Origin of the sequence: Streptomyces sp. NPDC048442 (assembly GCF_040651475.1) — a bacterium.
Lineage (GTDB): Bacteria > Actinomycetota > Actinomycetes > Streptomycetales > Streptomycetaceae > Streptomyces.
Genome location: NZ_JBEZKB010000029.1, coordinates 1 through 57018, shown reverse-complemented (window position 1 = coordinate 57018; position 57018 = coordinate 1). Strand labels below are relative to the sequence as shown.

The window sequence follows — 57018 nt, the reverse complement described above, 5'->3', positions numbered from 1 at the left end:
AGGCCGCGTCAGGAACCGAGTGCTTCGAGAAGTTCGCGCTCCCGCTCCGCGCTCAGCCCGGACCGTCGTTCCCGGTCGAGGCCCTGTTCGCGTTCCCAGCGCAGCGTGTCGGCCAGCATGTCCGCCCGGGGCCGGTGGCGCAGCCCCGCGGCGTGCGCCGCCGACCCGTCGCGGGCCGCGAATGCTTCCCAGCCCGGCTCGGCCACCCACATCGGCAGCGACCCGGGGCCCATGTAGGCCACGTCGTGCGCGAGCAGCCACGCCGACTCGGCGGCGACCACCGGACCGGTGTGCCCGCCCGCCGTACGGGACAGCTCGATCCACTCCCCCAGCGGAACGACAGGCCCCACGGCGTTGTACGTCCCGACGGTCCGCTTCTCCGCGGCGTCGAGCAGCCACGAGGCGAGGTCCCGCGCGTCGACCGTCTGGGTCGCCAGGGCCGGTTCGTCGGGAACCAGCATCGGGCCCCGCTGATCGCGCGCCGCACGCGCCACCCAGTAGCCGGTACGTCCGCTGTGGTCGCCGGGACCACCAATCAGTCCGGCACGTGCGACGAGGAGGCGGTCGCCCACGACGGCCGCCGACGCCTGCTCGCACGCCACCTTCGCCTCGCCGTACAACTCCCTTTCCACCAGGCCGAGTTCGGTCGGCGACAGCAGGGCGTCGGACTCGTCCGCGCCCGGCTTCCCGTGCGAGGCGTACGCGCTGACGGAGGAGACATAGCTCCAGTGGGCGGCCCTGGCACCGAGGGCGTCGAGCGCCCCGCGTACGAAGTCGGGCTGCCACGACACCTCGACGACCGCGTCCCAGTCCCGGCCCAGCAGCGCCTCGTACGCCGAAGGTTCACTCCGGTCGGCGACCACCAGCTCCGCCCCGTCCGCGACGTCACCGCTCTCGCCGCGCGCGAGGCATGTCACCCGGTGGCCGCGCGCGATCGCCTGCCGGGACAGTTCCCGGCCCACCCACGCTGTTCCGCCCAGAATCAAGATCTCCATCGCTCCACCCAAGCACCGTGAGCACCGCCCGCCCAGACGGTTCGCTCTCGGCGGAGTGGGCGAGGCCCTTCGCCGAACCGGCCCGGGACGGCGGGACGGTGAGGCAAGTGGTGTGAACGGTCAGGCGGCGAGGCGCAGTTGCTGACGTACGACGATCGCGTTGAGGCGGATCTGGTACGGGGCGATGTCCGTGAGCTCCAGCGCGCCCGCGCCCGCCCGGTCCAGACCGACGGTCACGTCCATGCAGAACGCGATCGCGTACAGGTGGTCGCCGGTCTCCTCGCCCTGGAGGGCGAAGAACAGGTCGCGGTAGTAGCTGGTGCGGTCGGGGGTCTCCTCGTAGTACGAGAGTCCCGGCGCGCCCTCCTGGGCGGCGAGGCCGGTGAACGCGCCGACGAGTTCCCGCTCGACGGTGCCCCAGAAGGAGGCCTCGGCGAACTCCCCGGGGAGCGCCTGGCGCACCGCCTCCTTGAGGGAGAGCGCCATGACCGCGACGGGGGCGGTCTCCTGGAGGCCCCAGCCCCGTACCAGCTTGACGATCGAGCTGTCGGGGATCGCCGCGGCGGCCTCCCGGATGTGGCCGAAGTCGAAGTTGACGGTGGCCGGGGCGATCGCCTGCTGGAACAGCCGGTCGACGGCCTGGGCCTGTTCGAGGTGCTCGGGGCTGACTTCCATGACGGTTTTGAAGGTTGCTGCCATTGCTGTGGTTCTCCTCCTGAAGGAGCCGTGCTGATCAGGGCGGGGCCAGTATGCAGGGCCGCCCGAACCCGCCCTGCACACCGGTCCCACCCAGCGCACCGGCCCCGTCCGCGACCGGGTCCGCGACCGGGTCCTGCTCAGCCGAGCGCCCCGGCCAGCCGGGTCAGGCCGATCTCGATCTCGTCGGGCGTGTGGGTGGTGAAGGAGAGGCGCAGGGTCGCCGGGTCCGGGCTGCCCGCGTAGAACGGGGCACCGGGAACGTAGGCCACCTGGTGGGCAACTGCCTTCTCCAGCAGGGCAGTTGCGTCACTCCCCTCGGGGAGGCGGGCCCAGAGGAACATGCCGCCCTCGGGATGGTTCCAGGTGCTGCCGGGCGGCAGTGCGCCGGCCAGTCCGGCCAGCAGCGCGTCACGGCGCACGCGGTAGGCGTCGCGGACGACGGCGAGGTGGGCGTCCAGGTCGCTGTCGGCGAGGTAGCGGGCCGCCGCCGCCTGGTCGAGGGTCGGGGTGTGCAGGTCGGCGGCCTGCTTGGCGATCACGCAGGCCCGCCGGAGCGCGGCCGGTCCGCGCAGCCAGCCGAGCCGCAGCCCGGGGGCCATCACCTTGGAGAAGCTGCTGAGCAGGACCGTACGGTCCGCCGCGCCGGGGCACTGGGAGATCCACGGCACCGGCTCGCCCTCGAAGCGCAGTTCGCCGTACGGGTCGTCCTCGACGACCCAGAGCCCGCGCCTGGCCGCGATCTCGGCGACGGCGCGACGGCGGGCGAGGGGGAGCGTACGGCCGGTGGGGTTCTGGAAGTTGGGGACCAGGTAGAGCATTTTGGGCCGCTCGGAGGCGACGAGCGCGTCCAGGGCGTCCGGGACGACGCCCTCGTCGTCCGTGGGGACCGGAACAATCCGTGCGCCCGCGAGCCCGAAGCACTGGAGCGCGGCAAGGTACGTGGGGTCCTCGACCAGGACGGTGTCGCCGGGTTCGAGGAGGGCGGAGGCGAGCAACGAGAGCCCCTGCTGCGAGCCGCTGGTGATCAGCAGGTCGTCGACGTCGGTCGGCAGGCCCCGCACGGCGAGCCGGGCGGCGACGGCCGCACGCAGCGCCGGGTCGCCCTCGGTCGTCGAGTACTGGAGCACCCGCCGCGGCGACTCCCGCAGCACGGCGTCGTACGCGGCCCGTATGCCCACGGCGTCGAACAGCTCGGGAGCGGGCAGACCGCCCGCGAAGGAGATGACGTCGGGGGCGTCGGTCAGCGCCAGGATCTCCCGGACGGGAGACCCTCCGACGGCGGCGGTACGGGCGGCAAGGGCGGGAACGGCTGCGGTGGTGGTCATATCTGCAGACCCTACGAAGCGGAAGCCCCGTATTCAGGGGGATTCCAGCATCCGAACACATGACACCGGGCAAGATCGAACAAGGTGGGAGCAGCGGTGAAGACAGGCGATCGGCCCGGCTCCCGTCACATCTGAACCGGCTCATCCGTCATAGAGGCAGAAGTGCCCTGTCCGCCGGGACCCCTGGAGCTGAGCCCCATGACCGTTGCCTATGCAATCGTCACCGCACTGACCATCGCGTACTGCCTGTTCTCGGCAGGCGCCGACTTCGTACGTTGGGAGCGTGTCGGTGTCGCCATGGACACGGTCGGCGTGCCTCGGTCGTGGATGCCCTGGCTCGGAGTCCCCAAGGCGGCGGCCGCACTCGGACTGCTCATCGGCTTCTGGATACCGGTGATCGCCATGGCTGCGGCGGCCGGTCTCGTTCTCTTCTTCGCCGCCGCCGTCGTGACCCACTGGAGGGCACGCGACTACTCCTTCGGTCTGCAGTACCCGTTCCTTGTGCTGGCCATCGCGACCTTGGCCCTGAGGGCTGCCGCCTGAGGAGCGCCTCGTCCGGTATGCGCTGGACGTGCGGTATCAGCAACGAGTTCGGATCCGCACCGCTGCCCCTCGGGCGGGGCGGGGCGGTGTGGGGCGCGGGCGGTGTGGGGCGCGAGCGCTATTTTCCCTTGAGTTGGTAGTCGGTGCCGAACAACTGGTTTCCCACGCAGCCCGGTTCGCTGCTCGTGAAGTAGTCGTGGAATGCCTCCGCCAGCTCGTCCAGGCTGGTGACCCCGTCGCCGTTGGTGTCCAACCGCCGTGCCACCGTGCCACTTTCGGCCTCGGCGACGCCCAGGGCGCGCAGCAGGCGACCGGTCTCGGCGGCGTTCAGGAAGCCGTCGTTGTCGTGGTCGGCCGCCGACAGGATCGCCGCCACCACGGGCAGCAGATGCGTGGTGTAAGCGGCGGAACTCGACGTGATCTTGGCCAGGGCCTTGCAGAACGGCTCCCGCTCCAGCGTCACCGCGTCCACGCCGCCACTCGTGCCGACACCCGCACCCGGGCCCGCACCCGGGCCTGCGCCCGCGGCCTTTCGCGCTGCCCCTGCGGCCGCCGCGAGATTCTCCCAGTACGTGGTGAACTCCCGCTCCAGAGCGAGGGTGTGCGCACCGCCCTCCCCGTGCCCGAAGGCACCCGCGACCCGCCGGGCCGCCCGCCGGAAGTCCGTACCGGAGACGACGCCGTTGGCCTCCGTGTCGTACACGTCGAAGTGCGCGCGGAGCTTGCGCTCCACGAACGGCGTCAGCGGCCTGCGTACGGACGACACGGCGGGGGCACTGCGGCGGGGGGCCGTCGGCCGCCGGTTCTCCTGCTCGTCGAGGAAGCGGGCCGCCGCCCGGTAGCCGCTCTCCGCCCGCCGGTGGATGGTGGCGAGCTCCTCGCGCCGGGTGGTCCACGCCCCGTTGTCCGGCGGCTCCATCAGGTCCTCGCCGCTGGGCAGGACGTGCACCGAAACGCCGTCCGGCCTGCTGTTGAGGGCGTGGTGGAGGTGGTGGCGGCGGGACAGCTCCAGGACCGTGCCGCCCAGTTCCCAGGGGAAGCGGGCGGGTCGCAGCTGCTTCTCCTTCTGCCGCATCCGCAGCACGTACACCGTCGTCGCGCCGTGGGCGATCGACCGCGTGATGGGCACGGACTCGGCCACGCCACCGTCGACGTAGTGCTCGTCGCCGATCCGCATGGGCGGCCACAGCCCCGGGATCGCAGCGGACGCCATGGCGGAGGGGACGAGCGGGCCCGAGTCGAAGTAGCGGACGGTGGCCCGCTCGATGGAGACGGCCGTGCACTGGTAGGGCACCGCCAGGTCCTCGATGCGCGTGGAGGCGCCGAGGTGCTTGGTGAGCACCCTGCGGAGCACTTCGTTGGAGTTGAGCGCCGGGCGCAGGGACAGGGCGTTGAGGATGCTGCGCGCGTTCAGCCGCATCGTCTTGCTGGCGACCAGGTCCCGCCAGAAGTTCTCCATCTCCTGGTACACGGTCGGAGTGGGATTCCTTGCGATCATGGCGCCCTGCACGGAGCCGATCGACGTGCCGATGACGAAGTCGGGGGTGATGCCGCGCTCGAACAGGGCGCGCACCATGCCCACTTGATAGCCGCCGAGGAGCCCGCCACCGCCCAGGACGAAGGCGACGCGGGGGGAGGGTGTGTCAGTCATGGCCGGGGCCTCCCACTGGGGTGCGGTTTCGGATGTACGGGTCGTACGGGACGTCCGGGGTGCACGGGATGTCCGGGGTGTACGGGACGTCCGGGGCTGGGACCTCTTCGGGCGCCGGGCCCGGCGCACCGCGCTTGCGGGCGATCCACTCGTCCATGGCCGCCCACTGCCCGTCGAGCCAGGCGGCCGCCGCCGCGGGTTCGCGGGGCACGTCCTCGGCCCGCGTGTGCCACCAGGTGAGGTGGATGCGGCGGTCGTCCACCGGGGGCGGCGGGTAGCCGATGTCGACGACGCCGCCAACGAGGTCCTCCAGGCCGGTGTGGCCGACGACGAGCACGTCCGCCTCCGTCGCCTGGGACAGCACGCGCGCGGCGCCGGCGGAAACCGGCGGCAGCACATGCCTCAACTTCCTTGCCCAGCGGGCCCGTTCGGGATCGGCACGGTCCAGCGCGGCGAGGCTCCTGCGGCGCCCTGCGGCGGTCATGTTCACGCCTTCGGGGAAGTACGCGAGGACGTCGCGCAGCCCCATGTCCCGGGAGTGGTGGATCAGCACCCGCATGGCGCGGGCCGGGCCGCTCCTGTTCCAGCGGATCAGGTCCACCCTGAGCCTGCGGACGAGGAGCCCGACCGCCGGGTCCAGGCCGGGGAGGGTACGCCCCACGCTGAGCAGGCCCCGGCCCAGGAGGTGGCAGCCGAGCAGCCCCGCGAGGTGGAAGTTGAGCGGCCCGGAGTGCCGCATCAGCAGCAGAACGGGGCGGTCGGGCGCGGGCAGCGGCAGGCCGCCGCCCGTGTCCAGGGTGAGCCCGGCCCGGCGCAGTCCCTCGGTGAACACCCGGTGGGTGAGCCGCGCCAGCAGCCGCTCGCACTCCTGCGTGTCCGAGGCCCGGCCGCGCAGTACGGCCAGCAGCACCGGGGCCTCGAACCGGGTGACGTACGCACCCAGCAGCTTCAGCCCGCGCACGGACGCCCGGACCCGGGGGAGGCGGTGGGGGTGGCAGGACAGGCCGCGGCGGGGGTTCACGGTGCGGTCACCACCAACGCCGCGTTCTGGCCGCCGAAGCCGACGGACGTGGTGAGGACCGCGTCCACCTTCCTCCGTACGACGGTACGGGCGATGTCCAGGTCGCACTCGGGGTCCGCCGCGGTGAGGTTGGCCGTCGGCGGCACCGTCCCGCGCGTCACGGACAGCACCGAGCAGACCGCCTCGATGGCACCCGCGGCCCCCAGGGCGTGGCCGATGACGCCCTTGACCGAGGTGACGAGCGGGCGGTGCGGCAGGAGCCGGGCGAGGACCGCGGCTTCCACCGCGTCGCCCAGGGGCGTGCTGGTGGCGTGGGCGCTGACGTGGTCCACGTCCCCCGCCGCCAGTCCCGCGTCGGCCAGCGCGCCCCGTACCGCCGACTCCAGACCGGTGCCGTCCGGGTGCGGGGCCACGGGGTGGTGGGCGTCGGCACTGGCCCCGTAACCGGCCAGCCGGGCCTGGACCCGGGCGCCGCGCGCACGTGCGTGGGACTCGCGCTCCAGGATCAGCACGCCCGCGCCCTCGGCCGCGACGAAGCCGTCGCGGGCGGTGTCGAAGGGGCGGGACGCGGTAGCCGGGTCGCCGTCGCCGGGCCCCGAGAGCGCCCCGAGGCGGGCGAAACCGGACAGCACGGCGGGGGTCAGCGCGGCATCGCTGCCGCCGGTGATCACGATGTCGCAGCGCCCGGCGAGCAGCATGTCGCGCGCGACGCCGATGGCGCTGGCCCCGGAGGCGCAGGCGGTGCTGACCACCAGGCAGGGGCCGGTGGCGCGGTGGGCGATCGCGGTCTGCCCGGCGACCATGTTCGGCAGGTACAGGGGGAGGAGCAGGGGTGAGACGGCGTGTGCGCCCCGGCCGTCGAGGGCCTGCTGGGCGACGGTGTACGCGTTCACGCCGCCGAAGGCGGTGCCGAGCACGACGCCGACCCGCGTCCCGTCCCAGGAGTCCGTGTCGAGTCCGGCGTCCGCGAGGGCTTCGGCGGCGGCGACGAGCGCGAACTGACTGAACCGATCGAGCCGGTGGGCCTCACGCGCACCCAGGAGGGAATCGGCGTCGAAACCGGGGACGCGGCAGGTGAGGTGGCCGGGGGCCTGCCCGGAGCCGGCCTCGGGGCCTGGGCTGCCGGGGCTGCCGGGGCTGCCGGGGCTGCCGGGGCTGTTGCCCAGGGTCGCCGTGCCGCGCCCGGCGCAGATCGCCTCCCAGCTGGCCGGTACGCCGATGCCCGCCGCAGTGACCAGACCGAGCCCCGTGACCACGGCAGTCTCCGTCACCGGCGGATGCCCTTCTCCACGAGCGTGACCAGCTCGTCCACGGTCCTGGCCCGTGCCAGCCGGTCGCCGTCCACCTTGCTGCCGTAGGTGCTCTCCAGTACGACGCAGAGCTCCGCCATCGCGAGCGAATCCACCTGCAGGTCGTCCAGCGACCCGTCGGGACGGATGTCGGCCGCCGGGATCCGCAGCGTTTCCGCCATCAGCACCCTGACTTCAGCGAACACGGCTGTCACGGCTGTCTCCTTGCATTCCTGATGAACCGGATTGCCGGACATTACCGCCTTTATATGACAAACACTTACTTATAGATACTCGTGTCCTCGCGCCGGCACGTCAGCAGGTGGGACGGCCGAGGGCGCCGCCGGCCCGGTGCGGAACGAACTCCAGGCGTACGGAGTCGGTGCGCGGCAGCATCACCGCGACGCCGTTGTCCGGTCTCCAGGACCGCGGGAGGAAGACGTACTGGTTGGCGGACTGGATGACGAGGACCAGGCCCTCGTAGCGGTACGGGTAAGCCGATTTGGTGTCGGCGCAGCGCATCTCGCGTACGCCGGGGACGTCGAGGCCGAGGCTGCGGGTGCTGCGCAGGACGGTGGTGGTGGAGGTGGGGAGCTTCGAGACGAACCGGTCGGCGCGGTCCCTGCCGACGGCGGCCGCGTAGTCGGTGGCGGCCCAGACGAGGCTCAGCCCGACCAGGACGAAGATGACGGCCCACTCGGCGACGGCGGCCCACTCGGGGCGGAGGAGCGGGGAGGGAAGGGGGGTGGCGGGAACGGCAGTTGAGGGGCGCGGGGGTGCGGGGGCGGGAGGAGGAGCGGCGTTTCCCTCTCCCCTCGCTCCTTCCCCCTCTCCCCCTCCGCCATCTGGCGGTACGAGGGTGGGCTCCGGCTCCGTTTCCGGCGGCCGCGGCGGCGGCGGCGGTCCCAGGGTGCGCCGCAGGTGGAGGGCGTACGCGAGCAGGATCACTCCGGCGGCGAGGCTCAGCGGGGCCGCGACGAACTGTCTGCGGAGAAAGAAGTCGCGGTCGAACACGCTCAAGAGCCCGCCGACCGCCAGCAGCAGACCCACAGCGGCAAGGGCGGGAAGCAGGAGCCGCAGTACGCGGGGCCGGCCACCGGCGGCGAGGCGGGTGCGGAGCAGATCGTGGCCCCAGAAGGCGAGGAGGCCGCCGGCGGCGGTGGCGACCATGGGGTTGAACATGGCGTCCACGCTGATGACCAGGTAGTCGGTGGTGCCGAGACCGAGGGTGGTGGAGTTGACGCCGAAGTACGCGTAGAACCAGGACGCCTGGTTCAGACCGAAGTAGTAAAGGAGCGCGGTGACGAAGCTGGTCGGAGCGATGACGGCCCCGAAGAGCGCACCGAACCGGTGAATGCCGGAGTCGGGGCCGGGGCCGGGAAGCGGCTGGGCGGGGTCGTCGGGCGGGGTTCTGGCCGTGGTCATGGAGCGGGCGAGCTGGGGGTGCGAGGGGTGCCGGGGGCAGTAGGGGGACCAGGGGTGCCGGCGCCGGGGGTGCCGGTTACCGGCGGAGGCGTGGTCGTACCGCTGGTGGGTGAGGAGGTGGGTGAGGAGGTGGGTGGACAGGGGGCCGTCACGTGGATGCGGATGACGTCGCCCCGGTAGTACGGGTTCCGGGGAGGCACGGCGTCCAGGTATCCGCAGGGCTGACCCAGGTCGTACGGCACCGCTGTCCGCACGAGCCGCACGCAGACGGCGCCGTCGCACTGCTGGAACTTGCCTTTCAGGACCGCCCAGTTGGCGCGCCCCTCGGCATCGTCCCCCAGCGGTCGCCCCTCGAACTTGTTGATGTCCGGAATGGTCATCGGAGACCCCGGCACCTTCGGCCCGCCGCCGTTGCCATTGCCGCCGCCATTGCCGTTGCCACCGTTGCCGCCGTTGCCACCGCCGTTGCCGTTGCCGTTGCTCCCACCAGTGCCACTGCGTCCGCCGACGCTGCCCCCGCCGTTCCCGGCGTTCCCACTGCCCACACTCGCCCCACCGGACCCGCCGGTGCTGCCCGGCCCGCCCGTACCGCCCGTACCGCTGGAGCTCCCAGCACCACTGGTCCCATTCGTACCACCGGACCCACCAGCCCCACCCGTACTCCCGCCCCCGTCGGACCCGTCGGACCCACCATCCCCGCCGTCCCCGCCCGTAGCGCCTCCCGTCAGCCCTCCCGTGATTCCCGGTGCTGCCGCCCCGCCGCCTGAGGATCCGGATTCCCCGCCGTTGCACGCCACTCCCGCCGCACAGACGCACGCCAACACCACGGCCGGGCGCAGTGCCCGCCGCCACTCCGTCGCCACAGCTCCCATGCCAACTCCCTTGAGAGAGCGTCTACTTGGGAGAGTGGCACTTGATTCGCCCCCGGTCGAGCTCCCCGACCGGGGGCGACGGCGCGACCGTACCGGTCAGGATTCGAGAAGCGCAGAAGACCCCAGCCGCACTAGCGTGACCTGCATGGACGCCGGCGAGGACGTGGAAGCGGCCCGCACGACAGATGGAGACACCATGAGCAAGGCCACGAGGACGGCGACAGGCTCAGACGCCGCCCGCAGCCATGACCTGATCCGGGTGCACGGCGCACGCGTGAACAACCTCAAGGACGTCAGCATCGACATCCCGAAGCGCCAGCTGACGGTGTTCACCGGCGTCTCCGGTTCGGGCAAGAGCTCACTGGTGTTCGACACGGTCGCCGCCGAGTCGCAGCGGCTGATCAACGAGACGTACAGCGCCTTCGTGCAGGGCTTCATGCCGACGCTGGCGCGCCCCGAGGTCGACGTGCTCGAAGGGCTGACGACGGCGATCATCGTCGACCAGCAGCGGCTGGGCTCCGACCCGCGCTCCACGGTCGGCACCGCGACGGACGCCAACGCGATGCTCCGCATCCTCTTCAGCCGGCTCGGGAAGCCGCACATCGGCTCGCCCGGCGCGTTCGCGTTCAATGTCGCCTCGGTCCATGCGAGCGGTGCGATCACCGTCGAGCGCGGCCACAAGAAGACAGTGAAGGCGACCTTCAACCGCACCGGCGGCATGTGCACGCGCTGCGAGGGCCGGGGCTCGGTCTCCGACATCGACCTCACCCAGCTGTACGACGACTCCAAGTCTCTCGCCGGCGGCGCGTTCACCATCCCCGGCTGGAAGTCGGACAGCTTCTGGACCGTGCGGGTCTACGCCGAGTCGGGCCTCCTCGACCCGGACAAGCCGATCGCCAGGTTCACCAAGCGGGAAATGGAGAACTTCCTCCACCACGAGCCGGTCAAGGTGAAGGTCGACGGCGTGAACCTCACCTACGAGGGGCTCATCCCCAAGATCCAGAAGTCGTTCCTGGCCAAGGACCGGGAGTCGATGCAGCCGCACATCCGGGAGTTCGTGGACCGCGCGGTCACCTTCGCCGTCTGCCCCGAGTGCGACGGCACCCGGCTGAGCGAGCTCGCCAGGTCGTCGAAGATCAAGAAGCTCTCCATCGCGGACGCCTGCGCGATGGAGATCAGGGACCTGGCCGAGTGGGTACGCGGTCTGCAGGAGCCTTCCCCAAGCTCTTCGAGCAGGGGATACCCCACTGTCGCTCCGCTGCTCACCGCGTTGCGGGACGCCCTCGACTCCTTCGTGGAGATCGGCCTCGGCTACCTCTCGCTCGACCGGGCGTCGGGCACCCTGTCGGGCGGCGAGGCGCAGCGCGTGAAGATGGTCCGCCACCTCGGTTCCGCGCTCACCGACGTCACGTACGTCTTCGACGAGCCCACCATCGGCCTGCACCCGCACGACATCGAGCGGATGAACAACCTCCTCCTCCGGCTGCGGGACAAGGGGAACACGGTCCTCGTCGTGGAGCACAAGCCGGAGACGATTCGGATTGCCGACCACGTCGTCGACCTCGGCCCCGGCGCCGGCACGGCGGGCGGCACGGTCTGCTTCGAGGGCACGGTGGAAGGGCTGCGGACCAGCAAGACCGTCACCGGCCGCCACTTCGACGACCGGGCCACCTTCAAGGAGACGGTACGGGGGCACGACGGCGTGCTGGAGATCCGGGGCGCCACCACCAACAACCTCCAGGATGTCGACGTCGACGTCCCGCTCGGGGTGCTCTGCGTGATCACGGGCGTGGCGGGCTCCGGCAAGAGCTCCCTCGTACACGGCTCGCTGCCCAAGGGCGAGGGTGTGGTCTCCATCGACCAGGGCGCGATCCGCGGTTCGCGGCGCAGCAACCCGGCGACGTACACCGGACTGCTCGACCCGATCCGCAAGGCGTTCGCGAAGGCCAATGGAGTGAAGCCGGCGCTGTTCAGCGCCAACTCCGAGGGCGCCTGCCCGAATTGCAATGGCGCGGGCGTCATCTTCACCGACCTGGGGATGATGACCGGCGTCTCCTCCCCCTGCGAGGAGTGCGAGGGGAAGCGGTACCAGGCGTCGGTCCTCGAATACCGCTTCGGCGGCCGTGACATCAGCGAGGTGCTCGCGATGCCGGTGACGGAAGCGGCGGAGTTCTTCGCCTCGGGCGAGGCCCACACCCCCGCAGCGCACCGCATCCTCACCCGCCTCGCCGACGTCGGACTCGGCTACCTCAGTCTCGGGCAGCCGCTCACCACGCTGTCCGGCGGCGAGCGGCAGCGCCTCAAGCTGGCCACCCACATGTCCGAGAAGGGCGGCATCTACCTCCTCGACGAACCAACCACCGGCCTTCACCTCGCCGATGTCGAGCAACTCCTCGGCCTGCTCGACCGGTTGGTCGACTCGGGCAAGTCGGTCATCGTCGTCGAGCACCACCAGGCGGTCATGGCCCACGCCGACTGGATCATCGACCTCGGCCCCGGCGCGGGCCACGACGGCGGCAAAATCGTCTTCGAGGGCACCCCGTCCAATCTGGCCGCCTCCCGCGCGACCCTCACGGGCGAGCACTTGGCGCAGTACGTGGCCGGCTGAGCCGCCCCCGCCCGCCCCCGTCCGCCCCCCGTCCGCCCGCTCAGCGAGCCCGCAGCTCCCGCAACGCCCTCTGCAGAGCCGGGTCACGGAAATTCTCCAAGTCGGCCTCCTTGTACACCGGTTCGGGGTGGGTGGGTGGTATCCCTGCCCCGTCGTAGGTCCTGCCGTCCTTGTCGAGGAACTTCTCGTTGGGGACGGTCAGGGTCCAGGCGTTCGGCAGGGCGCGCTGCATGGTGTCGGAGAAGACTCCCTGGGTGGGTTCGCCGATACGGATCGGCGCGGGCGTGCGGCCGATGAGCGACTGGGCGAAGGACTCTCCGGCGCTGATGGTGAGCGGGCCGCCGAGTACGGCGACGGGCCCGGTGAAGCGGGGGCCTGCCGCCGGGCGGACCGTGATCGGCTGCGGAGGCGTCCAACTCCCCTCATTGTCCGGGTCGTTGCGGGCGACCTTCGTGTACGCGGTGTAGGCACGGTCCGTCAGTCGCCCCGCGATCTTGATGCCCAGCGCGTCTGCGCCGCCCCCGTTGAGGCGGAGGTCGACGACCAGGCCGCGCATGGCCCGCACCCGCTTCTCGGTGAAGACGGCGGCCAGCGCCCGGTCCAGGACGGCGGCGTCCGCATCGGGGCCGACCGGCCCGTCCTTGCCTCCGTACCCGGCGAAGATCGTGACGCGGAGGTAACCGGTGCCGCGCCCGAGGTCCGCGTACTGGATCTGTCCGTCCGCGAACTCCTCTATCTTCTCGGGCAGTTGGGCGCGCGTCACAGCTCCCACCCGCTCCCGGTACTTCTCGTCGCCGAAGAAGGTGCCGGGCCGGACGTTGAGGGTGTGACGCTTGCCGGTGGCGTCGCGGAGCTGGGTGTGCATGTCGTGCAGCGGCTCGATCATCGCGCTCAGGATCTCGAAGAGCCGGTCGTCGCTCGTGCCGGCATTCACCTGGGGGCGGTACGTGGCCCGCATCGCGTCCCAGTCGACGCCCTTGGCGCGGAGGAAGGGGTAGTTCTCGCGGAGGGTCGACCAGAACACGTCGAAGGTGTGCACCGGGTCGGCAGCCGGGGGAAGCGCACAGCCGGCGGGCAGTGCGGCGATCCGCTCCAGGCGCCACTCCCCCACCGAACCGGCAGGCGCGAGGCGGGCGTTGTCGGCTCCTGCCGTACGAAGCGTCAGCCAGCGCACCCCGTCCTTGTCCCGGAAGGGCACGCCGCCCTTGCCGGCAGCGGCCTTCCCCGCGCTCAACTGCATCTGCCCCGGCAGGCACCCCGCAGCGGAGAACTCGTAACTCCGCAGCTTGCCCTGGTGCACCGTCACATACTGCTGGTACCCGTCACTCCGCCAGGCACCCTCCAGCGCCGCACCCGCACCCGCGCCGCTCCCGGCCGATGGCCGCGCATCCTGCGCCGCGGCGCCCGTCGGCACCACCACCAGCGCTGTGGCAGCCGCTGCGGCCGCCACAGCGACCGCTCCCCACTTCGTCGCCGTACGCGCTCCCGGTCGCCCCGTACTCCCGAACATTCGCCAGCACCTCATCCGTACGCGCTTCCCGGAACTCTCGTCCCGACCACCCTCCCGCGCCACGGCGGAACCCCACCAGCCGATCGCCCCCACTGCGGGACGGGGGCCTTCCCCCCCCCGTGAACTCTGGTGCGCTCCGGCTTACTTACTGACCCATGCTGACCCTTGCTGCCCCTTACTGATCCTTACGACGCCTTGTGGAGCCGCCCGAGCAGCGCCAGCAACTGCCCCTGTTCCTCCGGTGAGAGCGGCGCGAGCAGCTCCGCGTTGGCCGCTTCGGCGAGGTCCGCGCAGCGGCCGAGAGTCGCGGTGCCCTTCGGGGTGACGGTGACGGCGTTCTTGCGGCGGTCGACGGGGTCCGGGGTACGCAGGACCAGACCCGCCGCCTGGAGGTGGTTGAGGATGCCGACCATGTCCTTGGGGTCGACGGCGAGCCGACGGCCCAACTCGGCCTGGGCGACGGGACCGTACTCGGCGGTCGCGGCGAGTACCGCGTGCTGCATGAGCTTCAGCCCCTCGGCGGCGATCGCGTCGGCGACCAGGCCACGGCCGCGCGCCGCGACCCGGCCGACGAGCCAGCTGGGCAGGGACTGGATGTGCTGGAGGGCTGGTGTGAACGAAGCGGGCCGGGTGGGGACAGCGTCCGAAGTCATGGCTGGATCCTATCCAATATTTCATTGGACCTCCCTATGACTTTCCTCTACCGTGGGGACTCCCAACGGGTTTTACGGTCGATTCCGGGAGGTCCTGTGCTGCGCATCCACCATCAGGTCAACGGCGGTCCCACCGCGCTGTTCGTCGAAGAGGCCGATGTGCCACGGGCAGGGCCCGGAGAAATACTGGTCAGGGTCGAGGCGATCGGGGTGACCCTGCCTGCCGTGCGCAAGGTCCTCGCGAGCGGCGAACCCACGACGCTGGGCGGTGAGGTGGCCGGGGAGATCGCCGCCCTCGGCCCCAAAGTCACCGGCTTCGCCGTCGGCGAGCGCGTCACCGGGCTGTGCTTCTCCGACGCCTACGCCGAGTTCGCCGTCCTGGGCGCGGCGATGACGTCCCGCATCCCGGCCGACGCAAGCGCGGCCGAAGCGGTCGCCCTCGTCCGCAGCGGCCTGGTGGCACGCGGCGCGTACGAGGCCGCCCGCATGCAGCCCGGCGAGTCGGTCCTGGTCACGGCGGCGGCCAGCGCGACGGGCACGCTCGCCCTCCAGTACGCAAGGGCGGGCGGGGCGGGACGCGTCGTCGCGGCAGTCGGCCGCCCGGAAAAGGCGGACTTCGTCAGGGAGTTGGGCGCCGACGAGATCGTCCTCTACGAGGATGCCGACTGGGGCGCTCCGTACGACGTGATCCTCGACGGCGTCGGCGGCGACCTGCTCAACCCGGCAGTCCGGGCGCTGGCGACGGGCGGCCGGCTGGTCGCCTACAGTTCCGGCGGCGGAACGGTCGAGGCGTTCGAACTCCTGGTCCGCGGCGCCTCGTTGATCGGCTTCCAGATGCGGGCCATTGCCGTCGGCCAACCCGAACTGTACGACCGCTGGTTGCGCGAGCTGTGGCAGTTGCGCGACGCCGGCACCCTGCGCACCGCCGTGCACGAGGAGATCCCGCTCGCCGAGGCCGCGCGGGCCCACGCCCTGATCGAGCAGCGGCGCAATCTGGGCAAGGTGGTACTCGTGACCGGCGCGGGCCGTTAGCCGGGCAGGCACCGGGCCTCCCCACGCGAGAGGAACCAACGCCACCATGAGCGCCGAGCCGAGCCGAGCCCCGACACCCTCACCGCCCTCCTCGGCCGGGCCGGGCGGGACTACCGGGAGCTCGCAGGGCGCGACCTCTCCCTCGACGGTACGGACGTACGGAACTACGGGCGGTACGCGCAGCCGGTGGCCGATGGCCCGTGGCCGGTGAGGTTCAACAGCCCCTACCGTCCGGTGCGCACCCTGCGCCGCAGGTCCTTGGCCGCCCGGACGGCGGCCCGGCCCTCCGGGCGGTGGCCCTGTTCGGCGAGGCGGTCGCCGAGCCAGGCCAGGGACTCCGCGAGGCCCGCGAGGTCGTTGCCGGGGTGAATTTCGGTGAGTTCGGTGAGTTCGGAGAGCAGTTCCACGGCTTCCTGGGTGGGGGCGAGGATTTCACCCTCGCGTCCCATCCGGTGCAGCCGGATGCCGAGGTTGGCCAGACCGTGCAGCAGTCCGGTCAGGTGCTTGCCGGGTTCGTCCGCGCGCAGTCGCCGGTGCAGGGCCACCACTTCCTGCGTGGTCGCGAGTGATTCGGCGTGCCGGTCGGCGCCGACGAGACGGTTGCTCAGGTTGTTCAACACCCTTGCCATACCTGCAAGTTGGAATGTCGGGTCGGCGGCGGCGAGCTGCCGGTGAAGGGCGACGGACTCCTCCGCGGGCGGCAGCGCGTCGTGCGGACGGCCGACCGCCGCGAGCCGGGTGGCGAGGGTGTCGAGTGCGTCCGCGAGCAGGGGACGTACGAGCTCGGGGGCCGCGGCGAGCATGCGCCGGCCCAGATGCACCGACTCGTCGGCGGCGGCGAGCGCATCGGCGAGCTGCCCGTTCCACGACTGGACGAGGGCGAGGTTGTGCAGGGAGCGGGCCAGGGCGATCTTCACGCCGGGGCTCGTCCGGGCGGCCTCCCGGCACAGGTCGACCGCGTCACGGGCCATGCCGACAGCCAGGTCGAGGCTGCCGCTGGTGGCCAGCCGGAGGGCGTTCTCGTTGAGCTTCTGGATACGGGCGAGCGCGCCCGGCTCCGGGGGTGCGGTGGTGGTGCGGCGCAGGTGTTCCACGGGATCGGGTTCGGCGAACCGACCGTCCTCGGTGATCGTGATGCCTTGCTTGCGCGCCATCGCGGTCAGGAAAGCGAGGAACTCCGGGTTGAGGCGGGTGAGTTGACGGAAAATATCCGCCGCCTCGTCGAGATACGGGCGCACCTCGTCGGCACGGCCGAGATGCGGAAGCTCCCGGGCAAGGGCAAGCAGAGCCACCCACTGCCCGGCCAGCCCAACGGCCGACTCGGGACCATGCACGCTGGAGCCCGCGCCGGAACGGGGGTCGGAACCCGTGCGGGCACGGGGGCCGGGGGCGGGACCCCTGCCGGAGCGGAAACCGGGGCCCGTACCGGAACCGGAACTCGTGCCAGAACCGGAGCCGGAGCCCGTACCTGAGCCGGGGCCAGTACCAGAATCCGTGCCGGACCGGGAGCCAGGGCTCGCGCTGGAGCTCGTACCGGAACCCGCCCCGGACCGGGAGCCGGGGCCCATGCTGGAGCCCGTGTCGGAACCCATACCAGAACCGGAGCGGGATCCAGGGCCGGTGCCCGTACCGGAACCGGCACCGGCACCGGCACCGGGACTGTGCCTGCCGAACCTCGTTCCATCCTGCTGCCGCCCGTGGAACGCCCGATATCGCTCGACCGCCTCGCACAGGACCGTGACCGCCTCCTCCCGGCGCCCCATTTCCCCCAGCTTCAACCCCAACTCCGACATCGACGAGGCGAGTTCCTCCTCCCCCTCGCCGGGGCTCCGGGCCGCGATGCGGCGGGACACGTCAACGGAGTCACGCATCCGGTCGAGCGCTTCGTGGTGCTGTCCGAGCTCGGCGAGCTGGTTGCCGAGGTTGGCCAACGCCTCGCCCAGAGAGCGGAGATGCGTTCCGGGGTCCTGCCGCGCGAGTCCCTCGTACAGTCCGACGCTCTCCTGAGCCAGCTCGCGCGCTTCACCCCGGCGCCCCAACAGGCCTACGACACGGGCGCGTTGATCCAACGCCAGGGCAAGGCCCGGCAGCCAGGTGCGTGCGTCCTGAACGGCAAGGCGGCGGCACACCTTCACCGTTTCCGCCAGGACCTCGGCCAACTCGCCGTGCAGTGCGGGTACTTCCATGAGTAAATAGCTCAGTTCGTACAGCGCGTAGCCGAGATCGGACAGGCTCCTCCGGGGGTCGTCACCGGCCCGCCGCCGGTACTCGTCGACCTTCCGCCGCGCAGCGCTCAGCGCTTGTGGCCCATGCGGCGGCCCTTGCGCCTCTTCCCCTCGACCTTGGCCTTGCGCACCGTCCGTCATTGCGGGCCTCCGGTGTTCTCCCCGGCGGCGGGTGCCGTCGCACCGGGCCGCCACTTCTTCCCCCGTATCCCCATGAGGGGGAAGGTAGCAGGGGGTGCGCCCGTCGCCCCAGGGATTCTCTTCCTGTTCCGGTAGCCTGCAACAGAGCCTGAACGGAGAGGAGTTGAAGTGCGAAGTCCCGGTCTCACGAGCACGCGTTGACGTCGTAGGTCGCGATCGACCCGTCATCGCGTGCTGCCTTCGAGTTGCGGCACAGCGAGCTCTTCCACGCGCCCCCGTTCCGCCTGCGCACCTGACCGTGCGACCGGCCGACGGGCGGTGCCGCTCTGCGCAGCTCCAGGGAGCCCCGTGCCGCCCGTACCCCGCCCTTTCCCGCCCCACCCTCCTTCCGTGTCGCCCGCCCCGTGGCGGGACGCCGACTTCCTCAAGCTCTGGTTCGGTCAGACCTTTTCGCAGCTCGGGGCGCATGCCAGTCAGGTGACTCTGCCGCTCGTGGCCGTGGTCGCACTCGCTGCGGACTCCGGCCGGCTCGGCGTCCTGCGTGCGGTGGAGCAGGCGCCGATCCTGCTGTTCTCGCTGTTCGCCGGGGCGTGGGTGGACCGCCGACGGACCCATGACGTGATGGTGTGGGCGGACTTCGGCCGCGCCCTCGCGCTCGCGGCGATTCCCATCGCGTGCGTGATCGGCGGGCTCGGCTTCCCGCTGCTACTGCTGGTCGCATTCCTCGTCGGGGTGCTGTCCGTGTTCTTCGACGTGGCCTGCCAGGCTTCTCTCGTACGGCTGGTCGAGCGCGGTGAGTTGGTGCGCGGGAACAGTGCGCTGGAGGGCAGCAAGTCCGCCGCGCAGACGGGCGGGCCGGCGCTCGGGGGCGCGTTGGTGTCGCTGCTGTCGGCGCCGGTGGCCAATGGGGCGGGGGCGCTGTTCTTCGCGGTGTCGTTCCTGTCGATCCGGCGCATTCGCCGACGCGAGGAGACCAGTGAGGCCGCGGAGCGGGTACGAACGCGGACGGAGCGGCCGTCACCGCACCTCTGGTCACGCGTACGCGAAGGGCTCCAACTCGTCTTCACAGATGCCCTGTTGAGGTCCGTAGGGCTGGCCTCCGCGCTCTTCCAGTTCGCCTTCGCGGCCCTGCTGACCGTGCTGCTGGTCTTCCTGCCGCGCGGACTGCACCTGTCCGGCACGGCCGTCGGGCTCGTACTCGCGGCGGCCGGGCCGGGGCGGTGCTCGGCTCGCTGCTGGCCGCGAAGCTGCCCGGGAGGTGGGGTTACGGCCGGGTGATGGTGGGGGCGGCGGTGCTGGGCGACGGGGTGATGCTGTGCGTGCCCGCACTGCCCGGTTCCGCCGGATCCTCCTGGACGACGGTCCTCACTCTCATGGCGGTCAACTTCCTCTTCGGCATGGGCAGTCAGACGGTCAACGTCACCGTCATGGCCGTACGACAGGCCCGCACACCGGTGCGGCTGCAGGGCCGGGTCGTGGCGACGATCAACGTCGTCGGGATGGGGCTGACCCCGCTGGGTTCACTGCTCGGCGGTCAGCTGGCGGAGTGGTGGGGCCTGCACACCGCCCTGCTGGCGACCGCGTCCGCACTCGCCCTCTCCCCGCTGTTCATGGCCCTGTCCCCCTTGCGACGCCTGGGAAAGACCCTCCCGGCCGCACGGCACTGACCCCCGGCAGCGGCCAGGAGAAACGTGGCCAACAGGGCGAGGGCCAGCTCGGTGAACTTACTCGTCGTGTCAGGACCTCCCGGTCTCCGTTCCGCCCACGGCACGTCCACGGCACGCCCACAGCAGCTGGATCGCACTCCCCAGCACCTCATCGAATCGTCGCGGCACCGGCCAGCGCGGCGGGATACACGGCTCGCGGTCCGAAGCGCCGGCGGGCACTGTCCGCGGCCTTTTCCACGGCGCGGGCGCGTTCGTCACCGGGGTTCAGGGAGAGCTGGCGGTAGGCGCCGTCGGCCGATGACAGGCCGTCGGCACGCAGGGCGAAGGCCCGGACGCGGGCACGTTGCAGTCCCAGGCCGGCCAGCAGGGCCAGGGCGTCCGCGGTGAGGGCGGCGGAGTGGCCGGTGGGTTCGGCCGTGGTGCGGGTGCGGGTGGTGGAGGTGCGGTCGGCGTAGCGCACGGTGAGGGTGAGACGGCTGGTGACCTGGTTCTCTCCGCGCAGCCGTTGGCCGATCCGCTCGGAGAGTTCCAGGACGGCCCGGTGGTGCTGTACGGGGTCCAGGCAGTCCCGGTCGAGTACGAGATCCGCGGTCAGCTGTGCCGCCGGTTCCTTGGGCGTCACCGGGCGGGGGTCCTGACCGCGGGCGCGTTCGGCCAGGAGCCTCGCCTGGGCGACGCCGAGGAGGCGTTGCAGGGTGCTCCCGGGGAGGTCCGCGACCTGGCCGATGGTGTACAGGCCGTACTTGGTGAGTACTTCCGCCGTACTGCGGCCCACGCCCGGCAGCGCGGTGACCGGGCGGGGGCGCAGCCAGGCGGCGGCGCGTCCCTCGGTGACCTGGGTGGTGTCTCCCGGGGCGGAGGTGTCCGACGCCATGGCGGCCAGCATGCGGTTGGGCGCGAGGCCGGCGCTGCAGTCGATGCCGTGGTGACCCTTCAGTCGCATCATCGCCAACTGGACGACGTCGTACGGCGGCAGGTCGAAGTACCGCAGGGCCGACGTCAGGTCGAGCTGTACGGCCTGCGGCGGGACGGCGTGGACGTGCGGCGTGATGCCCGACAACAGCTCGATGACGTCGGCGAGTTGGTCCTCGCTCAGCGCGGCGTGCAGGTGGAGGTGGGCGATGTACCGGGGCCGGGTGCTCTGGTGAGGGGTCATCCCGCGCTCCCCGGGCTCGTGTGTCCGAACTTCCTCAGGTCGGCCGACCGGCTCCCGGCGGGCTGCAGGTCGGCGTACGGGTGCAGGCGGGCGCCGGCGGTGCCGTCGGTCAGGGTGCGCCGGGGCTGGGCGGGGGTCGGGTGCGGACGGCTCTCGCCGAGGAGGGCGAGGGCCGCCTCCGGTCCGTTGTCGCGGCGGGCGGCGGCGATCTTGTCCAGGTCCCAGGCCATGGTGCCGACGACGGTGCGCCGGGTGCCGCGGACCTGGACCGTGCCGCGGACCAGCAGCAGTCCGCTGTGGAAGACGGTGTACGCGCAGGCCGCGTGGGAGTCCTCGAAGAAGGCCAGGTCGACCAGACCGGCGCCGTCCTCCAGGGTGACGAAGATGATCCGCTTGCCGCTGGCGATCGGCGGGGTCTGCGTGGAGGCCCGTGCGCCCGCGACGAGGACCTGCTGTCCGGCGCGCAGCCCGGCCAGATGCGTCGCGTCGCTCGCGCCGATCTCGCGCAGCAGCCGGTGGTGGTGCTCCATCAGGTGCTTGGAGACGTCGATGCCGAGCGTGTTCAGCTCCGCGCCCAGCGTTTCGCGTCCGGTCAGCTCCGGCAGACCGCTCGGCTCCTCGCCGCCAACTGCGGCCATCGCGAAGGGCAGTTGGCCGTCCCCTGTGGTCCGGCTGCGGGACTGCCGGTGGAGTTCGGCGATCTGGAGCATCAGGTCGCGCCGGGTGAGGCGGCCGTCGTGCAGGCAGCGCAGGGCGTCGATCTCCGCGAGGCGTTCGGCGACCGGCCGGCTGGGGCGGGCCCGCTGCCAGAAGTCCGACAGGGATCCGTACGGCTGGCCCTCCTCGATCCGTACGCGCTCCTCCTCGCTCATTCCCCGTACGTCGCTCAGCGCGAGCCGCACGCCCCACCGCTCGCCGTCGGTCCGCTCCACGGTGTGCCTCGTCTTGGAGTGGTTGACGTCGAGGGGCAGGACGGACACCCCGTGGCGGCGGGCGTCGGCGACCAGGACGCGCTTGGGCCACATGCCGGGGTCGTGTTCGAGGAGGCCGGCCAGCAGGAAGGCCGGGTAGTGGGCCTTGAGCCAGGCGCTCTGCAGGGCCGGTACGGCGAAGGCGACCGCGTGCGCGCGGCAGAAGCCGTACGCCCCGAAGGCCTCGACGGTCCTCCACACCTCGTCGCGGACCGCGGCGTCGTAACCGCGGGCGCGTGCCTGGCGGTGGAACCAGTCCTTGATGCGGGGCAGCCGGTTCTTGTCGCCGAGCGCCCGGCGGGCGATCTCGGCCAAGGCGCGGTCGCAGCCGGTCAGCACGGACAGCGTCTCGATGATCTGCTCGTGCCAGATGGTCACGCCGTAGGTGTCGGCGAGCACCGGCTCCAGGTCCGGGTGGGCGTAGGAAGGGGTGCCGCCGTGGCGGGCGGCGATGTACCGCTCGGGCATGCCTCCGGCGACCGGCCCCGGGCGGAAGAGGCTGATGTCGGCGATGACGTCCTGCGGGTCGCGGGGCTGGAGGCGGGAGAGCAGGTCCTGCTGGCCCGGCGACTCCAGTTGGAACATGCCCAGGGTCCTGCTGTCCTGGATGAGCTTGAACGCGAAGACGTCGTCGAGCGGCACCTGGCGCGGGTCGTCCAGGTCGATGCGGTTGCCGGTGGTGCGTTCGATCTCGGTGACCGCGTGGGCCATCGAGGACAGCATCCGGACGCCCAGGACGTCCAGTTTGATGTTGCCCAGCGCCTCGATCTCCTCCTTGGCCGCCATCGCCATGGGGTAGTCGCCCTGGGGGGTGGGCTGCACCGGCAGCCGGTCCAGGAGCGTCGCGTCGCTGATGACCACGCCGCAGGGGTGCATGGCCATGCCGTGCACCAGCGAGTCGAGGCCCTCGGCGAGCTCCCACAGCGGCCCGTACCGGTGCGCCTCGGCCGACAGCTGCTTCAGTTCCGGCAGCTCGGCGAGGGCACCGGTGATGTCGCAGGCCCGCAGGTGGGGGAAGCTCTTGGCGATCCGGTCGACCTCGGCAGGTGCGATCCCCAGGGCCAGGCCGGTGTCGCGCAGGGCACGGCGGGCCCGGTAGGTCTCGGGCATGGCGGTGACCGCCACCCGCTCCTTGCCGAACCGGTCGAAGATCACGTCGTAGCATTCGAGCCTTCTGGCGGACTCCACGTCGATGTCGATGTCCGGGAGCGAGGCCCGGCGCACGCTGAGGAAGCGTTCGAACAGCAGGCGGTGTTCGAGGGGGTTGGCGGTGGCGATGCCCAGCGTGTGGCAGACCAGCGACCCCGCGCCCGAGCCGCGGGCCGCGACCCGGATGCCCTTCTCCCGGATGTCGGCCACGACCTGGCCGACGGCGAGGAAGTACGAGTCGTAGTCCAGCCGGGAGATCACCGCGAGCTCTTCGTCCAGCCGGTCGCGTGCGACACGGTCGCGGTCGAGGCCGCGCCGGGCCATGCCCGCCTCGCACCGCTGACGCAGCAGCTGAGCCGCGCCGTTCGCACCGGGCTCGGCTCCCAGCAGTCGCGGCTCGGGAAAGTGCGGTACGCCAAGACCCAGGTCCGCCTTGGGATCCACGGCGCACGCGGCAGCCGCGGCCTCGGTGTCCGCCATCAGGCGCTCCGCCCGCCGGGGGGACGCGCCCGCAGATTCGGCGATCATCCGCGCGATGCCCGTCATCGCTCCTGTGTCCTTGAGCCAGCGCTGCCCGCTGTCCAGGTGGCGTCGGTCGATGGGCCGCAGCAGCCGCGCCGCGTCCAGTACGTCGGCGAGCCGGTGCTGATCGGGGTCGGCATAGCGGACGGCGTTCGACAGCACGGCCGTGGTACGGGTGCGGTCGGCCAGGGCCACCGTGCGGGCGGCCAGCCGTAGCGACCCCGGACCGGTGCCGGAACGTTTCTGCGCGACGGCCTCCAGCCGTACACCGCCTCGGAAGATCTCCTGCCACGGAGCCAGCAGTTTCCTCGCGACGTCCTCTCTGCCTACGGACAGCGCCCGGACCGGTTCCGAGAGGGGGCCGAGCAGCACCGTCAGACCGGCCCCGCCGTACTCCCGCAGCGCCTCCCACGGCACGACCGGCATCCCGTTCGGAGCGTGGGCATGGGCGGCCGAGGTGATACGGCACAGCCGCGCCCATCCGGCCCGGTTCTGCGCGAGCAGCACGAACCGCAGGGGTGGCTCGACGACGTGCGCACCGCCACGGGCGGGCGTGCGGCGCCGCTGTACGGGAGGAGGGGGCGCGAGGGCCTCCACCGCGAGGTCGATGCCGAAGATCGGCCGGACCCCTTCGGCGGCACATGCCTGCGCGAACCGGACCGAACCGGTGACCGTGTCCCGGTCGGTGAGCGCGAGCGCCGGAACACCTCGCTCAGCCGCCCGCCGAACCAGTCGCTCGGGGTGGGAGGCGCCGTAGCGCAGGGAGTAACCGGACGCGACGTGCAGGTGCGCGAAGCCCGCCATGTCGCACCTCCATCACTTTGCCCCCTTCTGAACCATCTGCCCGATAGTTCAATCGTACGGTCGTTCGATAACTGTAGCTCAGGATTCGAACGCACAATCGATTTCATTCGCCGGTGACCACGTCGTTCGCGCGCATGACACATCGCCCCGTCGCCCCGCGAGTGCCGGGCGGGTGCCCCGTGTGCGGCGCGGCGCGCGGTAATCTGAGGCGCATGCGGCTGTCTTGTGCGCCGCGCGGCGGTGGGGCTCGCCGTACCCGAACCGCGGCACTGCTGCCACCAACTGCCGAGAGATGGGGCCGGGTTGCCGAGAGCGGCAGAGCCCATCGATCCCGATGTCGACCTGACGGATGCCGGGCAGCGCCGCGAACTGCGGCGCTCGCACTACGGCGTCCTGCTGGTGATCGCGTGCGGCGGGGCGCTGGGCGCGCTCGCCCGATTCGGCGCCGCCCAGGCATGGCCGACCGCCGCCGGCAGCTTCCCCTTCACCACGCTGGCGGTGAACGCCGCCGGGTGCCTGGCGATCGGTGTCTTCCTCGTCGCGGTCACCGAGGTCTTCTCCGCCCACGCCCTCTTGCGGCCGTTCTTCGGCACCGGGGTGCTGGGCGGCTTCACCACCTTCTCCACCTACTGCGTGGACATCGAGCGCCTCGTCACCGGTGGCCGTACGGGGATCGCGCTCACCTACCTGGCGGCAACAGCCGCGGCCGCGCTGACCGCGGTGACCGTGGGCACGTGGAGCACGCGCCGCATCCTGGCGAAGTGGAGTCGATCATGAGCCGGAGTACGCAGGCGGCCGGCCGGTGAGCGACTTCCTGCTGGTGGCCATCGGCGGCGCGGTCGGCGCCCCCTTGCGCTACCTCACCGACCGGGCCGTCCAGGCCCGCCACGACACCGTCTTCCCCTGGGGCACCTTCAGCGTCAACGTCGTCGGCTCTCTCATCCTGGGCATCCTCACCGGCGCCGCCCTGTCCGGCACCGCGGGGCACACCGTGCAACTGCTGCTGGGCACAGGACTGTGCGGGGCTCTGACCACGTACTCGACGTTCTCGTACGAGACGCTGCGCCTGGCCGAGAGCGGCGCGAAGTTCTTCGCCGCAGCCAACGTCGCCGCCTCCATCGTCGCAGGACTCGGCGCCGTCTTCGTCGGCATCGCCCTCGCCCAAGCCCTGTTCGCGTGACCCGGACCGCCACCGTGGAGACAGCCGGTGGGCGGCGCGGTCCTGGCATGGGGCGTGGTGGTTCGTCACCGCACCGGGACCGGCCTGGCCAGCACCTGGTCCAGGACCTCGGTGAGGAACCGTGCCGGATCCGTCACCGGCGCCGTGGCGCGCATCGCGACGATCGCGTCCGGACGGACGAGCAGGGCCCCTCCGTCAGGGAGCCACGGAGCCGCGACGAGGTGCGCGGGGAGTCCGACGTCCGCCGCGGCGCCGAGCCAGCGCTCGCCGGCGACGCCCACCAGCAGGGTCCACCGGGACGCCACCAGGTCGAGCGTGGAAACCCCGTCGACCCACGCGTGGGGCACTCGTGAACCCGGCGATCCGTCCAGCACCAGGTCCACTGTGGACGGGAGTTCCGGCCGCGGGTCGACCACGGCGGCCGAGTCGTACCGCTGGCCGAGGTGCACGACCGGCGCCGCCCACACCCCCGCCGCCACCCTGGCGGCGTCGGCCTCGGGCCCGCGTCCCCAGTGCAGTTGAGGGTCGGCGAGCCTGCGCATCGCCTGGTCCAGCGTGGCCGCGGCGACCGGTTCGCGTTCGTGCGCGTAGGTGTCGAGCAGCCCGGCACCGGCCTCGCCGCGGTGGACGGCGGCCAGCTTCCACGCCAGGTTGTGTGCGTCGGCGACCCCGGTGTTGAGGCCGAACGCGCCCAGGGGCGACACCGTGTGCGCGGCGTCGCCCACGAGGAACACGCGGCCGACGGCGAAGCTTTCGGCTGCCGCGCTCCGGGGCCGCCACGGGAGCACGCTGCGCACCTCTACGTCGAGGCCGGGGTCGCCGACCGCCAGCCGTACGATCGCGGCGCAGCGCTCGTACGTGAAGTCCTCGGGGCGTTCACCGCCGTCGACGTCGCAGGGGACGTGGAAGACCCAGTTCGTCTCGCCGTCCACGGTGACCAGCAGGCCGGGCGCCTCCGGCGTGGTGATCGTGCAGGTGGCGAAGGACATGCCCCGCAGGTGCGGTCGGAGGTCGGCGCGGAACAGGATGTTGATCATCGACTTGCCCAGGTCGCCCGGCCCGGAAATGCCCACACCGAGCGCGGTCCGCACGGTGCTGTGCGCGCCGTCGGCGGCGACCACGCGCGCGCACCGCAGCGAGTAGCGGCCGTCGGGGCCCTCCAGTTCGACGTCGGCCCCGTCGGCGTCCTGCGCGATGCCGATCAGCCGGGTCGACCAGCGCAGGTCGGCTCCGCGGCGTACCAGGTCGGCCGCCACGACGGCGTCGAGCCGGTCCTGAGCGCAGACGCCGCGCAGCCTGAACGGCGTCACGTCCAGTTCGTCGGCGGACGGGGCCGGCATGGGCACGGTCACGACGTCGCCCGCGCCCATCTCGACGACGGTCCGCGCCACCGCCTTGCCCGTGGCGCCCCGAAGATCGACCGCGGCGGCGTCGACGGCGGTGTCGAGCCCGAGTTCGCGGAGGACCTCGACGGTGCGCGGTCCGATGCCGGTGGCGCGTGGGTGCACCGAGGGCGCGGACCGGCGTTCGACGAGCACCGCGGGGACGCCGTGGTGGGCGAGCAGCGCGGCGGTGAGCAGGCCGACGCTGCCGCCTCCGACCACGAGAACCGGTACTGATACTGGCGCCGGCGTTGGCGTGGGCACTTCTGGGTACGCTGTGGCTGTCATGGCTACACCGTATCCAGAAGGTAGGATGCGGGTCAACGAGGAAAGGAACCGCCCCGATGACCGAGCCCGTTCCCCCGTCGGTGTGGACCCGGCCGCGCCCCGAGCCACGCCGGCGCGCGCCGGGGGTGGACCAGTACGTGGCCGCCGCGCTTGCCGTCGCGGACGCGGAGGGACTGGCGGCGGTGTCGATGCGGCGGGTCGCGGGCGATCTCGGCTCCGGGACGGCCTCGCTCTACCGGTACATCACCAACCGCGACGAGCTGGTGGACCTGATGGTCGACGCGGTGCAGGGCGAGGACCCGCTGCCCGAGCCCACTGAGGACTGGCGCGCCGCGCTGGGGGCCGTCGCACACGCGTTGCGTACGACGCTGCTGCGCCATCCCTGGCTGGCGGGCGAGCTGACCGGGAGGCCCGCGCTCGGCCCCAACTCGTTGCGGCGGTCCGAGTCCGCGCTGCGCGCCGCCGTCGCGCTCGCGCCCGACATCACCCTGGCCTCGCAGGCACTCGGCGCCGTGCACGCGTACGTACTGGGTTCGGTCGCCGCCCAGCAGGCCCTTAGACGCGCGGAGCAGCGCACCGGGCTCAGCGAGGAGGAGTGGCAGCGCAGCGTCGGCCCCTACATCAGAGAGGTCCTCGCGGCGGGCGAGCACCCGATGCTCGCCCGGCGCGTCCTCGAAGCCGAAGAACCCGACCCCGACGACGAGTTCGCGTTCGGCCTGGACTGCGTACTCGACGGGCTCGCGGCCCGGCTGGGTCCGGGAGGCCGCACGTCGGACCGCGCCTGACGGAGCTGACGCGGCGCGGCCCGGTCAGGCCGCGCGTACCTCACGGCGGTAACCGCCCGGGGCCTGCCCGTACTCGCGCTTGAAGGCCTTGGCGAAGGCGTACTCGGAGCCGTAGCCGGTGCGCGCGGCGACCGCGGACAGCGGGACCTCGGACTCTCGCAGCAGCCGTGCGGCGGTCGTCATGCGCCAGCGGGTCAGGTATGCCATGGGCGGCTCGCCGACCAGGTCGTTGAACCGGCGGGCGAAGGCCGCACGGGACAGGCCCGCGCGGGCGGCCAGCGACTCCACGGTCCACTGGGCGCCCGGCCCCTCGTGGATCGCCGCCAGGGCCGGCGCGACCGCCGTGTCACCGAGCGCGGCGGCCCAGCCCTTGGCCTGCCCGGCCGGACGTTCCTCCAGCCAGGCGCGCAGGATGTACAGGAGCAGCGAGTCGATCAGCGCGGGCACGATACCGACGGAGCCCGGCCGCGGCTGTTCCAGTTCCATGCGCAACAGCTGGACGGCCGCGGCCAGTTCGGGGTACCGGACGTGGTTCGCGGGCAGATGGATGATCTCCGGAAGCTGTCGTACGAGGGGGTGCGGGCGGGCCTGGTCGAGGTGGTAGTTGCCGCACAGCAGGTGGGTGCGGGGGCCGTCGCCGCCGACGGTGACCGTGCCGAGCGGTGAGCCAGGACTGAACTGGCAGGCCCGCTCGTCCTCGGCCGGGGTGTCGGGGTGGTCGGCCAGGATGTGGCCGTGCCCGTCCCGCAGGAAGATCACGTCGCCAGGGCCGAGCGGGAGAGGCTGCTGATGCGCCGCGTCCTCCAGCGGGACGAGCCAGCACGTACCCGACAGCACCACGTGGAACCCCGCACCGGCCACCGGGGGCAGCCGCAGCCCGAAGGGCGCCCGTCCGGTGGTCCGGACAGATGCCGGCCGGCCGGTGCGCATCGAGGCCAGCGCCTCGGTGAGGATGTCCAACTCCCGCCCCTCTCCCCGGCGATCCCCGGTTCTCTGACTCCGGCTCTCCCCGCTCTTCTTCCGCACTCTAACCCGCCCTGCTCAGACCACCGTCAGAACGACCTTGCCGCGGGTACGGCCGGAACCGACCAGCTCATGAGCGCTCGCGGCCTGTTCGAGCGGGAGCGTCGCGGAAACGTGCGGGCGGATGCGGCCGGCGTCGATCAGGGCCGCGATCGCCTCCAGTGAGGCGTAGTCCGGTTCGACCGAGACCCCGGCGAAGCGGCGGCCCTCGTTCTCGACACGGGTGGCGAGCTCGGTGTTCCAGTGCTCCATGATGCTGACCAGGGTGCCGCCGGGCTTCAGGACGCTCAGCGCACGCTCGCCCTCGGAGCTGGAGTCGAAGACGACGTCGATGTCCTTGGCCGCTTCGGTGTAGTCGGTGGTGCGGTAGTCGATGATCTCGTCCGCCCCGAGTTCGCGTACGAAATCGTGGTTGGCGGCGCTCGTCAGGGCGGTGACGTGGGCGCCGCGCGCCTTGGCAATCTGCACCGCGAAGTGGCCGACTCCACCGGCCGCCCGGTGGATCAGCACCCGCTGCCCTTCCGCGACCCGGGCCGCGTCGACCAGGCCCTGCCAGGCGGTGAGCGCGGCGAGCGGCACGGCTGCAGCCTGCACGTGGTCGAGCGTCGCGGGCTTGCGGGCCACCTGGCGCGAGGGCACGGCCACGTAGTCGGCGTAGCCGGTGGCGGCGCGCGGAAAGAACGGCATGCCGAAGACCTCGTCCCCGGGCTTGAAGCGGGCGCCGGGCCCGGCTTCCTCGACGACACCAGAGATGTCCCAGCCGACACCGAACGGCGGCTCGCCGAGCAGCGGGTAGGCGCCGGAGCGCACAGCCACGTCGACCGGGTTGACGCCGCTCGCATGGACGCGGACGAGGACCTCGCCGCCGAGCGGGGTGGGCCTGTCGGTCTCGGTGAGCTCAAGGACCTCGGGGCCGCCGAAGGACTTCTGAGTGACAGCACGCATGGTGAAACTCCCTGTTGCGGTGGTGATTTCGGGGCGATCGCCCCTCGTCTGCCTCCACATTAGGAAGATTGAACGAGCTGCTGAATATCCTCCGGTCTTCGAAAGATGTCCGAGCGTCCACGAGAATGCCGGGCCGCGAGAGCCCTGGATCATGCGGGCTTACGGGTCAACGGGGCCGAGGCCATCGCCGACCGGATCGGCGCCCACGCTGGTTGATCGCCTCGCCCGTTGCCCCGGCGCCCGGGGCATTGTCCTGCGTACCGGCAAGCGGGATCCTTGCGGTCATGGCCTTGTCGACGGCGTTTACGAAGTTGTTCGGCGTGCTCCACCCCATCGCGTCGGCTCCGATGGGGGGTTCGGCCGGTGGTGCCCTGGCGGCGGCCGTCTCTCGTGGCGGCGGGCTCGGGATGCTGGGTGGTGCGTACGGGGAGCGGGAGTGGCTGGCCCGGGAGCTGCCGGTGGTGGCGGGGGCCGGGAAGCCGTGGGGCGTGGGCTTTCTGAGCTGGGCGATCGGTGCCGGTGCGGTGGAGCAGGCGCTGGAGCACGGCCCCGGGGCGGTGATGCTGTCCTTCGGAGATCCGGGCCCGTTCGTCGAACGTATCCGTACGGCCGGTGCGGCGGTGATCATTCAGGTCACCGACCTGGAGGAAGCACGGCAGGCGGTGGACCTGGGCGCCGACGTCATCGTCGCGCAGGGCACCGAGAGCGGCGGGCACGGTGCCCGGCACGGGCGGTCCACGCTGCCGTTCGTGCCGATCGTGGTGGATCTGGTCGCGCCGTTACCCGTTCTGGCAGCCGGCGGGATCGCCGACGGCCGCGGCGTGGCCGCCGCCCTGGCTCTGGGCGCCTCCGGGGCCCTCATCGGCACCCGCTTCCAGGCCACGGCCGAGGCCCTTGTCGACCCCTCGACCGCTCGGGCGATCGTCGAGGGACGTGGGCAGGACACGGAGCGCAGCAGCGTCTCCGACATCGCCCGCGGATCCCGCTGGCCGTCGTCGAAGTACACGGCTCGTACTCTCGGCCATCCCTCCCTCGCCCCGTGGCAGGGCCGGGAGGCGGAACTCGCGGCGGCCCCCGAGGCCCAGCTGGACTACCAGAGCGCTGTGGCACGAGGCGACGCGCCGCCCCTGCCGGTCTGGGCGAGCGAGGCCGTCGACCTCATCACCGACCTGCCGCCCGCAGCCGACCTTGTCGCCGCCCTGGCCGCGCAGGCCGACACCGCCCTGGCGCGAGCGGGAAGGGTCTGAGGGCGGCAGTACTGCCACGTCAGGGAGTGGTGGGTGCGAGGGGGACTACGACGAGTTTGCCTCGGGCTCGGCCCTGTTCCAGGTGCTGCAGGGCTGCGGCCGTTTCGGCCAGGGGGTACGTACGGTCGATGGACGGGGTGAGTTTCCCGGCCTCGCAGAGTTCTTTGAGGACGAGCAGGTCCTCGCGTTTCTCCGTGCAGATGTACGACTTCAACTGCTGCGCCACGAAGGGGTTGAGGAGGCTCGCGCGGAGCTGGCGGTCGTAGCCGCCGAGCCAGCGGCCGGACGTTTCGCCGCCGCCGATGACGGCCGTGCCCTTCGGGGTGAGTGCGTGGCGCAGGCGGGAGAGGGAGGGGTTCCCTGCGAGGTCGAGGATGACGTCGTAGCGGTGCTTTCCCTGGGCGCCGAGCAGGTCCTCTCGGGTGTGGTCGATGACGTGGTCGGCGCCCAGGGAGTGGACCAGGTCGGTCTTGGACGTACGGCAGACGGCGGTGACCTCCGCACCGAAGGCTGCCGCCAGCTGTACGGCGAAGGTGCCCACGCCGCCGGACGCGCCGGTGATGAGGACGTGCCGCCCCGGCTCGATGCGGCCGTGGTCGCGCAGTCCCTGCAGGGCGGTCAGGCCGGACACGCCGAGGGCGGCGGCCTGCGGGAACGTGAGGTTGACGGGCTTGGGGGCGAGTTTGGCGGCCTTGGCGCAGGCGTGTTCCGCGAAAGTCCCCTCGCCGATGCCGAAGACCTCGTCGCCGGGGCGGAGGTCTGTCACCTTGCTGCCGACCTCCTCGACAACACCGGCCAACTCCCGCCCTAGGTAAGGGGACTTGGGGGTACGGATGCCATTTCCCGCGAGGCGCAGCGGGTAGGGCAGGCCCGTCATGAAGTGGAGGACGCCCCGGTCGATCCCGGCCGCATGAACCCGTACGAGCGCTTCGTCGTCGGCGGGGCGGGGCCGCTCGACCTCCCGGAGTTCCAGTAGACCCGCCGGACCGTAGGTGTGGTGAACGATCGCCTTCATGGCCTGCTCTCCCTCGCTCGTCGTGGCCCCAGCATGCGGCAGGCACGGGAAGTTGACGCCGCCCGGGAAAGCGGAGGCGCCCGCCCGCCCGACCGTCAGCGCCCCTGGGGAGGGCCCTGCGGAAGACCTTGCGGAAGGCCTTGCGGAAGGCCGAGCGCCGAGCCCGCGTGCACCGTGATACGTACCGGCTTGAACTCTGTTGCATCCAACGGGAGTTGGCCCGTACCGGAACCACGTGCGTAGCGCGGGTGGGCACCGCCGCTGACCTGGAGGCGTACGCGGTGCCCGGCGGCGAAGCGGTACGCGGTGGAGCTCATCGCGACAGTGGCCGCCGACGGGTCTCCGGCGGTACGGAGCGAGGTGATGCCGTCGCAGACGTTGACGGAACGGTCCGCAGGGTCCACGTCGCAGAGGCGGGCGAAGACGTCGGCGTAACCGGTGTCGGTGGAGATCCGGAAGTGCGCGAAGACCGGGCCGAGGACTTCCAGGGGTTCGGTCAGCGGCGGGCCGGTGAACGTGAGGACGTCGTCGCGCGCCTCCAGGGCGGTGTTGTCGCGGGCGCCGGCGGCCGGAGAGATCAGCGACCCTCCGACGGACGGGGTGGGATCGGCCGGGTCGTAGCGGAAGGAGGCCACGGGGTCGTCGTCCGTGGGTGCCTGCCGAATGAGGTGCCCGCCGGAGGCCGGGAACCAGGGGGTGCCGGACGTACCGAATGCACCGGACCTACCGGATGTGCCGGACGTGCCGGATGTGCCGGACGTGCCGGACGTGCCGGACACGCCGCCCACACCGTCCGCTCCCTGCGGCCACTCGTCGAGGTCCCTCCACTCCCCTCCCCCCTTCCCCCCGCCCTCACCGACGTGCACGCGCACCGCCGTGGGGCGCAGCCCGGACGGGTCGTCGTACAGGTGGGCGCGCAGCCAGGCCAGTGTCTCCGCGAACACCTCGGGCCAGCCCTGCTGGAGTGCGGTGGTGTGTGTCCACGGGCCGACGAGCAGCGCAGTCTCGCAGCCGGCCGCCCGCAGCCCTTCGTAAGCCTGGAGGGTCTGGTCGGCCAGGCCGTCGTGCCACCCGGTGACCAGGCTGGTGGGTACGGTGGTCCGACCGGCCACGGCGGCGAGTGAGGCACCCTCCCAGTAGGAGTCGTCGGGATCCGGATGGGCCATCACCCCCTCCAGCCAGGGCAGTTCACCGAGGGTGGGTTCGTACGCCCCGCGCAGCGGCCGGGCGGCGACGATCCGGCCGAGGTGGCGCTTGAGACGGATCATCGCCTTCATGAAGGGTCGGATGCCCTGGTGCTGGTACGCGACGCCCATGCCACCGACGAGCGAGTACTCCAGCTGGAGCGCCCCTGTGGCGCCGCCGGTGCCGGGCGCGTGGAAGAGGGTGTGCGGGTCGTGCATGCCGACCTGGATCGCCATCGCCTTGAGCTCGGGGGGCGGATCGAGGGCCAGGGCCCACTGAACGTATCCGAGGTAGCTGGGGCCGACGGTGCCCAACTTACCGTTGAACCACGGCTGTTGGCGCAGCCAGGCAACCGTGGCCCGCCCGTCGGCGGGCTCGTTGCACCAGTAGTGGAAGCTTCCCCCCGAGCCGCCGGTGCCTCGGCAGCTCTGCAGGACGACATGGAAGCCCTGTTCGGCAAAGAGAACCCCGTACAGGGGCGACCAGGGGATGCTCCTCCCGTAGGGCGAGCGGACCAGGAGGGTGGGGAAGTCGCCCTCTCCGCGCGGGAAGTAGTGGTCGGTGATCAGCGTGCTGCCGTCGGCCCCCGGCACTTCCAGCCCCGGCCGCCATCCCACGTCGTACCGCTTGGCCGGCAGCTTGCGCCAGGTCGCCCGCATCAGCCGGGAGGCCAGGGGCGGCTTGGCGGCCGACGCGGCCCACTCACTCCCGTCGACCCCGTTGACCCAGCTAGCCCAGCTGGCCTCTTTGGCTTCGCCAGTCCCATTGGCCCCGCCGACCCCGCCCGCCACATCACGTTCGTTCTGCATCGCAGCCCCTCTCCATTATTTCCGTACGCTGTACGAGAATAGCGGATGCTTGGATGGGACCACACGGCCACCCGAGAACCGGCCACCCGAGAATCGAGAAGCGACCATGACCCGCGGCGACAACCCAGCCCCCGCAGCCGTCGACCCGCAAGAGCTCTGGCTCGGCATCGGAGCCGCCCGGTCCGGCAGGGGCCGCAAGCCCGCCTTCACCCGCGGGGCGATCACTGCCGCGGCGGTCACCCTTGCGGACGCGGAGGGGCTGGACGCGGTCACGATGCGGCGGGTGGCAGCCGAGGTCGGGGCAGGGGTCATGTCCCTCTACAGTTACGCCCCCGACAAGGAAACCCTGCTGGAGCTGATGGTCGACCACGTCAGCGCCGAACTCGCCCCGGCCACGACCGCATCCCCCCTCACCGGCGACTGGCGCGCGGACCTCAAGTCCGTCGCCCGCCTCCAGCGCGCCCAGATGCTGCGCCACCGCTGGCTGCCGGCCGCGCTGTCCACCCGTCGCTCACTGGGCCCGAACGCCCTGGCCTTCCTGGAGCACGCACTGGCCGCCCTGCGCCCCACCGGACTGGACGGCGCCGCGAAGCTGGAGGTCTTCAGCCAGCTGACCGGCTTCGTCTCCAGCTACGTCGGCCACGAGATCACCCAGGCCGCGGCGGCGGACCACCCCGACCGCACCGCCGCCGAGATCCGCTATCTGACCGCCGTCGCCGCCGACGGCCACCACCCGGAACTCGCCGAAGTACTCGCGGCCCCGCCGCGCCCCCTCTCGCCGGACGCGATGTTCACCCGCTTCCTGGACCGCCTGGTCGGCGGCCTCGACACGGACTGAACCCCCACTCCTCCCCCACCCCTCTCACCACTCCCGAGCAGCCACCAACTCCTCCGTGTCCGCGTTCGCGAAGCCGTACGCCTTCGCCACGAACCGGAACTCTCCGGCTATCTCCTCGCGCGCAATGGTGTCGATCTCGCTGCCCGCCTCGTCGAACTCGGCCTCCAGATCGTTGAACTGCTCCGTCGCCACCTCCGTGAGCACATACAGCGCAGCCAGATCCGCAGGCCTCTCCGCCTCGATCCGCTCGCACAGGCCCGCCAGGACCGCCCTGCCCCGGTCCAGAACGTGCTCCGGGTAGTAGTCGGACCCGTACAGCGCGCGCAGGAACACACGGTCCTTCACCTGCTGGTTCGTCACCGACGACATGTCAGCACCCCATCTCTCCCGCCGAGCCGGCACACGGAACGGGCCGACACAACCGATCGTGCACCACGGGTCTGACAATCCCCCTCCCTCCGCGTTTCGGCCACCACCCCTCGGAGGGAGTTCCGGGTGCCGCAAGGGTCGATGTATCCGGCCGCCGACGCTCGCCGTACGCGGGCACGGGAGTCGCTTCGTCTCAAACACGTGTGTTCGAAACGGAGGGGCACGACGTTGACCAGAGCGAGACCACGCACTGATCAACTACCTGCCCAGGGAGCCCAGTTGACCCCTTCCGACACCAACCGCACCAACCGCACCCAGCACGAAGCAGAGCCCGAACCCACCGCCGGCCCTTCCGCCGCGCCCCCTCCCCCGCCACCCGCTGACCTCACCTTCACCGGCAAGCACTCCGCCAACCCCCTCGGCCAGGTCTCCTTCCGGCACCTCTGCGGCCGGCTCCCCTCCGTGCTCCGGCACATCGCCCGGATGTCCTGGGACATCGACCGCCGGAACGTCGTCCTCCTCCTGGCCTGCCAGCTGCTCACGGGCCTGGCCGCGGGCGTCCTGCTGACCGCCACCGCCCGTGCCATGCAGCCCCTCCTCGGCGGCGGTCCGGTCGCCGACCGACTCCAGCAGGCCTTCCCCGCCCTCCTGGTCGTCGCCTGCGCCGCCGCCTGCACCCGGGCCGCCACCGCTCTGGGTACGTTCGCGGAGCGCCGCATTACACCGGAGCTGACCTCCCGGGCGGACTCCGCGCTGGTGGAGGCGGTGTGCCGGGTGGAGGCCGCGGCGTACGGCGTGGACGGGTTCGCGGACCGCCAGGAGGCCGCCGAGATGGGGGTGGTACGCACCCACGTCATGGTCGCGGACGCACAGCGCTTCCTGTCCGCGCTGGTCAGGATGGCCACGGCGGGCGGCGTGCTGTCCGTACTGCATCCGGCGATGCTGCCGCTGCTACTCCTGGCCGTGCTTCCGGCCGGTGCCGGCGCCGTGCTCTGCGCACGCATCGACTACGAGATCCACTACGCGAACGTCTCCGACCGCAACGTCCGCTCCACGATGCGCTGGTGGTCGACCACCCCGAAGTACGCCGACGAGGTACGCGCGAACGGCATGACGGGCTATCTCCTGTACTGGTACCGGTCGTTGTCCGCGCGCATCGACCGGCGCACGCTCGCCGCGACGCCCCGTACGCTGCGCATCGCGCTCGTCTCCGCGGCGGTGGGCGGATTCTTCGCCGTCGCCGCCTGGGCGGCACTCGCCTGGCTGGCGGCGACCGGCCGCATCCCGCTGTCCGTCGCCGCGACGGCGGTCGTCGCCGTACAGACGAGCCTGGCCGCCCTCGCCCAGGTCGTCATCAGCGGCGCCGCGGTCTTCCACACCAGCCTCTACCTGAGCGACATGCGGGCCTTCCTCGACGACGCGGCCCGCCGCACGACCGCACGGGGCCAACTCGCCGCCACCGCACCCGTGGAGGAGATCCGGCTCCGCGACGTCACGTACCAGTACCCCGGCAAGGACACCCCCGCCGTCGACAACATCTCCCTCACCCTGCGGCGCGGCGAAATCCTCGCGATCGTCGGCGTCAACGGCTCGGGAAAGTCCACCCTCACCCGTCTCCTGACCGGCATCTACCTCGCCGACAAGGGCCAAGTCACTTGGAACGGAACGGACTTGACCCGTACCGACCCCGCCACCATCTGGCAGCACACCGGCCTCGTCCCGCAGATCTTCGCCCAGTGGCCCCTGCGGGTCCGCGAGAACGTCACCCTGGGCCGGCCCCGTACGCACGACGACGAACCCGTCTGGGCGGCGATCGACGCGGTCGGCATGCGCGAGGCAGTCGACCGCCTCCCGCACGGCCTCGACACTCTCCTCGCCCGCGAGGTCTTCGGCGGCGCGGAACTCTCCGGCGGCCAGTGGCAGCGCCTGGCCTGCTCCCGGGCGCTGTACCGCCGCCCGCCCCTGCTCATCCTGGACGAACCCACCTCACAGATGGACCCGCGCGGCGAACACGGCATCTTCGAGCGGATCAAGGCCATCGCCGCCGATCGCATCACCATCGTGGTAACGCACCGCCTGGAGAACACGAAGATCGCGGACCGCATCATCTGCATGGAGAACGGCAGAATCACCGAACAGGGCCGCTACGAGGACCTGGTGCACGGCGGCGGCCTCTTCGCGGAGCTGCTGGAGCTGTCGCAGGACAGGTAGCCGCAGCACGGACAGTCGCAGGACAGAGGGTCATGGAAACGACTCGCCGGCCCGGGAGGTCCCGGGCCGGCGACGCCTTGGTTACGGCTCGAACGGGCGCGATGCGCTGCGCCAGCCGAGTGACAGGGCAAGGCCCACGTCAATTCGGAAAGCCAGTCCCTTTGAGTCCCTCACAGGCCCTCCTCATCCTCTTGAACATCTCTTGACCTGCACTTTTCCAAAAGGGACCGAAGGAGAGACTAAGGGAGGGCAGTCCGGTGTCAGCGGGCAGAGAGCATCGCGCCACGCCGAACACCCCCTGTTCTAGGCCGACTTCTCCCAGACCGAAACATGCGTGCCGCTCTCGTTCGTGAACGGCTCCCTCCCCCACCCCTCCCAGCGATCGCGCAGCCGCATTCCGGCGAGCCGGGCCATCAGGTCGAGTTCGGCGGGCCAGACGTACCTGAAGGGGATCGAGCGGTACGAGCCGCGGCCCTCGACGACCTCGATGTAGTTCGAGCTCATCGACTGGGTGGCGACGTCGTAGTGGTCGAACGCCCAGCGGGTGGGGGTGACTTGCATCGGTACGGCGTCCTGTCCCGGCGGCAGCAGCCGCAGCTCCGGGACTCCGACTTCGATGACGAAGGTGCCGCCGGGGGCGAGGTGGTCGGCGGCGTTACGGAAGCAGGCGACCTGCTCGTCCTGGGTGGTGAGGTTCATGATGGTGTTGAAGACGAGGTAGGCGACGGAGAACTTCCCCCGCCCCTCCGCCTCGGCGGTGGCGAAGTCGCCGATCGTCACGCCCAGTGCGTCGCCGCCCGGCTTCTCGCGGAGCTTGCGCACCATCGCGCGGGACATGTCGATGCCGTGGACGGGTACGCCACGGCGGGCGAGCGGGAGGGCGATGCGGCCGGTGCCGATCCCGAATTCGAGGGCGGGGCCGCCTGCGGCGAGTCCGGCGAGGAGATCGGCGGCGGGCTCCACCGCTTCGGGGGTGAACATAGCCGACGTGGGGGTGTCGTAGCTCGCCGCGACCGACGCACCGAAGTAGCCGTCCTCCGGTGCGTCCGACTCGGGGCTCTGGTTCTCACTTGAGTCCATTCGTGGGACCGTAGTGCGCGGCACAAACACCGCGCACCCCATTTTCGCCCCCGCCTCGTTCCGGGCGGGGCAGGTAACTCCCCCCGTACATCGGCAGCTTGATGTTCTCGCCGTAGCGCTCCGCAGCTGCATCGACTCGGGCGGGCGGATGACGTGGTGCCGTATCTGGGGTCGGCAGCCACGGGGCGGCCGGGGCCGTGGCGGGTCACACTCCGACGGTGTCCAGCAGTCCCGGAATGCCCAGCAGGGCCGGAAGTGCGCCCATGTCGTCGAACACGACGGCGCCCGCCGCCTCCAGCCGTGCGGCCCGGCTGAGGCCTCCGCAGTAGCCGAGGGCGCGCATTCCGGCTGCGTGGGCGGCCTGGACCCCGTACGGACTGTCCTCGACGACCACGCACCGCTCGGGGGCCACGCCCAGCGAGCGGGCCGCGTGCAGGAAAAGGTCGGGGGCGGGTTTGCCCAGGGGGACGTCGGTGGCGCTGAAGATGCGGTCGCCCGTGAAGTGGCGTGTCAGGGAGGTGAGTCCGAAGCTGCGACGGATGTCCTGGTGACGGCCGTTGGACGCGACGCAGAAGGGCGTGGCGGAACGGCCGAGGCGGTCGAGGATTTCGCCGATGCCGTCGACGGCGGTCAGTTCCGCCGCGAACGCCTCCTCATAGAGGTGTTCGTACGGCTGCCGCCAGCCCTCCTCAAGGGTGCGACCGAGACGTTCTGCGATGGCGGCGGTGTAAACCTCGTCCGAGGAGCCGACGAACTTCTCAATGATCTCGGCCTCGGTGAACGCACAGCCCAAGTCGGCCGTGATCCTCGCGTCGACCTTCACACAGATGCGCTCACTGTCGACCAGGACACCGTCACAATCGAAGATCACAAGCTCGATGGGGCCCACGACACCAGCCGAAACAGTCATGCCGGAAAGGGTAAACGGCAGCTACGCCCGCCGGAAACAAGCTGGTTGAAGGAGGAGAGATGGAACAACTGGTCATCGCGTCCACCCAATACGCCGCCGTCTGCCAGGACTGCGGCGCCGAGGCCAGGTGGCACGGCGTCCAGGTCCTGCTGAACGGTTCCCTCACCTGGGACACCGAATGCGCCTGCCCGGCCTGCGGATTCCGCCTGGCCGTCTGCGGTGACGAACTGCCGGACAAGCTGCGCGAGCAGCTGCTCGAAGAGCACAGCCCGGCCACGCTGCACGTGAACCCGGCCGCCAGGAGCGCCCCCGTCATGCAGATACTGCGGGCCGAACTCGGCCTCGACCTGACAGCCGCCAAGGCCGCACTGCACCGGATCCGGCTCGGGGAGTACACCGGCACCCTCCCCGAGATGGAACTCCTGGCCCGGCAACTGAGGGCTTCAGGCATCGACGCCGTCGCCCACTCACGCACCGCATAAGGCCGCATAAGCCCTCCCGCCGGCGCAACCGGGGCAGTCGGCAGGGCAGCCGGCACAGCCCTGTCAGCCGGCACAACATTTCGTTGCGCAGGTCCGCCGATCGGTTGTTTGACCCGCTGGTGTGCTTCTCGGTTTGATCTCGCTGGTCGGTGTGGGGTCGTTCGGACGAGAAGCCGGGGGTGCGGGGCATGGTGGCCGTACGGTCGTTGGGGCGGGCGTTCGGGTGGCTCTGGACGGCGTACGCGGTCAGCGCGCTCGGCACGTGGCTCGCGTTCGACTCGTTCTCCTTGATCGCGATCTACGTACTGCACGCCGGGGCGACCGAGGTGTCGGTGCTGGCCGCCGCAGGGCTGGCGGTCTCCGCGGTGGTCGCGGTGCCGCTGGGTCCGTGGGTGGAGTTCCGGCGCAAGCGGCCGGTGATGATCACGATGGACCTGGGCCGGTTCGCGGCACTGCTGAGCGTCCCCGCGGCGTTCGCGCTCGGTGCGCGCAGCTTCGTCCAGCTCCTCCTCGTGTCGGTGGTGGTCGGTGCGTCCGACATCGCGTTCACGGCGGCCGGCGGCGCGTGTCTGAAGGCGCTCGTACGGCCGCAGGACCTGGTCGTCGCGAACGGGCGGTTCGAGTCGACAACCTGGACAGCCACCATGCTCGGACCCCCGCTGGGCGGGGCCGTACTGGGGCTGTTCGGACCGGTGCTGACGGTGCTGACCAATGCCGTGAGCTATCTGTTCTCCGCCTTCGCGATCCTCGCGATCGGCGGGCGGGAACCGCGACCCGCACTCACCCGAGCCCCGCAACGACTACGGGTCGGCGACCTGCTCGCCGGGTGGCGGTACATCCTGGCCGACCCGGTACTGCGTCTGCTGTTCTGCAACACGATCCTGGTCAGCGGCCTGATCATGGCGATCCAGCCGCTGCTCACCGTCCTCATGCTCAGCCACCTCGGGTTCGCACCCTGGCAGTACGGTCTTGCCTTCGCGGTGCCCTGCATCGGCGGCCTGCTCGGATCGCGCCTGGCCGGCCGGCTCGTCACCCGGTTCGGGCAGCACCGGGTCATGTACACCGCCGGGACGCTGCGGGCCTGCTGGCTGCTCGGGCTGGTCTTCGTCGGTCCTGGCGTGGCCGGGCTCGTGCTCGTCATGGCTGTCGAGTTGGGCCTGATCACCTGCATGGGCGTGTTCAACCCGGTGTTCGCCGCCTGTCGGCTCGAACGGACCCCCACGGAGCGTGTCGCCCGTACCCTCTCGGCCTGGTCGGTCACCAGCAAGACCACCGTCGCCGCGCTGACCGCTCTGTGGGGACTGCTGGCGGGCGTCACCGGCCCTCGTACGGCCATCGCGATCGCCGGCCTGCTCGCCCTGGCCACTCCGCTCCTGCTTCCGCGGCACGACTGGTCACCCCGCGGCGCCACCGCGAAGCTCGTCCCATGAGCCCTGCGAGCCCTCCGCGCCCTGCGAGCCCCATGAGCCCCTCGAGTCCTGCGAGCCCCGTGAGCCCTGCGAGCCCCACGCCGGACCCCGCACCGGCCGACACGCCCGCCCCCACCCGCTGGTCCCCCGACCCCCGAGCCCTCCACGGCCGCGTCGCCCTCGTCGCCGGGGCCACCCGCGGGGCCGGGCGCGGCATCGCCGCCGCGCTCGGCGAGGCCGGTGCGACCGTCATCTGTACGGGGCGTACGAGCCGCTCCCCAGGCGCCACGACCCGCTCGGACTACGACCGGCCGTCGGAGACGATCGAGGAGACCGCCGAGCTCGTGACCCGGCTCGGCGGCACCGGCGTCGCCGTTCCCGTCGACCACCTGGACAGCGGCCAGGTGCAGGACCTCGCCTCGTACGTCCGGGACACGCACGGCCGGCTCGACGTGCTCGTCAACGACATCTGGGGCGGCGAAGTCCTCAAGGGCGGCCCGGCCGACTGGAACACCCCGGTCTGGGAACACGACCTCGACGACGGGCTGCGGATCGTCCAACTCGCCGTGCACACACACCTGATCACGTCCCACCACCTCCTCCCGCTGCTCGTCGCCGAACCCGGCGGGCTCCTCGTCGAGGTCACCGACGGCTCCGCCGAGTACAACGCCTCGCGCTACCGCATCTCCGTCTTCTACGACCTGGCCAAGACCGCGGTGAACCGGCTGGCCTTCTCCCAGGGCCACGAGCTCGCCCCGTACGGCGCAAGTGCCGTCGCCGTCACGCCCGGCTGGCTGCGTTCGGAGATGATGCTCGACAACTACGGTGTGACGGAGGCAAATTGGCGCTCCGCGCTCACGCCGGGACCGGAGCCGGGGCGGGGGCCGGGGCGGGGGCCGGGGCCGGACCCCGGCCGTCCCACCGCTCCGCCCGGGTTCGTGCGGTCCGAATCGCCGCGCTACGTCGGCCGGGCCGTGGCCGCGATGGCCGCCGACCCGGCCCGCTCCCGCTGGAACCAGCGCTCCGTCACGTCCGCCGAGCTGGCCCGGGAGTACGGCTTCACCGACGTGGACGGAACCCGCCCCGACTGCTGGAGCGAGTGACCGCCTCCGCGAGTACCGTCCCACCGGACCCGAGTGAGTACCGTCCCATCGGACCCCGTCCCCGTCAGCGCTCGGGCTGGTTGAGGGTGCCGAGCGTTTTGACGTGGCCGACGGACTTGAAGCCCCAGTCGAGGAGGGCGCGGGCCTCGCGGTAGACGGCGAGGCCGTTGCCCTGCTGGGGGTTGAGGACGGTGACGATCAGGGTCCGGCCGCCCCGGCGGGCGGCGGCGATGAGGGTGTTGCCGGCCTTGCTGGTGTAGCCGTTCTTGATGCCGATCAGGCCCGGGTAGCGGCCGACGCCGTCGGCTCCGGTGAGCAGCCGGTTGGTGTTCTGGATGGGGTACGAGGAGATGTGGCTGCCGTCCGCGCGGGTACTGCTGGGGAAGCGGGAGTACGCGGTGGCGGCGTACTGCGCGAACTGGGAGTTCTTCAGCCCGGCCCGCCCGAAGAGTGCCAGGTCGTACGCGGTGGAGTACTGGCCGGGTGCGTCGTAGCCGTCCGCGGTGACGACCCGGGTGTTGCGGGCGCCGAGCGCGCGGGCCTTGGCCTGCATCTGCGTGACGCTGGACTTCCAGCCCCCGTTCATGGCGGCCAGGACGTGCACGGCGTCGTTGCCCGAGCGCAGGAACGTGCCGCGCCACAGGTCGGCCGCCCGGTACGTCCGGCCGGCCTTCACACCGACGACGCTGCTGCCCTCGCCCACGCCCGCCAGGTCCTTCTTGCTGACCTTGCGGAGGGCCTTGCCGGGAACGCGGGGCAGTGCGGCGAGCGCGAACAGGGCCTTGAGGGTGCTGGCGGGAGGCAGCTTCGTATGCGGGTTGTGGGCGGCAATCACGGCGCCGGTCTTCGCGTCCGCGACGATCCACGCGCGGGCGGACACCTTCTTGCTCAGGGCGGCCCGGCTGCCCGGGGCACCGGCCAGAGGCTCGGCTGCGTCAGAGGTACCAGGTGCGGCGGAGGTACCGGGTGAGGCGGAAGGAGAGGCGACGGAGGCGGCTGCGGGGGTGGCGAGTAATGCGGGGGACGCGGGCAGGAGGAGCAGTACGGCTACTGCTCCCGTGACGACTCGACAGGATGCTGCGGCGGAGGCAGATGTGACGGTCATTCAGTCACAGTAAGGAGGGGCCGTGAAGACAACCGCCCTGAATTGAGCCAACTGAGGAATCCCGGGGCATCGCACCCGGCCGGTCGGCGCTACGGGTGTGCACGGGGACTGGTACGCACGGGGCCGGTACGTACGGGGCAGGTACGCACGGGGCCGGTACGTACGGCTGTGACGGCGAGCGTGCTGTGCCGCATGGTGAAAGCGCCGCCCGCCTCGTCGATGGCCGCGCCGAGGCCGGACATGACCGCGGCCTGCAGATCGGCCGGAAGCGTGGTGTGGACGCCGGTGGTGGAGACCTGCTCCAGCCACTCGTCCCGGGCGTAGGCCCGCTCCCAGTCGAAGCGCCACCGCTGCGGTGCGCCGAACGCGCCCGTCCCGCGCATCGCTTCGGCCGCCCCGTCACACACCGTCTCGTACGGTCCCGTGGCCGACTTCTCCCAATGGCGTACGGCCGGCGAGCCGGGCAGCACCCGGCGGTAGACCTCGGCGAAGGCCCGAGCCAGTTCGGGGGCGGGGCTGCCCCCGTTCCAGAACAGGGAGAACGGACCGCCGGGGCGCAGCACCCGTGCCACCTTCGCGGCACCGGCCGCCGGGTCCACCCAGTGCCAGGCCTGCCCGGAGACGACCGCGTCGAACTCCCGGCCCACCGGGTCCCAGTCCTCGAAGGCCGCCACCTCGACGGCGAGCCCGCGGCTCCGCGCCGACTCGGCCATCCGCGCGTCGGGGTCGACCCCCAGCACCCGGCACCCGGCCGCCTCGAACTGGCGGGCCGCGATCCCCGTACCGCACCCGACGTCGAGGACGTCGAGGACGTCGGGCATGTCGCGGGCATCCTCCGCCACGAGGCCCACCACCCGGTCGATCAGGGCCTGGGGATAGCGGGGCCTGGACCGGTCGTAGCGTTCGGCGTCGATGCCGAACGACTCGGCCGTGCCACGGAGTTGGTGAGGTGCGGGCTCGGGAGAGGAATCGGGCTCGGGAGAGGAATCGGGATCAGGAGAGGAATCGGGATCAGGCGCGGGCTCGGGCGTACGCTCCGAAGGTAGAGTGGGCATGCGCCCACTATGAGTGGGCAGATGCCCACTCGTCAATCGGCGTGTGCGGGAAGGACGTTGGGGAGGCATGCGGTGCCGACTGGGGTAGCCATCCGGGATGTACGTGAGCAGCTCTTCGCGGCGGCGGAGCGCGTACTGCTCAGGGACGGGCCGAGCGCGCTGACCAGCCGGGCGGTCACCGACGAGGCGGGCTGCGCCAAGGGGGTTCTGCACCGGCACTTCGCCGACTTCGATGATTTCCTCGCCGGGCTGATCCGAGAACGCATCGCCCAACTCGGCACCCAGGCGGCCGAATTGGTCGGCGCTGTCGGAAACGGAACGGTGGCCGACAACCTCACCCACGCCCTGACCGGCCTCTTCGGGCCGGTCGCCGTGGCGGCCGTCGGCCTCGTGGTCTCCCGGGACGTCCTGCGCGCCCGGCTCCGCGAGACCACCCCGGTCGGCCTCCCGCTGCTGACCGAGGCCACGGCGGTACTCGCCGCCTACCTGGCCGCCGAACAGACCCGTGGCCGCATCGCACCGGACGCGGACCTCGACGCCCTCGCCTCCACCCTCATTGGCACCGGCCACCTGCTCTTCGCCGACAGGACCGGCACCGCACCGGAGGCGGAAACCGTGCGCCGAGCCGTGCTCGGCGTCGTCGGCGGGACCCTCAACAACCCGGCTGATCAATAGAGTTCGTGAACGGCGTGTCCTCCGGGGCCTTTGCGCGTTCTTCTCTGTGTGCTGCGGCCGGCTGGCCGCAGGAATATCCAGGAGGACCCCCGATGAACAAGCTCAACAAGGCCGTTGCCCTCACCATGGTCGCCGGTGGAATGATCGCCGCCAGTGCGGGCGCCGCCTCGGCCACCAGCGGCGCCGACGCCAACGGCAAGGCCATCGGCTCCCCCGGCGTCATCTCCGGCAACCTGGTCCAGGTCCCGGTCCACGTCCCCGTGAACGCCACCGGCAACTCGGTCAACGTGATCGGCCTTCTCAACCCGACCTTCGGCAACCAGTCGTCGAACAGCTGACTCGTCCGGCATAGCCAAGACACAGCCGACACAGCCCACGCGCAGAGGGCCTCCCGGAATCCACCGGGAGGCCCTCTGCGCGTGGAGCAGCCTCACTCGCCCTCGACGACCTCGGTGTCGACGACCTCGGTGTCGTAGAAGCAGAAGTGGCCCTTGATCGCGGCGACTTCGGGCTTCGGGTCCTGGTACGCCCACACCAGATCGGCTCCGCCGGGCAACGACCAGTACGAGGCATCGCCCTTGAAGGGGCAGTGGGTGGAGGTGTCCGACGCGGTCAAGTGCTCGGTACGGACGTCCTCGGGCGGCAGATAGTAGCGGACCGGCAGCCCGGTCTCGTGCAGCAGGAGCGGCCGGCGGCTCTCCGCGAGCAACTGCCCGTCCCGTACGACACGTACGTGCGCCGTGCCCTGCTCGACGGTGATGCGATGACCCTTGCTTGCTTCGCCCGTGCTGTGAGATGTCATACCGGATTCAGCGACGGGGCCTCCCTGATTCTTCCCGCTTCTTCCCGCTTCTTTCCTCCCGAGGAAGACGATGGCGTCCATGCCGCCCCAGTCGGCCTCGTCCCTCGTGAGGTGGGACATGGGTACGGGGTCCGGCAGGACGCTCGGGTCCAGGTGGGCCGCGACGAAGGCGTAGCGGTCTCCGACGGCGGACGCCGCGACGAGGGCGCCGGCGCTCCACCAGCGCAGTTCCGTACCCGCGAAGGCCATGACGGACAGGTTGCGCTGCAGGTGGATGTTGTGGGCGAAGACCAGGCACGGGCCGCGCCTGGCGTCGGCCGCCGCCAGGGCCAGCAGGTTCTCGGCCATCATGGCGCCCCTGACCCCGAGGACGACCGACATGCGGTCGGGCGCGGTGGAGGCCAGCGCCGCGTGATAGCGCAGGAGTCCCCTGGCGGTACGGGCGTGGGCGTACGCGCGGTCGAAGGCGCGGTCGAAAGCGGTGTCGAAGGCGCCCCCGGCCGGGTCGCTCCGCCGCAGTCCCGGCAGCTCGGACTCGTACACCGCAAGTACGTCGTTGGCGGCGAGCCGCAGCGTGCGGGCCCGCTCCGAGTCTCCGACGGAGCGGGTGGGATCCATGAAGGCGGCCGGTTCGGCCCAGGGTTCGTCGTCGCCGAGGAGCGCGCGAAGGGTGTCCGTGTCGTACGGGACGCGGTGTGCGGGCAGGTGCTCGGTCAGGTACGCGTGGGCCGCCAGCAGGGCGGTGCGGGGGCTCGGGGTGTCGCCCTGTTCGATCGGGGCGTCGAACCCGTGGAACCGGACCTGGTCGGCGGGGTCGAGGCGGGCGTTGTGCTCGCGGAGCCGGACGACCAGGTCGCGGTTGGCGGGCGAGGTGCCCCAGCCGTGGCTGAACCCGATGGCCAGGGCCTGGTCGAGGTCCCCGGTGCCGGCGGTGAGGTGATCGTCGATGGCAGTCGCCGCCAGCCAGTCGCTCTCGACGGCGAGGGAGCGGTAGCCGTGGTGGTGCACCAGGTGCATCAGCATGTCGTTGCGCAGCTGCGGGAACACCTCCACGCCGTGGGTGGGTTCGCCCAGGCCGAGGAGGAGTGGTGGCTGCGGGAAGGTGCCGAGCAACCGGTCGACGGCGGAGGCGAGTTCAGCGGGCCCGTCGCCGGGACGAAGGCCGAGGTCGTGGACGGAGGGAGGAACGGAAGGAGGAATGGAAGGAGGAATGGAAGGAGGGCGGGACATGGTGAACCCCTTCGAGAGGGAAGCCGGGGGTGACGAAAGTGGCCTGCGAGGGGGCGCGCTCCCCTTCCCTTCCACCGTATCCTTGAACAATCCATTGAGACTTTTCACCGAAGTCCCAAGCTCCGCAGCGCCCAAACCCTCAAAGGAGGCACGTGACACCCCGCGCTCTCCGTCCCGTCGATCTGGCCCGCGAGCACGGCCTCTCCACCCAGGCCGTACGCAACTACGAGGACGAGGGCATCCTGCCGCCGGCCGTACGCAGCCCCTCCGGTTACCGGCGCTACACCGCCGTGCACGCCCAGGCCCTGCGCGCCTTCCTCGCCTTGCGCCCCGGCTTCGGGCACCGTACGGCCACGGACATCCTGCGGGCCGCCCACCGGGGCGACACCGGAACCCTCTTCCGCCTCGTCGACCGCGCCCACGCCGACCTGCTGCGCGAACGCGACACCCTCGACGAGGTCACCGCCGCACTTGGCGCGCTGACCGCCGCGCCCGTTCCGTACGACGAGGGCCCCGGCGCCCAGCCCGCCATCGGCACCCTCGCCCACCAGCTCGGCATGCATCCCGCCTCGCTGCGCAAGTGGGAGGCCGCAGGCATCCTGCACCCCCGCCGCGACCCCGCCACGGGCCACCGCCGTTACCCGCCCGAGGCGGTGCGCGAGGCGTACGTGGCACGCCAACTCAGGCGCGGCGGCTATCCGTTGACCCGTATCAAGGACTTCACCGACCGGCTGCACGACGCGGGCACCACCAGGGCGCTGACCGACGTCCTGGCCGAATGGCAGACCCGCCTCGCCCACCGGAGCAGGGCGATGCTCGCGGCCGGGCAGCACCTCCACGGCTATCTGGAACTGGCAGCGCCGCAAGCGTAGGGACGGAAACGGAGTGGGTGGGGGCGGGAGTGTTCGGGGCACTCCCGCCCCCGGTCCTCACGGCCGTCAGTACCAGAGCTGGTAGGGCTGACCGCCGTTGCAGGCGAAGGTGCGCAGACCTTCGTGGCTGTCGTCCAGGCACCGGCCGGTCGCCTGGTTCAGGAGCTCGACGCCGCCCTTCCAGGCCCTGCGCTGCCAGCGCTGGTACTTCTCCGTGCCGTCGCCGCACGCGAAGGCGCGCAGGCCGTGCTCGTCGCTGTCGTCCAGGCAGGCGCCCGTGGCGACATTCTTGAGGACGCGGACGTTGCCGCCCTTGTCGTAGACGGTCCACCGCTGGTGGGGGTTGTCCGCCGGGCCGCACGGCATGGGCCGCAGGCCGTGCTGCGAGTCGTCCAGACATGCCCCCGTGGCACGGTTCTTGAACGTCTGCACGCCGGCGGCTGCCGACGCCGTGGCGGCGGGGAGAGTGGCGAGGGTGAGAGCTGTCACCGCACACATCCCGGTGACGAGTCTGGCGAACCGGGAGGTCTGACGCTGATTCACAATGGTTCCTTTCGGCTGTGCTTCCGCCTCCACCGTCGCGGCCGCCGCTCTCTTGCCGGTCACTCCCCAGTCACTCCCCAGTCACCCGCCCGGTCACCCCCTCTCGCATTCCGCGTCCGTGCCGTCACTCTCCGTCGTACGATCGTCCCGATGCGTGCACGGTACGAATTCAAGCTGCTGGGACCGCTGGAAGTGCGCCGGGACGGGCTCCCGGTGTCGCTGGAAGCCACCAAGCTCCGGTTACTGCTCGCCGCCCTGCTCCTGGAAGCGGGCCGGGTCGTCCCCGTCGACACCCTGACGCAACGGCTGTGGGGCGAGGACCCTCCCGGGCGAGCCCGCAACACCTTGCAGAATTACGTTCTGCGACTGCGCCGCGCACTGGGGCCCGGCGTCGTGCTCACCCATTCCCAGGGGTACTTGATCGAGGCCGGGCCCGACTGCCTGGACCTCCTGCGATTCAACGCCCTGGTACGGGACGGGCGTACAGCGCTTTCGTCAGGTTCCGTGGAACACGCGGCGGTACTGCTGGGCGAGGCCCGGGGGATGTGGCGCGGCGAACCGCTGTGCGACCTGCCGGCCGAGCTGGTACGGGACATCGCCCCCGCCCTTGCCGAACAGCGGCTGGACAGCGACGAGTTGTGGATCGAGGCGGAACTCGCGCTGGGCCGTTCCGACGCCGTACTGCCGGAACTGCGGACGCTCGTCTGCGCACACCCGCTGCGCGAACGCTTCTGGGCGCAACGGATGCTCGCGCTCTACCGGTGCGGGCGGCAGGGCGAGGCCCTGGAGTGCTACCGGGAGGCGACCGCACTCCTCGCGGAGGAGCTGGGCGTGGACCCGGGCGCCGAACTACGCACCTTGCACGGAAAGCTACTGGCAGCGGCACCGGAACTGGGAGTGCCGGGTGGGGCTGCGGCTGCGGACCCACGCGTACCGCACGCACACGCACATGCACCGCACGCACATGCACCGCACACACCACATGCCCCGCACGCACCGCACGTCGAAGCCCCGCCCGCCACCCCCCACGTCCGAAGCCTGCCCATCCCGCGCACCAGCCTCCCGCACACCCCGCGCGCCGGCCATCCACCCACCCCGTGCACCGGAAACCTGCCTGCCGAGACCACCACCTTCGTCGGCCGTGAGGTCCAACTCGCCCATGCCCGTGCGCTCCTGACGACCTCTCGCCTCGTCTCCCTCACCGGCGTCGGCGGTGTCGGCAAGACCCGGCTTGCCCTGCGGGTCGCCGCGGAGGCCGCCGGTGGGGCCGTCGGCAGTCGATCCGCCCGCCCCTTTGACCTCTTCCCCGACGGCGTCTGGCTGGCCGACCTCGCACCCCTCACCGAACCGGCCCTGCTCGACCGGGCCGTGGCCGCCTCCCTCGACCTGCGGGACCAGTCCGCCAGGCCCGCCGCCGACGCGGTGGCCGAGCATCTGCGCGACCGGCGACTCCTCCTCGTACTGGACAACTGCGAGCACCTCGTCGAAGCCGTTGCCACGCTGGTACTGCGCCTGCTGCGGGCAGCACCCGGGTTGCGGGTGCTGGCCACCAGCAGGGAGCGGCTCGGTGTGCCGGGCGAGTACGTCCTGCTCGTACCGTCGCTGACGCTGCCCCGCCCTGAGGGGTTCCGCAGGCTTCATCCGCCCGACACACCCCACGCACCCCACGCACCCCACAGGCCCTACGGATCGTCGCAGGAGGCCACCCACCGGACCAGCGACGACACGTCGGAAGCGTTCCGGCTGCTCGTCGAGCGGGCTCGGGCCGCCGCGCCCGCCTTCCGCGTCACCGACCGCAACAGCGGTGCTCTCGCCCAGCTCTGCCACCGACTGGACGGCATTCCGCTGGCCGTCGAACTCGCCGCCGTACGCCTGGGCACCATGGCTCCCGAGGAGATCCTGGACCGGCTCGACGACCGTTTCCGGCTGCTGTCCGTTCCGCACACCCGCACCGCGCCCTCCCGCTACCAGCAGACCCTGCGCGGGGTCGTCGACTGGAGCCACGACCTGTGCACGGAGGGCGAACGGCTGCTGTGGGCGCGGCTGTCGGTCTTCTCCGGCAGCTTCGACCTGGAGGCCGCCGAGGCGGTCTGCGCGGGCGTGGACGAGAGCGCGGACGAAGACGACGGCGACGACGGAGACGGAGACGACGGCGAGGGCGAACCGGCAGGCGGTGGCATCGCTCGCGAGAACGTGCTCGACCTGCTGACCGGGCTGGTCGACAAGTCGATCGTGATGGTCGAGACCGATGCGGACGGAGCATCTCCCAGGGCCAGGTACCGGCTCCTGGAGACCATCCGGCAGTACGGCCGGCACCGACTGCGCTCCGCCGAGTACCCGGGGCGAAACCAGGACGCCACGACCGCCCTCCGCCTCCGGCACTGCGCGTACTACCGCTCCCTGACCGCGCGCGCCGCCGCCGAATGGTGCGGCCCCGACGAGGCGGACTGGCTGTCCCGGCTCGACCGCGACCTGCCCAACCTCCGTGCCGCCCTGGACTTCTGCGGTACGCAGCCGGGGCGGGCCGTCGTCGGTCTTGAGATCGCCGTGAACCTCACCAGGACCCGCTCCTGGTTCTTCTGCAGCACCCTGGGCGAGGGACGCCACTGGCTGGAGCGTCTGCACGGCCAAGTCAGCGACCTACCACCCGAGTTGGGGGTCACGGTGGCCGCCATGAAGTCGTGGATCGCGATCTGTCAGGGGGACGTCGGAGCACCCCGTACGCTGACCGCCGAGTGCGTGGGCCCTCCGGGTCCGGCCGGTCCCGCCGCCCCGGCCCTCTTCATCGAGGGGGCGCACTCGATGCTCGTACTCGGCGAACCCGCCTCTATCGACATCCTCGTACGCACCCGCGCCGGGTTCCTGGCGGCAGGCCACACCGGCGACGCACACATGTGCACGATGCTCTGGGCGATGGCCGCCGCCTTCCTCGGAGAGCGGGAGACCGCCTTCCTGGCCCGTGAGGTGTACGTGGCGGAGGCGGAGCGCGCGGGCGCCTACTGGGCGCAGACCTGGGCCCAGTGGTGTGCGGGGGTGGCCGAACTCCGGCACGGCGACCCGGCCCGCGCGATCGCCCCGATGCGCGGGGCACTCGTCCGGCAGCACGGCCTCAGGGACCGGTGGGGTCCGGTGTGGAACGTGGAGACCCTCGCCTGGGCGGTAGCGGCGACCGGACGCCACCACAGGGCGGCCCGCCTGCTGGGCGCGGCGCACCGGCTGCGGGAGATCACCGGGGTCGCACTGATCGGGCTGCGCCCCCTCCACGACGTACATCTGGAGACGGTGGAACTGGTACGGACCGCACTCGGCCGGCAGGGGTACGAGGAGGCCTGGGAGCGGGGAGCGGCGGCGGAGGACAGCGTGGCACTGGCCCTCGAACTGACGGACGGCGGCGCTGCACCCTGAGCGGCCACCCCGGACAACTGCCGGGCGTGCGCTCCGATTGCGGAGGTCCGATCTCCGATTACGGGTGACGGGGGTGTGGCTGAGTGTGATCGGTGAGACAGCCGTATCGCCGTACCACCGGACAGCCGCACCACCGGAAGGAACAACCCCCATGGGCCACACCGCCACCCTCTCCGCCTCCGTCACCGTTGCCCTCTGCGGCGTACTGACGCTGGGTCCCGCTGCAGTCGCGACACCGGAGGCACGGACGGCCCCATCCACCTCGGCCGCCTCGTCCGCCCCCGTCACCTCGTCCGACACCGAGGACTCCAGCACCGAGGACTCCGACACCAAGGACTCCGACACCAAGGACTCCAGCATCAAGGACAAGGACCGCGAGAAGCTCGCGTCGACCTTCCGTACCGCCACCAAGTTCGGTGCGGCGTCACAGAAGACGGGCAAGGTCGCCGGGCTCGCGATCAACGGCGAGAAGGACGAGAAGAAGCTGCAGCAGGCCCGCAAGGACTCCGACCAGGAGCTCGACAACCTGATGGCCATCATCCCCGGCGGCTCCCCCGCCACGACGGACGGCCGCGCCGGCGCGCCCCCCGCACGAGTCGACCTCAAGTCGTCGGTCGAGCTGATCAAGGCCGACACAAAGGCGCTGGTGGAGGCCGCGCTGAAGGCGGACGTCGAGGCGCTCACGACGGCCGGTGGGACGCTCATGGTCCACTTGGGCCAACTGGCCACCACCGTCTTCATGGAGATCGGGCTCGGCTCGGTGAAGGAAATGCTGCCGAAACTGCCGGCCCTCGGCCAGCTGCCGAGCTTCCCCGGCCTCCCGGGTGCGGAGGCGCCGGCACGCCGCTGACCCACCGGACGCAGGGGGCACGCGAACCCCCAGGAGCCCCCTGCGCAACGGCCGGACAACCGGCCGCGCCACCCCATGTACCAACCTGGTCCAGACCTCTTGACGATTGGTCTGGACCTACTTAACGTGTGGGCGCATCTCACCCTCATCCCACCCGCGTCGCAAAGCTCGCCGCACCCGCGCCGCACCCCCGCGTCTCCCGGTTCCCCCACCCAGGAGGTCCAGCATGTCCCCACGCGCCCGCACCACCACACTCCCCCGCCTGCTGACGGCGGCCCTGACCGCAGCCTGCACAGTCATCCCCCTCACCGCCACAGAAGCCCCCGCAGCCTCAGCCTCCCCCGCCGCCGACACCTGCCCGGTGAAATCCAAGCCGACGGGGAAGGTCCTCCAGGGCTACTGGGAAAACTGGGACGGCGCCGCCAACGGCGTTCACCCGCCGTTCGGTTGGACACCGATCACCGACCCCCGCATACCCCAGCACGGCTACAACGTCATCAACGCCGCGTTCCCCGTGATCCTGAACGACGGCACCGCCCTGTGGGAGGACGGCATGGACGCGACCGTGAAGGTCGCCACGCCCACCGAAATGTGCCAGGCCAAGGCGAGCGGCCTCACCACCCTGATGTCGATCGGCGGCGCAGCGGCCGGCATCGACCTCAACTCCCCGGCAGTGGCAGACAAGTTCATCGCGACGATCGTCCCGATCCTGAAGAAGTACAACTTCGACGGAATCGACATCGACATCGAGACGGGCCTGGTTGGCAGCGGCCAGATCACCAAGCCCTCCGCCTCCCAGTCCAACCTCATCCGCATCATCGACGGCATCCTCGCCCAAATGCCCTCGAACTTCGGCCTCACCATGGCCCCCGAAACCGCCTACGTCACCGGCGGCAGCGTCACGTACGGCTCGATCTGGGGCGCGTACCTCCCCATCATCAAGAAGTACGCGGACAACGGCCGCCTCTGGTGGCTCAACATGCAGTACTACAACGGCAACATGTACGGCTGCTCCGGCGACTCCTACTCCGCCGGCACCGTCCAGGGCTTCACCAAACAAACCGACTGCCTCAACAAAGGCCTCGTCATCCAGGGCACCACCATCAAGGTCCCCTACGACAAGCAGGTCCCGGGCCTCCCCGCCCAACCGGGCGCGGGCGGCGGCTACATGTCACCCAGCCTCGTCTCCCAGGCCTGGAACACCTACAACAACCAGCTCAAGGGCCTGATGACCTGGTCCCTCAACTGGGACGGCTCAAAGAACTGGACCTTCGGCAACAACGTCAAGGCCCTCCAAGGACGTTGACCCCACCAGGAGCTCCTTCCCCGCAAGCTCCTGGCCTCCCCACCGTGGGCCGTACCTGCTCCGGACAGGTACGGCCCACGAGTACAACCGAGTGGCCTCGTCGGCTCTCATCCCGGCGCGCAACTCATCGCACACATTCTTCCTAGTACTGACTTCTGGGAGTCGTTTTCGAGCTCGGGGGGACAGAGGGGGGACAGCGCGTTAGGCAACCTCCACGTCCTGCCCGTCGGGGGATTCCGGGGGGGCGAGAGTGAGGTGGGGGTTCGCGGATTGTGATTCCGAAGTCGGTGTGCGGCGTGGCACGAGCGCGACGGGTACGTCGGCTTCGGCTTCGGCTTGGGCTTCGGCTTCGGCTTCGGCTTCGGCTTCGGCTTCGGCTTCGGCTTCGGCTTCGGCAAACTGCGGCATCAGACTCGTGTACGTCTATGCGGTGAGCACGTAGGAGCTGTGCCCCAGCAGGGCTTGGATGCAGGTGCGGCACCGACTCGTTCCCGGAGCGTGGCCGGAATTGGCCAGGCACCCTGGCGCGACCCTCTGGGTGAACTTAGGGTCACCGTTGATCCACTGGCCGTGTGCGAAATCACTCCACCGGCCTGCGCGAATCCGTCGAGAGGGACCCTTCATGGCAGTGACCCCGGTACGGCTCGGTGAGCTGGACATCGCATTCACCAGTACTTTCACCCTTCGGTACAACGACTCCGGCACCGGTGCGAAGCTGGCGGGCAGCTTCTACCACCCGGTGCCGCCGGAGGGTTTCCGCGCGCTCGGCAGCATCGGGCGGCCGGACTACACCGATCCGCAGGGGAGCGTCGCGGCGGTGTGCGTGCGCGCGGCAAACACCGGTTCCACCCCGCCGCTCGCCGACGCGGTCGACTACAAGTGGGTGTGGGACGACAGCGGCACCGGCGGAAAGATGGACGGCACCTGCTGGCGGCCGGTCCCGCCGCCCGGGTACAAGGCGCTGGGCAACGTTTTCACCAACTCCTATTCCAAGCCCTCGCCGAGCGATGTCACCTGCGTACGGGAGGACCTGGTCGCAGTCGGCGCCGCCTCGGCACTCGTCTGGAACGACTCGGCGGGCGGCGGCAAACACGACTTCAGTGCCTGGCAGATCAGCGCCCCGACCAGCTACATCGACGAGACGGCCGATGCCAGCAAAGCGATGATCGCGCCGGAGACCTTCGTGGGCTACGCCGGTTACGCACAGCCGCAGTTCCGGGAGGAGATGAACATCCTCTGCCTCCCGCTGCCCTCGTCCAAGCAGTCGGTGACACTCACCAAGCCCGTCCTCACCAGCCGTGACCGACCGGCGCAGACCACCTCGCCGGTGACCGACCACCGTGTCACCGTGCCGTTCACCGCCGTCCAGGATTCCGCCAAATCGCTCGCGTGGAAGATCGAGAAGTCGCCGTTCTACACGATCGAACGTCAAGTGTGGTGGACGCTCCTGCTGTTCAACGACAACGCCACCAGCACCGACCAGACCCTTGAGGACGCGGTGACCGTCGGCGTCGAGAAGACCAGGAGCGAGACCTTCCAGAGCAGTACCGGTCTCTCGGTCACGGCGGAGACCGGTGTGAGCTTCTTCGGGGTGGGGGCGAAGGTGAGTGCGACCGTCAGCGTCACACTCGGCTACGAGTCCTCCACCGCCATCTCCCAGTTCCAGTCCCGCACCGTCACCCGCCGTCTGGTCACGCCGAAGGGCACCGCCGGTGCGTTATGGGTCGGCTCCTACGCCTTCCGCGCCGTGCGCGCCGACGGCACGGTCGTCGCCGCACCGCTGAAGTTCGACGGCGAGAGCTTCCACCACGCCCAGTTCCCGGCGGCGGCCGGCACCGACACACCTGTCAGTACCGTTCCCGCCAGGGCCTGGATCATCGCCAAGCACAGCGGCAAGGCCGTCGGTGTCGCAGGCAACAGCCAGGACAACGGCGCTCAACTCATCCAATGGGACCGCTACCGGGGCGACAACGAGAAATTCACCCTCGAACCGGCCGGAGACGGCTCTCACTACATCGTGCCCAAGCACAGCGGCAAGGCCATCGGCATCGCAGACAACAGCCAGGACAACGGCGCCCAACTCATCCAATGGGACCGCTACCGGGGCGACAACGAGAAGTTCACCCTCGAACCGGCCGGAGACGGCTCCCACTACATCGTGCCCAAGCACAGCGGCAAGACCCTCGACGTCCCAGGGGCGAGTGTGGAGAACGGCACCCAGCTCGTCCAGTGGAACCGGAGCACCGGCGACAACCAGAAGTTCCGGCTGGAGACCATCACCGACCAGGAGTGGTGATGACCGGGCCGGTCCGGTAAGTCGTTACCCCCGTACGGTTCAGGTCTTTCCGGACGCCCGGCAGCCCCGCCCCCGCAAGCACGCCGGAAGGATAAGCGGTAGCCCCGCGCGTGAGCAGCAGGGAACCGTAACGAGGGGGCCGCCGACAGGATGGCGTCCCACAAGCACTGACGAGGGCCCGGATGCACACGGATCCGGGCCTTCTCGTCCCTGGTGACCGGCTCGCCATGACTAAATACGGAGCTGACAGCCCGCCACGCTGCTCACTTAGAGATCGTCTCATTTGGTCGATTGGGTAGTCTGGGCGCGTGATGATGGTCGAGCGTCTGGTCCCGGACGGGTTGTGGGAGTTGTTCCAGC

47 protein-coding genes and 1 pseudogene are annotated in these 57018 nt (G+C 71.2%); 21 read left to right on the top strand and 27 right to left on the bottom strand.

Annotated elements, in window-relative coordinates; genetic code table 11:
* Positions 1 to 8: 8 nt before the first annotated feature.
* From AB0D18_RS33070 to AB0D18_RS33060, 3 genes are all read right to left on the bottom strand, one after another.
* Positions 9 to 995, bottom strand: a complete 987-nt coding sequence (locus AB0D18_RS33070; protein WP_362427055.1) for an NAD-dependent epimerase/dehydratase family protein — start codon at positions 993 to 995, stop codon at positions 9 to 11.
* A 120-nt stretch (positions 996 to 1115) separates the two neighbouring features.
* Positions 1116 to 1694 carry a Type-2Aa cytolytic delta-endotoxin gene (locus AB0D18_RS33065; RefSeq protein ID WP_362427052.1) on the bottom strand — a complete coding sequence of 193 codons (579 nt, stop codon included), beginning with the start codon at positions 1692 to 1694 and terminating at the stop codon, positions 1116 to 1118.
* Between the two features lie 137 nt (positions 1695 to 1831).
* Entirely contained in the window at positions 1832 to 3019 is a 1188-nt protein-coding gene (locus tag AB0D18_RS33060) for a PLP-dependent aminotransferase family protein (RefSeq protein ID WP_362427049.1), read from the bottom strand.
* Between the two features lie 198 nt (positions 3020 to 3217).
* Here AB0D18_RS33060 and AB0D18_RS33055 point away from each other — a divergent pair, with 198 nt between their 5' ends.
* Positions 3218 to 3562, top strand: coding sequence for a DoxX family protein (locus AB0D18_RS33055; RefSeq protein WP_362427046.1), 345 nt, complete (start codon positions 3218 to 3220; stop codon positions 3560 to 3562).
* Positions 3563 to 3680: 118 nt separating this feature from the next.
* On the opposite strand, the gene AB0D18_RS33050 is transcribed toward AB0D18_RS33055, so the two are convergent.
* The 6 genes from AB0D18_RS33050 to AB0D18_RS33025 all read right to left on the bottom strand — a co-directional run bounded on the left by AB0D18_RS33050 (position 3681) and on the right by AB0D18_RS33025 (position 9493).
* On the bottom strand, positions 3681 to 5213 hold the full coding sequence (locus tag AB0D18_RS33050) for a patatin-like phospholipase family protein (RefSeq protein ID WP_362427043.1): 1533 nt from the start codon (positions 5211 to 5213) through the stop codon (positions 3681 to 3683).
* Positions 5206 to 6234, bottom strand: coding sequence for a hypothetical protein (locus AB0D18_RS33045; protein WP_362427040.1), 1029 nt, complete (start codon positions 6232 to 6234; stop codon positions 5206 to 5208). The genes AB0D18_RS33050 and AB0D18_RS33045 overlap by 8 nt, the downstream gene beginning before the upstream one ends.
* Positions 6231 to 7505, bottom strand: a complete 1275-nt coding sequence (locus AB0D18_RS33040; protein WP_362427037.1) for a beta-ketoacyl-[acyl-carrier-protein] synthase family protein — start codon at positions 7503 to 7505, stop codon at positions 6231 to 6233. Before AB0D18_RS33040 ends, AB0D18_RS33045 begins: the two co-directional genes overlap by 4 nt.
* Positions 7502 to 7738, bottom strand: coding sequence for an acyl carrier protein (locus AB0D18_RS33035; RefSeq protein ID WP_362427034.1), 237 nt, complete (start codon positions 7736 to 7738; stop codon positions 7502 to 7504). Before AB0D18_RS33035 ends, AB0D18_RS33040 begins: the two co-directional genes overlap by 4 nt.
* A gap of 100 nt (positions 7739 to 7838) precedes the next feature.
* Positions 7839 to 8948 (bottom strand): hypothetical protein, encoded by a 1110-nt coding sequence (locus AB0D18_RS33030; RefSeq protein WP_362427031.1) that lies wholly within the window; start codon positions 8946 to 8948, stop codon positions 7839 to 7841.
* Entirely contained in the window at positions 8945 to 9493 is a 549-nt protein-coding gene (locus AB0D18_RS33025; protein WP_362427029.1) for a hypothetical protein, read from the bottom strand. Before AB0D18_RS33025 ends, AB0D18_RS33030 begins: the two co-directional genes overlap by 4 nt.
* A gap of 523 nt (positions 9494 to 10016) precedes the next feature.
* Here AB0D18_RS33025 and AB0D18_RS33020 point away from each other — a divergent pair.
* Positions 10017 to 12428, top strand: coding sequence for an excinuclease ABC subunit UvrA (locus tag AB0D18_RS33020; protein WP_362427026.1), 2412 nt, complete (start codon positions 10017 to 10019; stop codon positions 12426 to 12428).
* 40 nt (positions 12429 to 12468) lie between these two features.
* Here the strand turns inward: AB0D18_RS33020 and AB0D18_RS33015 are convergent, their stop codons facing one another.
* Both AB0D18_RS33015 and AB0D18_RS33010 read right to left on the bottom strand, forming a co-directional pair.
* Positions 12469 to 13938, bottom strand: coding sequence for a S41 family peptidase (locus tag AB0D18_RS33015; protein WP_362427024.1), 1470 nt, complete (start codon positions 13936 to 13938; stop codon positions 12469 to 12471).
* A gap of 185 nt (positions 13939 to 14123) precedes the next feature.
* A complete protein-coding gene (locus AB0D18_RS33010) occupies positions 14124 to 14591 on the bottom strand; it encodes a MarR family winged helix-turn-helix transcriptional regulator (RefSeq protein WP_362427021.1) in 468 nt (155 codons plus the stop codon).
* Positions 14592 to 14687: 96 nt separating this feature from the next.
* Here AB0D18_RS33010 and AB0D18_RS33005 point away from each other — a divergent pair, with 96 nt between their 5' ends.
* Positions 14688 to 15623, top strand: coding sequence for a zinc-binding dehydrogenase (locus AB0D18_RS33005; protein WP_362427018.1), 936 nt, complete (start codon positions 14688 to 14690; stop codon positions 15621 to 15623).
* Between the two features lie 224 nt (positions 15624 to 15847).
* Here AB0D18_RS33005 and AB0D18_RS33000 read toward each other — a convergent pair whose 3' ends face one another.
* Positions 15848 to 16915 carry a tetratricopeptide repeat protein gene (locus AB0D18_RS33000; RefSeq protein ID WP_362427015.1) on the bottom strand — a complete coding sequence of 356 codons (1068 nt, stop codon included), beginning with the start codon at positions 16913 to 16915 and terminating at the stop codon, positions 15848 to 15850.
* 405 nt (positions 16916 to 17320) lie between these two features.
* Between AB0D18_RS33000 and AB0D18_RS32995 the strand changes: the two genes are divergently transcribed.
* The gene (locus AB0D18_RS32995; protein ID WP_362427013.1) at positions 17321 to 17815 is read left to right on the top strand and encodes a hypothetical protein; all 495 of its coding nucleotides are present in this window, start codon (positions 17321 to 17323) and stop codon (positions 17813 to 17815) included.
* Positions 17816 to 18379: 564 nt separating this feature from the next.
* Positions 18380 to 19656 (top strand): annotated as a pseudogene (locus AB0D18_RS32990) (MFS transporter).
* 148 nt (positions 19657 to 19804) lie between these two features.
* Here the strand turns inward: AB0D18_RS32990 and AB0D18_RS32985 are convergent.
* Both AB0D18_RS32985 and dnaE read right to left on the bottom strand, forming a co-directional pair.
* Entirely contained in the window at positions 19805 to 20812 is a 1008-nt protein-coding gene (locus tag AB0D18_RS32985) for an ImpB/MucB/SamB family protein (RefSeq protein ID WP_362427010.1), read from the bottom strand.
* The gene (gene dnaE / locus AB0D18_RS32980; protein WP_362427007.1) at positions 20809 to 24258 is read right to left on the bottom strand and encodes a DNA polymerase III subunit alpha; all 3450 of its coding nucleotides are present in this window, start codon (positions 24256 to 24258) and stop codon (positions 20809 to 20811) included. Before dnaE ends, AB0D18_RS32985 begins: the two co-directional genes overlap by 4 nt.
* Positions 24259 to 24561: 303 nt before the next feature.
* Between dnaE and AB0D18_RS32975 the strand changes: the two genes are divergently transcribed.
* Both AB0D18_RS32975 and crcB read left to right on the top strand, forming a co-directional pair.
* Positions 24562 to 25035 carry a CrcB family protein gene (locus AB0D18_RS32975; protein WP_362427004.1) on the top strand — a complete coding sequence of 158 codons (474 nt, stop codon included), beginning with the start codon at positions 24562 to 24564 and terminating at the stop codon, positions 25033 to 25035.
* Between the two features lie 25 nt (positions 25036 to 25060).
* Positions 25061 to 25438: a fluoride efflux transporter CrcB gene (gene crcB / locus AB0D18_RS32970; protein WP_362427001.1), complete on the top strand. Its 378-nt coding sequence runs from the start codon at positions 25061 to 25063 to the stop codon at positions 25436 to 25438.
* Positions 25439 to 25503: 65 nt separating this feature from the next.
* Here the strand turns inward: crcB and AB0D18_RS32965 are convergent, their stop codons facing one another.
* Positions 25504 to 27108 carry an FAD-dependent monooxygenase gene (locus AB0D18_RS32965; protein ID WP_362426998.1) on the bottom strand — a complete coding sequence of 535 codons (1605 nt, stop codon included), beginning with the start codon at positions 27106 to 27108 and terminating at the stop codon, positions 25504 to 25506.
* A 56-nt stretch (positions 27109 to 27164) separates the two neighbouring features.
* On the opposite strand from AB0D18_RS32965, the gene AB0D18_RS32960 reads away from it, so the two are divergent.
* Positions 27165 to 27893 carry a TetR/AcrR family transcriptional regulator C-terminal domain-containing protein gene (locus tag AB0D18_RS32960; protein ID WP_362426995.1) on the top strand — a complete coding sequence of 243 codons (729 nt, stop codon included), beginning with the start codon at positions 27165 to 27167 and terminating at the stop codon, positions 27891 to 27893.
* Positions 27894 to 27917: 24 nt separating this feature from the next.
* Here AB0D18_RS32960 and AB0D18_RS32955 read toward each other — a convergent pair whose 3' ends face one another.
* Both AB0D18_RS32955 and AB0D18_RS32950 read right to left on the bottom strand, forming a co-directional pair.
* Positions 27918 to 28853, bottom strand: coding sequence for an AraC family transcriptional regulator (locus tag AB0D18_RS32955; RefSeq protein ID WP_362426992.1), 936 nt, complete (start codon positions 28851 to 28853; stop codon positions 27918 to 27920).
* Positions 28854 to 28934: 81 nt separating this feature from the next.
* Positions 28935 to 29861: an NADP-dependent oxidoreductase gene (locus tag AB0D18_RS32950; RefSeq protein WP_362426989.1), complete on the bottom strand. Its 927-nt coding sequence runs from the start codon at positions 29859 to 29861 to the stop codon at positions 28935 to 28937.
* Positions 29862 to 30145: 284 nt separating this feature from the next.
* Between AB0D18_RS32950 and AB0D18_RS32945 the strand changes: the two genes are divergently transcribed.
* Positions 30146 to 31108, top strand: a complete 963-nt coding sequence (locus AB0D18_RS32945; RefSeq protein WP_362426986.1) for a nitronate monooxygenase — start codon at positions 30146 to 30148, stop codon at positions 31106 to 31108.
* Between the two features lie 19 nt (positions 31109 to 31127).
* Here AB0D18_RS32945 and AB0D18_RS32940 read toward each other — a convergent pair whose 3' ends face one another.
* On the bottom strand, positions 31128 to 32123 hold the full coding sequence (locus tag AB0D18_RS32940) for an NAD(P)-dependent alcohol dehydrogenase (protein ID WP_362426984.1): 996 nt from the start codon (positions 32121 to 32123) through the stop codon (positions 31128 to 31130).
* A 95-nt stretch (positions 32124 to 32218) separates the two neighbouring features.
* On the bottom strand, positions 32219 to 33967 hold the full coding sequence (locus AB0D18_RS32935; protein ID WP_362427171.1) for a CocE/NonD family hydrolase: 1749 nt from the start codon (positions 33965 to 33967) through the stop codon (positions 32219 to 32221).
* Positions 33968 to 34223: 256 nt separating this feature from the next.
* On the opposite strand from AB0D18_RS32935, the gene AB0D18_RS32930 reads away from it, so the two are divergent.
* Positions 34224 to 34955: a TetR/AcrR family transcriptional regulator gene (locus AB0D18_RS32930; protein WP_362426981.1), complete on the top strand. Its 732-nt coding sequence runs from the start codon at positions 34224 to 34226 to the stop codon at positions 34953 to 34955.
* Positions 34956 to 34979: 24 nt separating this feature from the next.
* Here the strand turns inward: AB0D18_RS32930 and AB0D18_RS32925 are convergent, their stop codons facing one another.
* A complete protein-coding gene (locus AB0D18_RS32925; RefSeq protein ID WP_362426979.1) occupies positions 34980 to 35324 on the bottom strand; it encodes a DUF5713 family protein in 345 nt (114 codons plus the stop codon).
* A gap of 483 nt (positions 35325 to 35807) precedes the next feature.
* On the opposite strand from AB0D18_RS32925, the gene AB0D18_RS32920 reads away from it, so the two are divergent.
* Positions 35808 to 37535, top strand: coding sequence for an ATP-binding cassette domain-containing protein (locus tag AB0D18_RS32920; protein WP_362427168.1), 1728 nt, complete (start codon positions 35808 to 35810; stop codon positions 37533 to 37535).
* Positions 37536 to 37838: 303 nt separating this feature from the next.
* On the opposite strand, the gene AB0D18_RS32915 is transcribed toward AB0D18_RS32920, so the two are convergent.
* Positions 37839 to 38615 carry a class I SAM-dependent methyltransferase gene (locus AB0D18_RS32915; RefSeq protein ID WP_362426976.1) on the bottom strand — a complete coding sequence of 259 codons (777 nt, stop codon included), beginning with the start codon at positions 38613 to 38615 and terminating at the stop codon, positions 37839 to 37841.
* 205 nt (positions 38616 to 38820) lie between these two features.
* Entirely contained in the window at positions 38821 to 39525 is a 705-nt protein-coding gene (locus AB0D18_RS32910) for an HAD family hydrolase (RefSeq protein WP_362426973.1), read from the bottom strand.
* 59 nt (positions 39526 to 39584) lie between these two features.
* Here AB0D18_RS32910 and AB0D18_RS32905 point away from each other — a divergent pair, with 59 nt between their 5' ends.
* From AB0D18_RS32905 to AB0D18_RS32895, 3 genes are all read left to right on the top strand, one after another.
* Positions 39585 to 40007 carry a hypothetical protein gene (locus AB0D18_RS32905; protein ID WP_362426971.1) on the top strand — a complete coding sequence of 141 codons (423 nt, stop codon included), beginning with the start codon at positions 39585 to 39587 and terminating at the stop codon, positions 40005 to 40007.
* Between the two features lie 188 nt (positions 40008 to 40195).
* Positions 40196 to 41437: an MFS transporter gene (locus AB0D18_RS32900; RefSeq protein WP_362427165.1), complete on the top strand. Its 1242-nt coding sequence runs from the start codon at positions 40196 to 40198 to the stop codon at positions 41435 to 41437.
* 59 nt (positions 41438 to 41496) lie between these two features.
* Positions 41497 to 42519, top strand: coding sequence for an SDR family oxidoreductase (locus AB0D18_RS32895; protein ID WP_362426968.1), 1023 nt, complete (start codon positions 41497 to 41499; stop codon positions 42517 to 42519).
* A 64-nt stretch (positions 42520 to 42583) separates the two neighbouring features.
* Here AB0D18_RS32895 and AB0D18_RS32890 read toward each other — a convergent pair whose 3' ends face one another.
* The gene (locus AB0D18_RS32890) at positions 42584 to 43624 is read right to left on the bottom strand and encodes a serine hydrolase (protein ID WP_362426965.1); all 1041 of its coding nucleotides are present in this window, start codon (positions 43622 to 43624) and stop codon (positions 42584 to 42586) included.
* Positions 43625 to 43713: 89 nt separating this feature from the next.
* A complete protein-coding gene (locus tag AB0D18_RS32885) occupies positions 43714 to 44679 on the bottom strand; it encodes a class I SAM-dependent methyltransferase (protein WP_362426962.1) in 966 nt (321 codons plus the stop codon).
* Positions 44680 to 44751: 72 nt separating this feature from the next.
* Here AB0D18_RS32885 and AB0D18_RS32880 point away from each other — a divergent pair, with 72 nt between their 5' ends.
* Positions 44752 to 45354, top strand: a complete 603-nt coding sequence (locus AB0D18_RS32880) for a TetR/AcrR family transcriptional regulator (protein WP_362426959.1) — start codon at positions 44752 to 44754, stop codon at positions 45352 to 45354.
* Positions 45355 to 45446: 92 nt separating this feature from the next.
* Positions 45447 to 45692: a chaplin gene (locus AB0D18_RS32875; RefSeq protein ID WP_362426956.1), complete on the top strand. Its 246-nt coding sequence runs from the start codon at positions 45447 to 45449 to the stop codon at positions 45690 to 45692.
* A gap of 92 nt (positions 45693 to 45784) precedes the next feature.
* Here AB0D18_RS32875 and AB0D18_RS32870 read toward each other — a convergent pair whose 3' ends face one another.
* Positions 45785 to 47386: an erythromycin esterase family protein gene (locus AB0D18_RS32870; RefSeq protein WP_362426953.1), complete on the bottom strand. Its 1602-nt coding sequence runs from the start codon at positions 47384 to 47386 to the stop codon at positions 45785 to 45787.
* A 152-nt stretch (positions 47387 to 47538) separates the two neighbouring features.
* Here AB0D18_RS32870 and AB0D18_RS32865 point away from each other — a divergent pair, with 152 nt between their 5' ends.
* The gene (locus tag AB0D18_RS32865; protein WP_362426950.1) at positions 47539 to 48258 is read left to right on the top strand and encodes a MerR family transcriptional regulator; all 720 of its coding nucleotides are present in this window, start codon (positions 47539 to 47541) and stop codon (positions 48256 to 48258) included.
* Positions 48259 to 48324: 66 nt separating this feature from the next.
* Here the strand turns inward: AB0D18_RS32865 and AB0D18_RS32860 are convergent, their stop codons facing one another.
* On the bottom strand, positions 48325 to 48801 hold the full coding sequence (locus tag AB0D18_RS32860; protein ID WP_362426947.1) for a ricin-type beta-trefoil lectin domain protein: 477 nt from the start codon (positions 48799 to 48801) through the stop codon (positions 48325 to 48327).
* Between the two features lie 150 nt (positions 48802 to 48951).
* Between AB0D18_RS32860 and AB0D18_RS32855 the strand changes: the two genes are divergently transcribed.
* The 3 genes from AB0D18_RS32855 to AB0D18_RS32845 all read left to right on the top strand — a co-directional run bounded on the left by AB0D18_RS32855 (position 48952) and on the right by AB0D18_RS32845 (position 54362).
* Positions 48952 to 52206, top strand: a complete 3255-nt coding sequence (locus AB0D18_RS32855) for a BTAD domain-containing putative transcriptional regulator (RefSeq protein WP_362426944.1) — start codon at positions 48952 to 48954, stop codon at positions 52204 to 52206.
* A gap of 151 nt (positions 52207 to 52357) precedes the next feature.
* A complete protein-coding gene (locus tag AB0D18_RS32850) occupies positions 52358 to 53056 on the top strand; it encodes a hypothetical protein (RefSeq protein WP_362426941.1) in 699 nt (232 codons plus the stop codon).
* Positions 53057 to 53282: 226 nt separating this feature from the next.
* Positions 53283 to 54362 (top strand): chitinase, encoded by a 1080-nt coding sequence (locus tag AB0D18_RS32845; RefSeq protein ID WP_362426939.1) that lies wholly within the window; start codon positions 53283 to 53285, stop codon positions 54360 to 54362.
* Between the two features lie 201 nt (positions 54363 to 54563).
* Here the strand turns inward: AB0D18_RS32845 and AB0D18_RS32840 are convergent, their stop codons facing one another.
* Positions 54564 to 54770 (bottom strand): hypothetical protein, encoded by a 207-nt coding sequence (locus tag AB0D18_RS32840; protein ID WP_362426936.1) that lies wholly within the window; start codon positions 54768 to 54770, stop codon positions 54564 to 54566.
* Positions 54771 to 54984: 214 nt separating this feature from the next.
* On the opposite strand from AB0D18_RS32840, the gene AB0D18_RS32835 reads away from it, so the two are divergent.
* Positions 54985 to 56658, top strand: a complete 1674-nt coding sequence (locus tag AB0D18_RS32835; protein ID WP_362426933.1) for an RICIN domain-containing protein — start codon at positions 54985 to 54987, stop codon at positions 56656 to 56658.
* The last annotated feature ends 360 nt before the right edge of the window (positions 56659 to 57018 follow it).

Excerpts from the sequence above, each read along its gene's own strand:
- AB0D18_RS33015 (WP_362427024.1), bottom strand. The coding sequence starts at position 13,938 with ATGTTCGGGAGTACGGGGCGACCGGGAGCGCGTACGGCGACGAAGTGG.
- AB0D18_RS33010 (WP_362427021.1), bottom strand. The coding sequence starts at position 14,591 with ATGACTTCGGACGCTGTCCCCACCCGGCCCGCTTCGTTCACACCAGCC.
- AB0D18_RS32875 (WP_362426956.1), top strand. The coding sequence starts at position 45,447 with ATGAACAAGCTCAACAAGGCCGTTGCCCTCACCATGGTCGCCGGTGGA.
- AB0D18_RS32840 (WP_362426936.1), bottom strand. The coding sequence starts at position 54,770 with ATGCCGCAGTTTGCCGAAGCCGAAGCCGAAGCCGAAGCCGAAGCCGAA.
- AB0D18_RS33030 (WP_362427031.1), bottom strand. The coding sequence starts at position 8,948 with ATGACCACGGCCAGAACCCCGCCCGACGACCCCGCCCAGCCGCTTCCC.
- AB0D18_RS32870 (WP_362426953.1), bottom strand. The coding sequence starts at position 47,386 with ATGTCCCGCCCTCCTTCCATTCCTCCTTCCATTCCTCCTTCCGTTCCT.
- AB0D18_RS32960 (WP_362426995.1), top strand. The coding sequence starts at position 27,165 with ATGACCGAGCCCGTTCCCCCGTCGGTGTGGACCCGGCCGCGCCCCGAG.
- AB0D18_RS32940 (WP_362426984.1), bottom strand. The coding sequence starts at position 32,123 with ATGAAGGCGATCGTTCACCACACCTACGGTCCGGCGGGTCTACTGGAA.
- AB0D18_RS32890 (WP_362426965.1), bottom strand. The coding sequence starts at position 43,624 with ATGACCGTCACATCTGCCTCCGCCGCAGCATCCTGTCGAGTCGTCACG.
- dnaE (WP_362427007.1), bottom strand. The coding sequence starts at position 24,258 with ATGGCGGGCTTCGCGCACCTGCACGTCGCGTCCGGTTACTCCCTGCGC.
- AB0D18_RS32850 (WP_362426941.1), top strand. The coding sequence starts at position 52,358 with ATGGGCCACACCGCCACCCTCTCCGCCTCCGTCACCGTTGCCCTCTGC.
- AB0D18_RS32925 (WP_362426979.1), bottom strand. The coding sequence starts at position 35,324 with ATGTCGTCGGTGACGAACCAGCAGGTGAAGGACCGTGTGTTCCTGCGC.
- AB0D18_RS32965 (WP_362426998.1), bottom strand. The coding sequence starts at position 27,108 with ATGACAGCCACAGCGTACCCAGAAGTGCCCACGCCAACGCCGGCGCCA.
- AB0D18_RS33050 (WP_362427043.1), bottom strand. The coding sequence starts at position 5,213 with ATGACTGACACACCCTCCCCCCGCGTCGCCTTCGTCCTGGGCGGTGGC.
- AB0D18_RS32900 (WP_362427165.1), top strand. The coding sequence starts at position 40,196 with ATGGTGGCCGTACGGTCGTTGGGGCGGGCGTTCGGGTGGCTCTGGACG.
- AB0D18_RS33060 (WP_362427049.1), bottom strand. The coding sequence starts at position 3,019 with ATGACCACCACCGCAGCCGTTCCCGCCCTTGCCGCCCGTACCGCCGCC.
- AB0D18_RS32985 (WP_362427010.1), bottom strand. The coding sequence starts at position 20,812 with ATGACCCCTCACCAGAGCACCCGGCCCCGGTACATCGCCCACCTCCAC.
- AB0D18_RS33055 (WP_362427046.1), top strand. The coding sequence starts at position 3,218 with ATGACCGTTGCCTATGCAATCGTCACCGCACTGACCATCGCGTACTGC.
- AB0D18_RS33070 (WP_362427055.1), bottom strand. The coding sequence starts at position 995 with ATGGAGATCTTGATTCTGGGCGGAACAGCGTGGGTGGGCCGGGAACTG.
- AB0D18_RS32915 (WP_362426976.1), bottom strand. The coding sequence starts at position 38,615 with ATGGACTCAAGTGAGAACCAGAGCCCCGAGTCGGACGCACCGGAGGAC.
- AB0D18_RS32945 (WP_362426986.1), top strand. The coding sequence starts at position 30,146 with ATGGCCTTGTCGACGGCGTTTACGAAGTTGTTCGGCGTGCTCCACCCC.
- AB0D18_RS32920 (WP_362427168.1), top strand. The coding sequence starts at position 35,808 with ATGTCCTGGGACATCGACCGCCGGAACGTCGTCCTCCTCCTGGCCTGC.
- AB0D18_RS32845 (WP_362426939.1), top strand. The coding sequence starts at position 53,283 with ATGTCCCCACGCGCCCGCACCACCACACTCCCCCGCCTGCTGACGGCG.
- AB0D18_RS33065 (WP_362427052.1), bottom strand. The coding sequence starts at position 1,694 with ATGGCAGCAACCTTCAAAACCGTCATGGAAGTCAGCCCCGAGCACCTC.
- AB0D18_RS32855 (WP_362426944.1), top strand. The coding sequence starts at position 48,952 with ATGCGTGCACGGTACGAATTCAAGCTGCTGGGACCGCTGGAAGTGCGC.
- AB0D18_RS32835 (WP_362426933.1), top strand. The coding sequence starts at position 54,985 with ATGGCAGTGACCCCGGTACGGCTCGGTGAGCTGGACATCGCATTCACC.
- AB0D18_RS32885 (WP_362426962.1), bottom strand. The coding sequence starts at position 44,679 with ATGCCCACTCTACCTTCGGAGCGTACGCCCGAGCCCGCGCCTGATCCC.
- AB0D18_RS32935 (WP_362427171.1), bottom strand. The coding sequence starts at position 33,967 with ATGCGGGCGACCTGGCGCAAGCTGCCGGCCAAGCGGTACGACGTGGGA.
- AB0D18_RS33020 (WP_362427026.1), top strand. The coding sequence starts at position 10,017 with ATGAGCAAGGCCACGAGGACGGCGACAGGCTCAGACGCCGCCCGCAGC.
- AB0D18_RS32910 (WP_362426973.1), bottom strand. The coding sequence starts at position 39,525 with ATGACTGTTTCGGCTGGTGTCGTGGGCCCCATCGAGCTTGTGATCTTC.
- AB0D18_RS32905 (WP_362426971.1), top strand. The coding sequence starts at position 39,585 with ATGGAACAACTGGTCATCGCGTCCACCCAATACGCCGCCGTCTGCCAG.
- AB0D18_RS32950 (WP_362426989.1), bottom strand. The coding sequence starts at position 29,861 with ATGCGTGCTGTCACTCAGAAGTCCTTCGGCGGCCCCGAGGTCCTTGAG.
- AB0D18_RS32930 (WP_362426981.1), top strand. The coding sequence starts at position 34,224 with ATGACCCGCGGCGACAACCCAGCCCCCGCAGCCGTCGACCCGCAAGAG.